General features: G+C 67.7%; 49 protein-coding genes (2 of these 49 only partly in view). 29 read left to right on the plus strand and 20 right to left on the minus strand.

Going from position 1 to position 56,756, the window contains the following annotated elements; translation table 11 throughout:
- Both ACODTJ_RS01625 and hutC read left to right on the plus strand, forming a co-directional pair.
- A protein-coding gene (locus ACODTJ_RS01625; protein WP_454657998.1) for a formimidoylglutamate deiminase crosses the window boundary here: on the plus strand, positions 1-1,261 show its 3' portion. The gene continues 107 nt to the left of window position 1, outside the view; only the last 1,261 of its 1,368 coding nucleotides appear in the window; the start codon falls outside the window, past its left edge; it ends in the stop codon at positions 1,259-1,261.
- Positions 1,262-1,273: 12 nt separating this feature from the next.
- Complete coding sequence (hutC, locus tag ACODTJ_RS01630; protein ID WP_298921062.1) at positions 1,274-2,023, plus strand: histidine utilization transcriptional repressor HutC; 750 nt, start codon at positions 1,274-1,276, stop codon at positions 2,021-2,023.
- Between the two features lie 78 nt (positions 2,024-2,101).
- On the opposite strand, the gene ACODTJ_RS01635 is transcribed toward hutC, so the two are convergent.
- Positions 2,102-2,368: a YMGG-like glycine zipper-containing protein gene (locus tag ACODTJ_RS01635; RefSeq protein ID WP_454657997.1), complete on the minus strand. Its 267-nt coding sequence runs from the start codon at positions 2,366-2,368 to the stop codon at positions 2,102-2,104.
- A 254-nt stretch (positions 2,369-2,622) separates the two neighbouring features.
- On the opposite strand from ACODTJ_RS01635, the gene ACODTJ_RS01640 reads away from it, so the two are divergent.
- The 4 genes from ACODTJ_RS01640 (at position 2,623) to ACODTJ_RS01655 (ending at position 5,963) form a co-directional block, all read left to right on the plus strand.
- Complete coding sequence (locus ACODTJ_RS01640) at positions 2,623-3,006, plus strand: PRC-barrel domain-containing protein (RefSeq protein WP_454657996.1); 384 nt, start codon at positions 2,623-2,625, stop codon at positions 3,004-3,006.
- Between the two features lie 381 nt (positions 3,007-3,387).
- On the plus strand, positions 3,388-4,275 hold the full coding sequence (locus tag ACODTJ_RS01645; protein ID WP_488847489.1) for a transglutaminase-like domain-containing protein: 888 nt from the start codon (positions 3,388-3,390) through the stop codon (positions 4,273-4,275).
- A 44-nt stretch (positions 4,276-4,319) separates the two neighbouring features.
- Complete coding sequence (locus ACODTJ_RS01650) at positions 4,320-5,219, plus strand: diacylglycerol/lipid kinase family protein (protein WP_454657994.1); 900 nt, start codon at positions 4,320-4,322, stop codon at positions 5,217-5,219.
- 93 nt (positions 5,220-5,312) lie between these two features.
- Positions 5,313-5,963 (plus strand): phosphatase PAP2 family protein, encoded by a 651-nt coding sequence (locus tag ACODTJ_RS01655; RefSeq protein ID WP_488847492.1) that lies wholly within the window; start codon positions 5,313-5,315, stop codon positions 5,961-5,963.
- 11 nt (positions 5,964-5,974) lie between these two features.
- Here the strand turns inward: ACODTJ_RS01655 and ACODTJ_RS01660 are convergent, their stop codons facing one another.
- Positions 5,975-6,463: a pyridoxamine 5'-phosphate oxidase family protein gene (locus ACODTJ_RS01660; protein ID WP_454657992.1), complete on the minus strand. Its 489-nt coding sequence runs from the start codon at positions 6,461-6,463 to the stop codon at positions 5,975-5,977.
- Positions 6,464-6,634: 171 nt separating this feature from the next.
- Here ACODTJ_RS01660 and ACODTJ_RS01665 point away from each other — a divergent pair, with 171 nt between their 5' ends.
- Together ACODTJ_RS01665 and ACODTJ_RS01670 are read left to right on the plus strand one after the other, a co-directional pair.
- Positions 6,635-6,787 (plus strand): hypothetical protein, encoded by a 153-nt coding sequence (locus ACODTJ_RS01665; protein WP_454657991.1) that lies wholly within the window; start codon positions 6,635-6,637, stop codon positions 6,785-6,787.
- A gap of 117 nt (positions 6,788-6,904) precedes the next feature.
- The gene (locus tag ACODTJ_RS01670; protein ID WP_454657990.1) at positions 6,905-8,350 is read left to right on the plus strand and encodes an aldehyde dehydrogenase family protein; all 1,446 of its coding nucleotides are present in this window, start codon (positions 6,905-6,907) and stop codon (positions 8,348-8,350) included.
- Positions 8,351-8,469: 119 nt separating this feature from the next.
- Here the strand turns inward: ACODTJ_RS01670 and ACODTJ_RS01675 are convergent, their stop codons facing one another.
- The 3 genes from ACODTJ_RS01675 to ACODTJ_RS01685 are packed head-to-tail and all read right to left on the minus strand — an operon-like array spanning position 8,470 to position 15,280.
- Positions 8,470-9,348, minus strand: a complete 879-nt coding sequence (locus ACODTJ_RS01675; RefSeq protein ID WP_454657989.1) for a transglutaminase family protein — start codon at positions 9,346-9,348, stop codon at positions 8,470-8,472.
- Positions 9,345-11,867, minus strand: a complete 2,523-nt coding sequence (locus ACODTJ_RS01680; RefSeq protein ID WP_454657988.1) for a circularly permuted type 2 ATP-grasp protein — start codon at positions 11,865-11,867, stop codon at positions 9,345-9,347. The genes ACODTJ_RS01675 and ACODTJ_RS01680 overlap by 4 nt, the downstream gene beginning before the upstream one ends.
- A gap of 8 nt (positions 11,868-11,875) precedes the next feature.
- Positions 11,876-15,280 carry a transglutaminase family protein gene (locus tag ACODTJ_RS01685; protein WP_454657987.1) on the minus strand — a complete coding sequence of 1,135 codons (3,405 nt, stop codon included), beginning with the start codon at positions 15,278-15,280 and terminating at the stop codon, positions 11,876-11,878.
- A 235-nt stretch (positions 15,281-15,515) separates the two neighbouring features.
- Here ACODTJ_RS01685 and ACODTJ_RS01690 point away from each other — a divergent pair, with 235 nt between their 5' ends.
- From ACODTJ_RS01690 to eda, 8 genes are all read left to right on the plus strand, one after another.
- The gene (locus ACODTJ_RS01690) at positions 15,516-17,120 is read left to right on the plus strand and encodes an ABC transporter substrate-binding protein (protein WP_454657986.1); all 1,605 of its coding nucleotides are present in this window, start codon (positions 15,516-15,518) and stop codon (positions 17,118-17,120) included.
- A 163-nt stretch (positions 17,121-17,283) separates the two neighbouring features.
- The gene (locus tag ACODTJ_RS01695) at positions 17,284-18,339 is read left to right on the plus strand and encodes an ABC transporter permease (protein WP_454659036.1); all 1,056 of its coding nucleotides are present in this window, start codon (positions 17,284-17,286) and stop codon (positions 18,337-18,339) included.
- Between the two features lie 10 nt (positions 18,340-18,349).
- On the plus strand, positions 18,350-19,255 hold the full coding sequence (gene nikC / locus ACODTJ_RS01700) for a nickel transporter permease (protein WP_454657985.1): 906 nt from the start codon (positions 18,350-18,352) through the stop codon (positions 19,253-19,255).
- 4 nt (positions 19,256-19,259) lie between these two features.
- A complete protein-coding gene (locus ACODTJ_RS01705; RefSeq protein ID WP_454657984.1) occupies positions 19,260-20,117 on the plus strand; it encodes an ABC transporter ATP-binding protein in 858 nt (285 codons plus the stop codon).
- Entirely contained in the window at positions 20,114-20,866 is a 753-nt protein-coding gene (locus ACODTJ_RS01710; RefSeq protein ID WP_454657983.1) for an ABC transporter ATP-binding protein, read from the plus strand. Before ACODTJ_RS01705 ends, ACODTJ_RS01710 begins: the two co-directional genes overlap by 4 nt.
- A gap of 248 nt (positions 20,867-21,114) precedes the next feature.
- Complete coding sequence (gene zwf / locus ACODTJ_RS01715) at positions 21,115-22,617, plus strand: glucose-6-phosphate dehydrogenase (RefSeq protein WP_454657982.1); 1,503 nt, start codon at positions 21,115-21,117, stop codon at positions 22,615-22,617.
- Complete coding sequence (gene pgl / locus ACODTJ_RS01720) at positions 22,617-23,303, plus strand: 6-phosphogluconolactonase (protein WP_454657981.1); 687 nt, start codon at positions 22,617-22,619, stop codon at positions 23,301-23,303. Before zwf ends, pgl begins: the two co-directional genes overlap by 1 nt.
- A 39-nt stretch (positions 23,304-23,342) precedes the next feature.
- Positions 23,343-23,987 carry a bifunctional 4-hydroxy-2-oxoglutarate aldolase/2-dehydro-3-deoxy-phosphogluconate aldolase gene (gene eda / locus ACODTJ_RS01725; protein ID WP_454657980.1) on the plus strand — a complete coding sequence of 215 codons (645 nt, stop codon included), beginning with the start codon at positions 23,343-23,345 and terminating at the stop codon, positions 23,985-23,987.
- A gap of 156 nt (positions 23,988-24,143) precedes the next feature.
- Here the strand turns inward: eda and ACODTJ_RS01730 are convergent, their stop codons facing one another.
- Both ACODTJ_RS01730 and ACODTJ_RS01735 read right to left on the minus strand, forming a co-directional pair.
- Complete coding sequence (locus ACODTJ_RS01730) at positions 24,144-25,250, minus strand: NAD(P)/FAD-dependent oxidoreductase (protein ID WP_454657979.1); 1,107 nt, start codon at positions 25,248-25,250, stop codon at positions 24,144-24,146.
- A gap of 11 nt (positions 25,251-25,261) precedes the next feature.
- On the minus strand, positions 25,262-26,434 hold the full coding sequence (locus tag ACODTJ_RS01735) for a M20 aminoacylase family protein (RefSeq protein ID WP_454657978.1): 1,173 nt from the start codon (positions 26,432-26,434) through the stop codon (positions 25,262-25,264).
- 583 nt (positions 26,435-27,017) lie between these two features.
- Between ACODTJ_RS01735 and ACODTJ_RS01740 the strand changes: the two genes are divergently transcribed.
- On the plus strand, positions 27,018-27,410 hold the full coding sequence (locus ACODTJ_RS01740) for a hypothetical protein (protein WP_488847500.1): 393 nt from the start codon (positions 27,018-27,020) through the stop codon (positions 27,408-27,410).
- A 17-nt stretch (positions 27,411-27,427) separates the two neighbouring features.
- Here the strand turns inward: ACODTJ_RS01740 and ACODTJ_RS01745 are convergent, their stop codons facing one another.
- The 3 genes from ACODTJ_RS01745 to ACODTJ_RS01755 all read right to left on the minus strand — a co-directional run bounded on the left by ACODTJ_RS01745 (position 27,428) and on the right by ACODTJ_RS01755 (position 30,330).
- Positions 27,428-27,949: a GNAT family N-acetyltransferase gene (locus ACODTJ_RS01745; RefSeq protein WP_488847501.1), complete on the minus strand. Its 522-nt coding sequence runs from the start codon at positions 27,947-27,949 to the stop codon at positions 27,428-27,430.
- 31 nt (positions 27,950-27,980) lie between these two features.
- A complete protein-coding gene (locus ACODTJ_RS01750; protein WP_454657975.1) occupies positions 27,981-28,964 on the minus strand; it encodes a threonine ammonia-lyase in 984 nt (327 codons plus the stop codon).
- A 109-nt stretch (positions 28,965-29,073) separates the two neighbouring features.
- The gene (locus ACODTJ_RS01755; RefSeq protein ID WP_454657974.1) at positions 29,074-30,330 is read right to left on the minus strand and encodes a peptide ABC transporter permease; all 1,257 of its coding nucleotides are present in this window, start codon (positions 30,328-30,330) and stop codon (positions 29,074-29,076) included.
- A 192-nt stretch (positions 30,331-30,522) separates the two neighbouring features.
- Between ACODTJ_RS01755 and ACODTJ_RS01760 the strand changes: the two genes are divergently transcribed.
- Both ACODTJ_RS01760 and mobA read left to right on the plus strand, forming a co-directional pair.
- Entirely contained in the window at positions 30,523-31,038 is a 516-nt protein-coding gene (locus ACODTJ_RS01760) for a DUF2478 domain-containing protein (protein ID WP_454657973.1), read from the plus strand.
- 36 nt (positions 31,039-31,074) lie between these two features.
- Entirely contained in the window at positions 31,075-31,701 is a 627-nt protein-coding gene (gene mobA, locus ACODTJ_RS01765; protein WP_454657972.1) for a molybdenum cofactor guanylyltransferase MobA, read from the plus strand.
- A 6-nt stretch (positions 31,702-31,707) separates the two neighbouring features.
- Here mobA and ACODTJ_RS01770 read toward each other — a convergent pair whose 3' ends face one another.
- The 3 genes from ACODTJ_RS01770 to ACODTJ_RS01780 all read right to left on the minus strand — a co-directional run bounded on the left by ACODTJ_RS01770 (position 31,708) and on the right by ACODTJ_RS01780 (position 33,740).
- Positions 31,708-32,109, minus strand: coding sequence for an SRPBCC family protein (locus ACODTJ_RS01770; RefSeq protein ID WP_454657971.1), 402 nt, complete (start codon positions 32,107-32,109; stop codon positions 31,708-31,710).
- 234 nt (positions 32,110-32,343) lie between these two features.
- Positions 32,344-33,459 (minus strand): Mrp/NBP35 family ATP-binding protein, encoded by a 1,116-nt coding sequence (locus ACODTJ_RS01775; protein WP_454657970.1) that lies wholly within the window; start codon positions 33,457-33,459, stop codon positions 32,344-32,346.
- A gap of 32 nt (positions 33,460-33,491) precedes the next feature.
- Positions 33,492-33,740: a sulfurtransferase TusA family protein gene (locus tag ACODTJ_RS01780; RefSeq protein ID WP_454657969.1), complete on the minus strand. Its 249-nt coding sequence runs from the start codon at positions 33,738-33,740 to the stop codon at positions 33,492-33,494.
- A 151-nt stretch (positions 33,741-33,891) separates the two neighbouring features.
- Here ACODTJ_RS01780 and ACODTJ_RS01785 point away from each other — a divergent pair, with 151 nt between their 5' ends.
- On the plus strand, positions 33,892-35,133 hold the full coding sequence (locus ACODTJ_RS01785; RefSeq protein ID WP_454659035.1) for a molybdopterin molybdotransferase MoeA: 1,242 nt from the start codon (positions 33,892-33,894) through the stop codon (positions 35,131-35,133).
- 98 nt (positions 35,134-35,231) lie between these two features.
- On the opposite strand, the gene ACODTJ_RS01790 is transcribed toward ACODTJ_RS01785, so the two are convergent.
- The 3 genes from ACODTJ_RS01790 to ACODTJ_RS01800 form a co-directional block, all read right to left on the minus strand.
- Entirely contained in the window at positions 35,232-36,002 is a 771-nt protein-coding gene (locus tag ACODTJ_RS01790) for a TIGR02186 family protein (protein ID WP_454657968.1), read from the minus strand.
- Complete coding sequence (locus tag ACODTJ_RS01795) at positions 35,999-36,928, minus strand: sulfite exporter TauE/SafE family protein (RefSeq protein WP_454657967.1); 930 nt, start codon at positions 36,926-36,928, stop codon at positions 35,999-36,001. Before ACODTJ_RS01795 ends, ACODTJ_RS01790 begins: the two co-directional genes overlap by 4 nt.
- Positions 36,929-37,110: 182 nt before the next feature.
- Positions 37,111-40,443 carry a hypothetical protein gene (locus tag ACODTJ_RS01800; protein ID WP_454657966.1) on the minus strand — a complete coding sequence of 1,111 codons (3,333 nt, stop codon included), beginning with the start codon at positions 40,441-40,443 and terminating at the stop codon, positions 37,111-37,113.
- A 355-nt stretch (positions 40,444-40,798) separates the two neighbouring features.
- Between ACODTJ_RS01800 and ACODTJ_RS01805 the strand changes: the two genes are divergently transcribed.
- From ACODTJ_RS01805 to ACODTJ_RS01820, 4 genes are all read left to right on the plus strand, one after another.
- Positions 40,799-41,257: a MerR family transcriptional regulator gene (locus tag ACODTJ_RS01805; protein WP_454657965.1), complete on the plus strand. Its 459-nt coding sequence runs from the start codon at positions 40,799-40,801 to the stop codon at positions 41,255-41,257.
- A 212-nt stretch (positions 41,258-41,469) separates the two neighbouring features.
- Entirely contained in the window at positions 41,470-43,257 is a 1,788-nt protein-coding gene (locus ACODTJ_RS01810; RefSeq protein ID WP_454659034.1) for an acyl-CoA dehydrogenase C-terminal domain-containing protein, read from the plus strand.
- Positions 43,258-43,398: 141 nt separating this feature from the next.
- A complete protein-coding gene (locus ACODTJ_RS01815) occupies positions 43,399-44,607 on the plus strand; it encodes an acetyl-CoA C-acetyltransferase (RefSeq protein ID WP_454657964.1) in 1,209 nt (402 codons plus the stop codon).
- Between the two features lie 155 nt (positions 44,608-44,762).
- Positions 44,763-46,964 carry a 3-hydroxyacyl-CoA dehydrogenase NAD-binding domain-containing protein gene (locus ACODTJ_RS01820; RefSeq protein WP_454657963.1) on the plus strand — a complete coding sequence of 734 codons (2,202 nt, stop codon included), beginning with the start codon at positions 44,763-44,765 and terminating at the stop codon, positions 46,962-46,964.
- A 10-nt stretch (positions 46,965-46,974) separates the two neighbouring features.
- On the opposite strand, the gene ACODTJ_RS01825 is transcribed toward ACODTJ_RS01820, so the two are convergent.
- On the minus strand, positions 46,975-47,877 hold the full coding sequence (locus tag ACODTJ_RS01825) for a LysR family transcriptional regulator (RefSeq protein WP_454657962.1): 903 nt from the start codon (positions 47,875-47,877) through the stop codon (positions 46,975-46,977).
- Between the two features lie 115 nt (positions 47,878-47,992).
- Here ACODTJ_RS01825 and ACODTJ_RS01830 point away from each other — a divergent pair, with 115 nt between their 5' ends.
- Both ACODTJ_RS01830 and ACODTJ_RS01835 read left to right on the plus strand, forming a co-directional pair.
- Positions 47,993-48,766, plus strand: a complete 774-nt coding sequence (locus ACODTJ_RS01830) for an SDR family oxidoreductase (protein WP_454657961.1) — start codon at positions 47,993-47,995, stop codon at positions 48,764-48,766.
- 79 nt (positions 48,767-48,845) lie between these two features.
- Positions 48,846-49,340, plus strand: coding sequence for a peptide deformylase (locus tag ACODTJ_RS01835; protein WP_454657960.1), 495 nt, complete (start codon positions 48,846-48,848; stop codon positions 49,338-49,340).
- Between the two features lie 12 nt (positions 49,341-49,352).
- On the opposite strand, the gene ACODTJ_RS01840 is transcribed toward ACODTJ_RS01835, so the two are convergent.
- A complete protein-coding gene (locus tag ACODTJ_RS01840; RefSeq protein WP_454657959.1) occupies positions 49,353-50,459 on the minus strand; it encodes a serine hydrolase domain-containing protein in 1,107 nt (368 codons plus the stop codon).
- A gap of 28 nt (positions 50,460-50,487) precedes the next feature.
- Positions 50,488-51,828 carry an omega-aminotransferase AptA gene (aptA, locus tag ACODTJ_RS01845; protein ID WP_454657958.1) on the minus strand — a complete coding sequence of 447 codons (1,341 nt, stop codon included), beginning with the start codon at positions 51,826-51,828 and terminating at the stop codon, positions 50,488-50,490.
- 179 nt (positions 51,829-52,007) lie between these two features.
- Between aptA and ACODTJ_RS01850 the strand changes: the two genes are divergently transcribed.
- The 3 genes from ACODTJ_RS01850 (at position 52,008) to ACODTJ_RS01860 (ending at position 56,375) form a co-directional block, all read left to right on the plus strand.
- A complete protein-coding gene (locus tag ACODTJ_RS01850; protein WP_488847502.1) occupies positions 52,008-53,768 on the plus strand; it encodes a tetratricopeptide repeat protein in 1,761 nt (586 codons plus the stop codon).
- Positions 53,769-53,904: 136 nt separating this feature from the next.
- Positions 53,905-55,389: an EAL domain-containing protein gene (locus ACODTJ_RS01855; protein WP_454657956.1), complete on the plus strand. Its 1,485-nt coding sequence runs from the start codon at positions 53,905-53,907 to the stop codon at positions 55,387-55,389.
- A gap of 116 nt (positions 55,390-55,505) precedes the next feature.
- Positions 55,506-56,375 carry a TIGR01459 family HAD-type hydrolase gene (locus tag ACODTJ_RS01860; RefSeq protein WP_454657955.1) on the plus strand — a complete coding sequence of 290 codons (870 nt, stop codon included), beginning with the start codon at positions 55,506-55,508 and terminating at the stop codon, positions 56,373-56,375.
- A 187-nt stretch (positions 56,376-56,562) separates the two neighbouring features.
- Here ACODTJ_RS01860 and ACODTJ_RS01865 read toward each other — a convergent pair whose 3' ends face one another.
- Positions 56,563-56,756: the 3' portion of a response regulator gene (locus ACODTJ_RS01865; protein WP_454657954.1), read on the minus strand. The gene runs 193 nt beyond the window's last position; 194 of the gene's 387 nt are visible here — the last part of the coding sequence; its start codon lies beyond the right edge, outside the window; it ends in the stop codon at positions 56,563-56,565.

Genomic DNA, 56,756 nt, shown 5'->3' on the forward strand with positions numbered 1-56,756 from the left:
GAAGCCGACGGGAGATGTCCGTAGCTTCTCAGGCATCGCGCTGCCGGGCATGCCGAACCTGCACAGCCACGCCTTCCAGCGCGGCATGGCCGGCCTCTCCGAGCGTCGCGGCGCGCCGGAGGATTCCTTCTGGACCTGGCGCGAGGTGATGTATCGCTTCCTCGACCGGCTCGATCCCGACGACGTGCAGGCGATCGCCGCGCAGGCCTTCGTCGAGATGCTGGAGGGTGGCTTCACCGCGCTCGCCGAGTTCCACTATCTCCACCACGACAAGGACGGTCACGCCTACGCCAACATCGCCACGATGGGACAGGCCATCGCCTCCGCCGCGCAGGAAACCGGCCTCGGCCTCACGCTGCTGCCGGTGCTCTATCGCTTCGGCAATTTCGGCCAGGCGCCCTCCGTCCATGGCCAGCGCCGCTTCGTCAACGAGCGCGACGCCTATCAGCGCCTGCTGGAGGGCAGCGCGGCCGCGATCCGCGATCTGCCCGACGCCCGGCTCGGCGTCGCCCCGCATTCGCTGCGCGCAGTTGCACTCGACGATCTCGGCTGGGTCTCGTCGCTGCGCCCGAACGACCCCGTGCATATCCATGTCGCCGAGCAGGTGCCCGAGGTCGAGGCCAGCCTGAAGATCACCGGCAAGCGCCCGGTCGAACTGCTGATGAACACGATCCCGCTCGACCGGCGCTGGTGCCTGATCCACGCGACGCATCTGAGCGATGCCGAGCGTGACGGCATCGCCCGCAGCGGCGCGGTCGCCGGTCTCTGCCCGATCACCGAATCCAGCCTCGGCGACGGCATCTTCGACGGCATCCGCTATGCGCAAGCGGGCGGCGCCTATGGCGTCGGCAGCGATTCCAACATCCAGATCGATGCGGGCTCGGAACTGCGGCAGCTCGAGTACTCGCAGCGCCTGCGCGACCGTCGCCGCGCGCTTTTCGCGGAGGAGAAGGCCTCGACCGGTCTCGCGCTCTGGCAGGCGGCCTGCGCCGGCGGCGCGCGCGCCTGCGGCCGTGCCATCGGCGCCATTGCGCCCGGCCATCGCGCCGATTTCATCACGCTTGACACCGATCATCCGGCCCTCGTCGGCAGGTCGGGTGCCGAGGCTGTCGACAGCGCGATCTTCGCCGCCAACGCGATGCCTTTGCGCGATGCCGTCGTCGGTGGCAGGAGGGTGGTGGCCGAGGGGCGTCATGTCGCCCGCGATTCGGTGCGCACGCGCTTCGCCGGCGTGATGCGGCGCCTGCTCGCAGCCGAATGATCAGGGACGACGATGACGGAGACCCGGCTCGACGCGGTGAAACTGGACGGTGCCGGGCCGGTCTATGACCAGATCCGGCGCGCGATCCGCGATCTCGTCGTCAGCGGGGAATGGCCGCCGGGCACGAGCGTGCCGCCCGAGCATGCATTGATGGAGCAGCTCGGCGCCTCGCGCATGACCGTGCATCGCGCGCTCGTCCAGCTTGCCCGCGAGGGTTTGATCGTCCGCCGCCGCCGCTCGGGGACCGTGGTCGCGACGCCACCGGCGAGCCACGCCATGCTCGACATCCTCTCGATCCCCGAAGAGGTGCGCCAGCTCGGCCAGGCTTATGCCTATGAGGTGCTGGCGCGCACCGATGGCAGGCCTTCGCCGGAGGTCGCCGAGCTTTTCGGTCTGAAGCGCTCCGACAAGGTCGTGCATCTCCTCGTCCTGCACCGCGCCGACGGCAAGCCGCATGTGCTGGAGGAGCGTGTCATCCACGCCGCTGGCGTGACCGGCCTTGCGGATGAGGATTTCGCCGCGACCCCGCCGGGCGACTGGCTGTTGCAGCACAGCCTCTGGTCGCAGGCCGAGCATGCGATCAGCGCGATCGGGGCAGGGGACGAGCAGGCCGCCCTGCTGGAGATCGCGGAGGGCGAGCCCTGCCTGCTGGTCGAGCGGCGAACCTGGAACCAGTCGCAGCCGGTGACGGCCGTGCGTCTGCTCTATCCCGGCTTCCGTCACCGCTTCGTCGGGCGCTTCGGGCCATATGGGGCGGCCTGAGGGCTGGGCGCGCCACGCCATCGCGTACAAATGAAAAGGCCCGCCGGTCAGGCGGGCCTTTGTAGGGTTGCTGTTACCTCAGCAATCGTAGACGAAGCGGCGGCCCCATTCGTCCCGCCCGTAACAGCTTTGACGCGTCGCGGCGCCACCGATGATCGCGCCGCTCGCGCCACCGATTGCAGCACCGGCCAGCGCGCCGCCGGCACGTCCTGTCGCAGCGCCGCCGATGATGGCGCCGGCGCCCGCACCGATCAGCGCGCCCGTGCCGGCATTCTGCTCGCGCGCCGTGCAGGCGCCGAGAGCAGCGCCCAGCGCCGCGACGAGCATAAGCTTCTTGATGATCATGACCTCTCCTCCTCCGTGAGATGACGAGTCGCTCGCAGCAGCAAACAGCGCCGGACGGCTAAGGTTCCGCCGGTTTGTGAGCCGCGAGCGGCCTTTTCGCCGGTCCTCCGTTTTGGAGACGGGTTTTGTGTCCGCACGAAGGCCACGAAAATTCGCGATGCGCCGGAACCTATCGCTGCAGCGCCGGTTGGAAAGGCAAGGGCCGCCGGAGGACGGGGTCTCCGGCATCGCATCGCGAGACAAGGGGGAAGACCATGACCGATGTTCCCATGACAGCCAGCACGACCGCCAACCCGCTGATCGCGGGTGCACGCGTCGCCGGCACCGATGTCTACAACGCCGGCGGCGACCATCTCGGTGAGATCTACGACGTGATGCTCGACAAGCTGACCGGCAAGGTCGCCTACGCGATCATGTCCTTCGGCGGCTTTCTCGGACTGGGCGAGAAATACCATCCGATCCCGTGGAGCGTCCTCGACTACGACACGCAGCGCGGCGGCTATGTCGTGCCGCTGACCAAGGAACAGCTCGAGGCGGCGCCCATGTATGACAGCGAGGGCGAGCCCGACTGGGACGACAAGGCTTATGGCAAGCGTGTCCACGACTACTACGGCACGATGCCCTACTGGATGATGTAGCGGCGAAGCGTTTCGGAGCGAATTCGATGTCGGTTCGCGGGCAGAGCCTAAGGTCCGTGCCAGCGAATGCGCAATAAATCGAAGATTTGAATCGGTTCCGTGTTTCAGGGAAACGTGGAACCGATCAGGGCGCAAGTCGCGGCGGTTGCTATCCCCCCAGCCGAACCGTCGTGGCGGCGGGATGCGGGCCGTAAGGCCCGCATCTTCTTTTTGAGGTGTTCGAGGAACATCTGAATTCTACGGTCGATCGACCATTTTTCGTCGATCCGCGGGAACAGCAGAGCCCCTTTGCGCGTCTCATCGCTGGGGGATTTCGACACCCGACGATCCGCAGCGGCGAGTCCGCGTAGCGGTCCGGCCCTCACATCAGGAGAAGGTGAGATGCGCATCCGCTACGGCTATCGGATCGAGCTTGTCTGCGCCCATGACATGCCCTTGATCACGCTGCTCGACGTGCACCCGTCGCGCCGGCACGATCTGACGGCGCCGGACGAGATGAAGCTGACCGCTCTGGCCGATCCCTCTCTGGCGATCGCGATGACGCAGGATCTCGATGCGTTCGGCAATATTCGTCGACGCATGATCGCGCCATCCGGCGGCATCCGCCTGGAATCGCAAGGCGTTGTCCATGATTCCGGTGAGCCCGATATCATCAACCCGGCCGCCCGCGAGGTTTCGCCGTCGCGTCTCCCCGACTCGGCGCTCGTCTATCTGCTGGGCAGCCGCTATTGCGAGACCGACAAGCTCTACGATCAGGCCTGGGGCCTGTTCGGACAGATCCAGCCGGGCTGGTCGCGGGTGCAGGCGATCGTCGACTTCGTCCACAATCACCTGAGCTTCGGCTATCATTACGCGCGCAACACCCGCACGGCCGCCGAAGCCTTCGAGGAGCGCATCGGCGTCTGCCGCGACTTCGCGCATCTCGCGGTCACGCTCTGCCGCTGCATGAACATCCCGGCGCGCTACTGCAATGGCTATCTCGGCGATATCGGCGTGCCCGCCAATCCGGCGCCGATGGATTTCAACGCCTGGTTCGAGGTCTTCCTCGGCGGGCGCTGGTACACCTTCGATGCCCGCCATAACGAGCCGCGCATCGGCCGCATCGTCATCGCACGCGGCCGCGACGCGACCGATGTCGCGATGATCAGCTCCTTCGGTGCCCACACGCTGCAGCGTTTCGAAGTCATCACCGAAGAGGTCGAGGACGTGCCGATGCCGCTGATGCCGCCGATTCCGGAACAGTTCGACGCCCGCCCGGCGGCTGCGTAAGCGCTCTTGCGCGTGGTCGAGCGCCACCCATCTACCCCAGCACCATGCGCTACACCGTCATCGCCAATGCCCGTGCCGGAACGGTTCTCGAAGCCGGTGCCGATGCGTTCGCCACGCGGCTGGAGGCTGCCTTCGCCGCCCACGGCTGCGGCGCGGATGTCCGCCTCGTGCCGCCGCGCGAGATCGACGATGCGCTTTCGCTCGCGATCGAGGATAGCCATGCGATGCCGGTCCTGGCCGGCGGCGACGGCACGATCAACGGCGCCCTGCCGGTCCTGATCCAGGCCGATCGCCCGATCGGCATCCTGCCGATGGGGACGGTGAATGTGCTTGGCCGCGATCTCGGCCTGTTCGGCACGCTCGAGCAGCAGGTTGCGGCACTTTGTGGGGGCGAGCCGGTCGAGATGGATGTCGGCCGGGTCAACGACCGCCTGTTCCATTCGATCTCCGGCATGGGCTTTTTCAGCTTGATGGCGCGCGAGCGTGAATATGCCCGCCGCCGCTTTCCCTTCAGTCGCGCCGCCGCCTTCGGCATCGCCGCGACGCGCTCGATCCTGTTCACCCGGCCGGTCACGCTCGACATCGCCGTCGGCGGCGATCATCGCATCGTCGAGGCTGATGCCGTGCTCGTCACCGTCAACCGCTTCGAGGGGGCGGACTGGCGCCGCCCGCAACTCGACGAAGGCGTCTTCGAGGTTCATGTCCTGAATGCCGGCGGACTCTATTCGCGCGGCAAGGCGGCGCTCTCGGTGGTCTCGGGCCACTGGCGCGACTCGCACAACCTGACCTCCTTCACCGGCGATGCCGTGACGTTGACCCGGCGCGACAAGCGGCGCGGCCACATCACCTTCGACGGCGAGGTCGAGCGCAAGGCCGGCCCGTTGCGCTACGGCCTGTTGCCCAAGGCTTTGCGGGTGATCGCCGCACGCCCCGCCAGTCATTGAGCGAAGCCGGATCATGGCGGCAGAACGCCGCCTGTTCGATCCCGGCCCATCTCGGATAACCTCCTGTCCCATCCCTCCCGGAGACCGCCTTTCTTGCCCCAGCCTCGTATCCTGGTTCCCGCTGTCGCCGCCTTGGTTTTCCTCGGGCTCGCGCTGCTGATCGTTTCCGGGCGCAGCTTCGCTCTCGATACCACGCTGATCATGCTGTTCCGCGATGCGGCCAATCCCACGATTCCGATCGGGCCGGCCTGGTTCCAGGAGGCGGTGCGCGACATGACGGCGCTCGGCAGCTTCGTCGGCCTGTTCTTCATGGCGCTGACGGCGACGCTGGCGCTCTGGCTCTGCGGCTACCGCCGTCTCGCGGTCGGGCTCGTCGTCAGCCTCGTCGCCGCCTTCCTGGCGAGCACCGGCCTGAAGATCGCGATCGCCCGCGAGCGGCCCGATATCGTCGAGCATGCCGCCCTGACCTTCACCGCTAGCTTCCCGAGCGGCCACGCCTTCCTCTCGGCCGTGACATTGCTGACCATCGCCGGCTTCGTCGGTCTCGCTTCGCGGCGGGCCGATATCGCCCGCTTCTGCATGATCATGGCCGTGGTCATGGTCGGCCTGATCGGGCTGAGTCGCGTCTATCTCGGCGTGCACTGGCCCTCCGACGTGCTCGGTGGCTGGGCCCTCGGCATTGTCTGGTCGAGCGTCGCGACGGCCTGGCTCGGCCGCAGGATGGTGGAAGCCGACCCAGCCTGACCCGGGAGGGTTCAGCGCATGTCGATCGTTGCGTTGACGCCGAGATCGGGCGTGCGGCCGAGGATCTTGGCGGTCGCCAGCTTGAACGCGACGAGCATGCTGCTCGACGGCCCGTCCCAGATTTCGGCCGATGTTGGCGTCAGTGCGAGCAGGGTCGCGTCGGGATCATCCGGCCCGTTCGGGAACCAGGCGCTGGCGATCGGCGTCCAGACCTGCCGCAGCGTCTCGCGGCTCGGGACCTCGGAGGCCGAGCAGGAGATCGCCGCGTAGAAATTGCGGTCTTCATGGCTGATCGCGACGCCGACGGAAGGCGAACGCAGGGCCGCTCCGATGATGCCGGTATGCCGGTGGGTGATGAAGAGCAGGCGGTGATGATCACGGTCGAGATGCCCTGACATCGGCCGTGTCCTGATGTCGCCCTCTGCGACGAGCGAGACCATGTAGACGGGGTGCGCGGCCAGCGCGGCCCAGATGCGTTCCTGCAGTTCGGTGTCTGGCATGGCAACCTCCTGCCGGTGCGATCCTGTCACGGCCGGTCCCGCGTGGAAACCAGCCTGTGCGTCATGGCAACGCCGCGCGTGAGGCAACGTTCCGCGCGCTGCGGGGAACATCGCGACCCGGCCTGCGTTGGGATTGGGCTCGCGGCTCCGCCGCCATATCGGGAATGCTCCATGGCTCTATCGCGTAATCTCCTGGCCGCGCTGGTCCTCATCCTCGTCGCTGCCCTCGCCGTGACCGGCTATTCGCTCTACCAGGAGAAGAAGCAGCCTGATGGCATCGAGATCTCGGTCGGCAAGAACGGTTTGTCGATCAAGGAGAAGTAGTCCCCAGCCATGGTCCGCGATGCGGCTGCGGGAGAGCCGGCTGGGCAAAGGGCATTGGCCTTGCCGGCCCAAAGGCGCTAACACCCGAACCACGAACCTGTGTCGTGGGAGAACAAGATGAACGCGCCCTTCAAGAACCTCATCGCCGGCGAATGGGCCGGCGGCGCCAATGCCTCGCGCAACATCAATCCCTCGAACACCAACGACGTCGTCGGCGAGTACACGCAAGGCTCGGTCGAGGACCTGAACAACGCGGTCGCCGCCGCCAAGGCTGCATTCCCGGCCTGGAGCCGCTCCACCCCGCAGGAGCGCTACGACATCCTGAAGAAGGCCTCCGACGAGATCCTCGCCCGCAAGGACGAGCTCGGCCGGCTGCTCTCGCGGGAAGAGGGCAAGACGCTCGCCGAGGGCATCGGCGAAGCCACCCGCGCCGGCCAGGTCTTCGCCTTCTTCGCCGGCGAGTGCCTGCGCCTCGGCGGCGAGATGGTTCCGTCGGTGCGCCCCGGCGTCGGTGTCGAGATCACCCGCGAGGCGGTCGGCATCGTCGGCATGATCACGCCCTGGAACTTCCCGATCGCGATCCCCGCCTGGAAGATTGCGCCTGCGCTCGCCTGGGGCAATTGCGTCGTCCTGAAGCCCGCCGATCTCGTGCCGGGCTCGGCCTGGGCACTGGTCGACATCCTGCAGCGTGCGGGCCTGCCCAAGGGTGCGCTCAACCTCGTCATGGGCCGCGGCTCGGTCGTCGGCCAGGCGCTGCTCGAGCACAAGGACGTCGCCGCGATCTCCTTCACCGGCTCGGTCGGCACCGGTCGCAAGGTTGCGGCTGCCTGCATCGCCGGCAATCCGATGAAGAAGGTCCAGCTCGAGATGGGCGGCAAGAACCCGCTCGTCGTGCTCGACGACGCCGACCTGAAGGTCGCTGTCGAGGTGGCCGTCAACGGCGCCTTCTTCTCGACCGGCCAGCGCTGCACGGCCTCCTCGCGCCTGATCGTCCAGGCCGGCATTCACGACAAGTTCGTCGAGGCCTGCATCGAGCGCCTGAAGACCGTCGTCGTCGACGATGCGTTGAAGGCCGGCACCCATATCGGCCCGGTGGTCGACCAGAGCCAGCTCGACCAGGACCTGAAATACATCCAGATCGCCAAGGACGAGGGCGGCAAGCTGGTCTTCGGCGGCGAACTCCTGAAGCGCGACACTCCCGGCTTCTACCTTGCGCCTGCGCTCTTCACCGAGACGACCAACGCGATGCGCATCTCGCGCGAGGAGGTCTTCGGCCCGGTCGCGAACATTGTTCGCGTCAAGGATTACGACGAGGCGCTCGCTGTGGCCAACGACACCGAGTTCGGACTTTCCTCCGGCATCTGCACGACCTCGCTCAAGCACGCGACGCATTTCAAGCGTAACAGCGAGGCCGGCATGGTGATGGTCAACCTGCCGACGGCGGGTGTCGACTATCATGTGCCGTTCGGTGGCCGGAAGGGCTCCAGCTACGGCCCGCGCGAGCAGGGCGCCTATGCCAAGGAGTTCTACACCACGGTCAAGACGGCCTACACGCTGGCCTGAGGCTTCGCCGTCATTGCGAGCGTAGCGAAGCAATCCAGGGGCAGCAGAGCTCTACGTCCCCTTGGATTGCTTCGTCGCTTCGCTCCTCGCAATGACGGTTCAGGTTGGCAAAGGCGCCTTCAGCCGACCGGGACCACGTCCACGGCGACGCCGACCTTCTGCGTGCCCGGCCCGATCACCACGCCGTCGAGTGGCGCGACATCGGTATAGTCGCGGCCGAAGGCGGTGACGATATGGTCGTCCGCCACGATCAGGTCATTGGTGGGATCGAGCCCGACCCAGCCGATTTCCGGCCCGCACCACAGCATCGCCCAGGCATGGCTGGCATCGGCGCCTTCCAGGCGCTTCTGGCCCGGCGGCGGGATGGTGCGGATATAGCCGGAGACGTAAGCCGCCGGCAGGCCGAGCCCCCTGAGACCGGCGATCATGATGTGCGCGAAATCCTGGCAGACGCCGTGGCGCTGGTCGAAAGCCTCCGCCAGTGGCGTCGTCACCTCCGTCGCCTCGGGATCGTAGACGAAATCGCGCCTGATCCGGGTCATCAGGTCGCAGGCGGCCTCCAGCACCGGGCGCCCCGCGGCGAAGCTCGACCGCGCATAATCGACCACGGCCGGAACATGCGGCACGAGCCGGCTGGGATAGAGGTGATGCGCCGGCGAATCCGGCTGGAGGCTCCGTGAATCGAGCGCCAGCGTCGCGACATCCTCCCAGTTCCGCGTCAGCCCGGCATGGGGCGGAGGTGGCCGGTCGACCTCGATCCGCGCGCGCATCTCGAGTTTCAGCTCGCGATGCGGCTTGGTGATGGTGATCGTGGTCATGTGGTTGCCGAAGAAGCAGATGCCGTCATTGCGCTCGGCCGGGCGCGGCGTGATCAGCAACTCGCTCTTGAGCACGCGTTGGCCCGCCCCGTCGCGCGGCAAGAGCCGCAGGATGCAGCGCGAAAAGGGCACCGGCCGGCTATAGCCGTAGGTCGTGACGTGGCGCAGCTCGTAGATCACGCGATGCTCGTCATCCGCGAGCCTTCGGGGCCGCTGTTCTGCAGGAAGTAGCGATCGGCGATCGCGCCGGAGAGCCCCATCAGCAACTGCTCGAACAGGAGGATGCTGGTCCGGTCGAGCCGGCTCGCCTCCATCGTCCGGCAATCGGCTGCGAGCCGCAGCACCAGCCGGCGCGGCGCTTCCAGCATGCCGTCATCGGTGAGCGTCGGCAGGTTGGCGATCTCGGTGTCCAACCGCTCGACCTGGAAGGCGACGGAGCGCGGGTTGTAGGGATCCAGCATCACCAGGTCGAGCACCGGCTGCAGGCTGGCGCCGAGCAGATAGCGCGAGCGATAGGTGATCTGCGAATCCGTCAGGTCGAGCAGGGCGTCGAGATTGTCGCCGGAGGCGTTGCTGTCGGCGAGTTGCCGGGCGAAGCGGCAGGTCGCGATGCCGCGCTCCAGGCGACGGCCGATATCGAGGAAGCGCCAGCCATTGCCGCGCACCATGTTCTCCTGGCCGAGGCCGGAGAAGGCGGCGAGCGATTTCAGCGCGCGGTCGGCGATCTCATAGGCCTCGCCCTCGCTCGGCTTGCGGCCTTCCTCGGGATCGAGCTGGTGCTGCAGGTCGCCGAACAGCCGCCAGGCATCGACGGAGAGGCGCTCGCGGATGACCGACGCCGTGCGCCGCGCCTCGCGCAACGAGGCGGCGGCCGAGCCGTAATCGTCGAGGCTGTAGATCGCGGCATAGGCCTGCGCCGCCGGTGTCCGCTTCTCCTGCCCACCGGGGGCGGCGCCCGAGGCCACGAGCATGCCGGCGAGCTGGCGCACCGTGTCGCTGCGCCCCGGCGCGGGATCGGGATCGATCAGGCGGCCGAGCAGCGCCCGCACGAGGCGTAAGGTGGCCTCGCCGCGCTCCAGATAGCGCCCGAGCCAGAACAGGTTGTCGGCCGCACGGCTCGGCAATGTGCCGGTGACGCGGCGGATGCTGACCCGGTCCGGCGTCGGCAGCAGGCTGACCTGCGCGACCGGCTCCTCCGAGGTGACCCAGACATCGCTGGAGCGCACGCCGTTGCGCATGCTGACCGCGCGGGCATCCGGCTCGTCGGAGATGCGGCAGAAACCGCCGGGCATGACCTTCCAGCCGTCCGGCGTCGCCGCGGCGAAGACGCGCAGCGTCATCGGATGCGGTTCGAGCCGGCCATTCTGGAAGACCGGCATGGTCGAGAGCCGGACGACCTCCTGCCCGACATAGTCCATGCCGCGCGCCTCGATACGGTCGCGCAGCGCCGCGCGCTCCGCCTCGGGCAATTCTCCGGCGACGACCTGCGTCGTATCGAGCCCGTTGCCGGCGCTGCGGAAGGCCGGTGCGATGCTCATCTCGCCGAGCCTGTCGAGTACGGCCTGGCGTTCCTGCGGCTGGCCACACCACCAGGTTGCGATATTCGGCAGGATCAGGTCCTCGCCGAGCACCTGCCGGGCAAGCGCCGGCAGGAAGCCCATCAGCGCGCGCGCCTCGACGACGCCGGAGCCAAGCCCGTTGGCGACATTGACCTGGCCCTGCCGGACGGCCTCGACCAGACCGGCGACGCCCAGCGCCGAACCGGAATTGAGTTCCAGCGGATCGGCGAAATCGCCGTCGATGCGCCGCCAGATCACGTCGGCGCGCTTCAGGCCGGCGATGGTGCGAACATGCACGCGGCCGTCGCGCATCAGCAGGTCGCCGCCCTCGACCAGCAGGAAGCCGAGATAGCGGGCAAGATAGGCCTGCTCGAAATAGCTTTCGTTGAGCGAGCCTGGCGTCAGGAGCGCGATGCGCGGCTCGACGCGCTTGGAGCGAGACACCAGTCCCGCTCGAAAACTCTGGAAGAAGGCCGCCAGCCGCTCGATGTTCATGTTGCGGAACATGTCGGGGAAGGCGCGCGCCAGCGCCAGCCGGTTCTCCAGCGCATAACCGGTGCCGGACGGCGCCTGCGTGCGATCCTGCAAAACCCACCAGCGCCCGTCCGGGCCGCGGCCGAGATCGGCGGCATAGAGCTGCAGCGTCCCGCCACCCGCGATCCCGTGAAGCGGGCGCAGGTAGTCGGGGCTGCCGGTGACCACGGCAGCCGGCAGGTGGCCTTCGGCGATCAGCTCGCCCGGCCCGTAGATATCGTCGAGCACGGTCGAGAGCAGCTCGGCGCGCTGCGTCACGCCGGCCGCGATCGCCTGCCATTCCGTCTCGGGGATGACGAGGGGCACATGCGAGAGCGGCCAGGCCCGCTCGCCGACGCCTGGATCGCGCTCGTCGATATCGCCATGGACGCGGTAGGACACGCCGGTATCGCGGACATGCCGGTCGGCCAGCCCGAAGCGCTGCGTCAGCTCCGAAGGCGAGAGCGCGCACCAGGCCGAGAGAAACGGCTCCCAATGCGGGCGCACTTGGCCGTTTCCGTCGATGAACTCATCGAAGACGCCGGGCAGCGGGCGATAGCCGGCAAGCAGCGCGGCGCGCCGCTCGGCCCTGCTGCGTCCCGATCGGGTGCGACCCTGCACCGACATGCTTCGCTCTAAATCCCTGCCGGGCGCCTCAAATCCAGCGTGAGCGGGAATTCGGCGCTGCGTTCTTCCGGCGGAATCGCCAGAGGGCCTGGACTATGCCCGATCGCCTCGAAACGTGCGAGCCGTCTTGCCTCCGCCTCGTAGGAATTGACCGGGGGTGTCTCGTAATTGCGCCCCCCGGGATGGGCGACATGATAGACGCAGCCGCCGAGCGAGCGGCCGGACCAGAGATCGACGATGTCGAAAGTCAGGGGCGCATGCACGGGGATCGTCGGATGCAGCCCCGAGGCCGGCTGCCATGCCTTGAAGCGCACCGCCGCGACGGCCTCGCCGGATGTGCCGGTCGCCGTCATCGGCAGGCGACGACCGTTGCAGGTTATGAGGTGGCGGCCCGGCACCAGTCCGGTCGCCTTGACCTGCAGGCGCTCGATCGAGCTGTCGACATAGCGCACCGTGCCGCCGATCGCGCCTTCCTCGCCCATGACATGCCAGGGCTCGAGCGCCTGCCGGATCTCGATCTCGACGCCGCCATGCGCGACCTTGCCGAAGAACGGGAAGCGGAACTCGGCCTGTGCCTCGAACCAGACGGGGTCGAAGGCGTAGCCGGCGCGTTGGAGATCGCCGAGCACATCCTTGAAATCCTGCCAGACCATCTCGGGCAGCATGAAGCGGTCATGCAGGGCAGTGCCCCACCGGACCAGCTTGCCGTCCAGCGGTTCGCGCCAGAACCAGGCGATCAGCGCCCGTAGCAGCAATTGCTGGGCAAGCGACATCCGCGCATCCGGCGGCATCTCGAAGCCGCGAAACTCGACCAGCCCGAGCCGGCCGGTCGGTCCGTCCGGCGAATAGAGCTTGTCGATGCAGATCTCGGTGCGGTGCGTATTGCCGGAGACGTCGACTAGGAGATTGCGGAACAGGCGGTCGACCAGCCAGAGCGGGATCGGCGCCTCGCCGGGCCCGGGCACCTGCTCCAGCGCGATCTCCAGCTCGTAGAGCTGATCCTGCCGGGCCTCGTCGATGCGCGGGGCCTGGCTGGTCGGGCCGATGAACAGGCCTGAGAACAGGTAGGAGAGAGAGGGGTGCCGGTTCCAGTAGAGGATGATGCTCTTGAGCAGATCCGGCCGGCGCAGGAAGGGCGAGTCGGCCGGCGTCACGCCGCCGAGCACGACATGGTTGCCGCCGCCGGTGCCGGTATGGCGGCCGTCGACCATGAATTTCTCGGCACAGAGCCGCGCCAGCCGCGCCTCCTCGTAGACGCCCTGCGTGATCGCCGCAGCCTCGCGCCATTCCGTCGCCGGGTGGATATTGACCTCGATCACGCCGGGATCGGGCGTGACCTTGATCACGTCGAGGCGCGGGTCGAAGGGGGGCGCATAGCCCTCGATATGCACGGGCTGGCCAAGCTCTTCCGCCACCGCTTCGACCGAGGCGACGAGGTCGAGATAATCCTCCAGCCGCTCGACCGGGGGCAGGAAGACGCAGAGCACGTTGTCGCGGATTTCGAGGCTGAGCGCCGTGCGGACGTGATCGCCGCCGATCTCCTGCTCGCGCCGGTCCTGGACCGGCCCTGAGGCGGTGGCCTGCGCTTCCACGCTCATCTGCGCCGGGCCGGGCCGCTCCTCCGTGGAGGTCGGTTCCGCAGGACGCGCCTCGGGATGATCGGTCCAGCTTGCTCCGGCCGGTCCCGCCGCCGCCAAAGGCGGGCGCGGCTCCAGCGGGTCCTGCGGATGGATATGCGGATATTCGGCCTTGGGCACGACGGGCAGCGAGCCGAGCGGCAGCCGGTAGCCGACCGGAGAATCGCCCGGCACGAGGAAGAGCTTGCCGCGGCGCAGCTTCCATTTCTCGGAGCGCCAGCGCCGGTCGCTCGCGCCCGCCTGCCAGCGCTGAACCGGGATGACATAGCCGCGCGGATTGCCCAGGCCGAGCTCGAAGACCCGCGCCATACGCGAGCGTTCCTCCGGGTCGGAGAGTCGTGAGTCGAGCGGATCGACATTGTCGGGAAGCTGCGCCTCCTTGAGTAGCCAGACGCCGGTATCCTCATAGGCCGGCACCACGTAATCGGCGCCGAGCCCGAGCTTCTCGGAAAGCCCCTGCGCTAGGGCCTCGGCATCGCGGATGGTGGCGCTCACCTCCAGCTCGCGGTCCCCGCCGGTCTGCGCGCCGGGTTCCCGCGCGATCAGGTCGGCATTGCGCCAGATCGGCTGGCCGTCCCGGCGCCAGTACAGAGCGAAGGCCCAGCGCGGCAGGCTCTCGCCGGGATACCATTTGCCCTGGCCGTAATGCAGCATCCCGCCCGGGGCGAAGCGCTGGCGCAGCCGCCGGATCAGCGTGTCGGCCCGCTGGCGCTTGGTCGGCCCGACCGCGGCGATGTTCCATTCCTCGCTGGTCTGGTCGTCGATCGAGACGAAGGTCGGCTCGCCGCCCATGGTGAGGCGGACATCCTGCGCCTTGAGATCGGCCTCGACGGTCTCGCCGAGCGCATCGAGTTCGCCCCAGGAGGCATCGGAGAAGGGCAGGGTGATGCGCGGCACCTCGTGCACGCGCGTCACGCTCATCTGGAAGTCGAAACTGGTCTCGGCATAGCTCGCCAAGCCCGAGACCGGCGCAGCCGAGCGGTAATGTGCCGTCGCGGCCAGCGGCAGATGGCCCTCGCCGGTGAGCAGGCCGGAGGTCGGGTCGAGCCCGACCCAGCCGGCGCCGGGGATATAGACCTCGGCCCAGGCATGCAGGTCAGTGAAATCCTTGTCCGTCCCGCGCGGGCCTTCGAGCGGGTCGATATCCGCCTTCATCTGGATCAGGTAGCCGGAGACGAAACGTGCTGCGAGACCGAGATGCCGGAGCGCCTGGACCAGGAGCCAGCTCGTGTCGCGGCAGGAGCCAGATCCGATCGACAGCGTGTGCTCCGGCTCCTGCACGCCCGGCTCCATCCGGATGCCGTAGGCGATGCGCTGTTGCAGGCGGGCGTTGAGGTCGACGATGAAGTTGACCGTGTTCATCGGCTCACGCGGCAATTCGGCGAGGAAGGCTTCAAGCAGCGGGCCGGCCGGCTCCGTCACCAGATAGGGTGAGAGTTCCTCGGTCTGCTCTGGCGTATAGGCGAAGGGGAAGGTCTCGGCCTGCGTCTCGACGAAGAAGTCGAAGGGATTGATGATCGACAGTTCCGTGACGACATCGACCTCGATCCGGAACTCGGTCACGGGCTCCGGGAAGACATAGCGCGCCAGCCAGTTGCCGGCCGGGTCCTGCTGCCAGTTCACGAAATGCTGGGCCGGCGTCACCTTCAGCGAATAGCTCTCGATCGCGGCGCGACAATGCGGCGCCGGCCGCAGGCGCACGATCTGCGGCCCGAGCGTGACTGGCCGGTCGTAGCGGTAATGCGTGACATGGTTCAGCGCGGCGATGATGGCCAAGTTTCGCCCCCTAATCCCAGGCGAGCGCCGCCTGTAACGTCAGGTTAGCCGGGCGGTTGACGCGCGCAAGGCATCGCCAGCGCCCGGATGGCCTCATGACCCGGCTTCGCTGCTCAAGAGATGTGCAAAATGAGCCGTTCCGCCCTTTCCATGGCCGTTGGTCGACTGGACAGCTGCACCGGACTGGTTGCAGATAGCGCCCAACGGGCGGCAAAGCGCCCGCGCAACACGAACGATGGGGAATCCGATGCGTCACGTAGCCAAATTGATGGCGGTTTCGGCCTTTACGGCACTGATGTCGACCACCGCCGCCTTCGCGCAGACGCCGAAGGACACGATCGTGATGGCCAAGCAGATCGACGACATCATCACGCTCGACCCGGCCGAGGCTTTCGAGTTCTCGGGCGTCGAGGTCGGCGCTAACGTCTACGACAAACTCATCAACATCGACATTTCCAAGAACAACGAGCTGATTCCGGATCTCGCCGAGAGCTGGACCGTCAGCCCCGACAACCTGACCTACACCTTCAAGCTGCGCAAAGGCGTCAAGTTCCACTCGGGCAACCCGATGACGGCCGCCGACGTGGTCTACTCCTTCCAGCGCGCGGTCACGCTCAACAAGTCGCCGGGCTTCATCCTGCGCCAGTTCGGTTTCGTTGCCGAGAACGTGCTCGACAAGGTCAAGGCCGTCGACGAGAACACCGTCCAGATCACGGTCTCGAAGCCCTACGCGCCGACCTTCTTCTATAACTGCCTGACCTCCGGCGTCGCCGCCATCGTCGACTCGAAGCTGGTCAAGGCCAATGAGAAGGACGGCGACTGGGGCAATGGTTGGCTCAAGCTGAACTCGGCCGGCTCGGGTGCTTTCAAGGTCCGCAGCTATCGCCCGAACGAGCAGTACACGCTCGACGCCAACGAGAGCTGGTACAAGGGCGCGCCGAAGAGCAAGCGCATCGTCGTGCGCCATGTCGCCGAGCCGGCCTCGCAGCGCCTGCTCGTCGAGAAGGGCGACGTCGACATCGCCCGCAACCTCTCGAAGGACCAGCTCGCGGCAGTCAAGAACAACAAGGACCTCGAGATCGTCCAGGGCGACAAGGGCTATATCCTCTATATGGGCCTGAACCAGAAGAACCCGAACCTCGCCAAGCCCGAGGTCCGCGAGGCGCTGAAGCTCCTGGTCGATTACGCCTCGATCGAGAAGAACATCCTTGAGGGCACCTACAAGCACCATGAGTCGTTCCTGCCGCAGGGCTTCCTCGGCGCGATCTCGGACAAGCCCTACCAGCTCAACGTCGCCAAGGCGAAGGAGCTGCTCGCCAAGGCTGGTCTCAGCAACGGCTTCACCGTCACCATGGACACCCGCTCGATCTCCCCGATCACCGATATCGCGCAGGCGATCCAGGCGACCTGGGCCCAGGCCGGCGTCAAGCTCGAGATCGTCCCCGGTGACGGCAAGCAGACGCTGACCAAGTACCGCGCCCGCACCCACGACATCTATATCGGCCAGTGGGGCCCGGACTATCTCGACCCGCACACCAATGCCGAGACCTTCGCCATCAACGAGGATAACGGTGAGGATGCGAAGTCGAAGACGCTGGCCTGGCGCAATGCCTGGAACATCCCGGAGATGACCAAGGTCACGCAGGGCGCCGTGCTGGAAGCCGATGCTGGCAAGCGCAAGACCACCTATGAGGGTCTGCAGCGCGACCACCAGAAGGTCTCGCCCTTCGTCATCATGTTCCAGCAGATCGAGGTCTCGGCCGAGCGCAAGAACGTGAAGGGCTGGGTCATCGGACCGAGCTCCGACACCAACCGCTACGCCACCATCGTCAAGAACTGAGCCTTCTGGCTCAGGAGCCCGCCGCGATTCCGAAAGGTCGCGGCGGGCTTCCTTTCATGCTCATTCCGGACATGGCCTGGATTCTGGCGCGGCGTGAAACGCCTGCGGCGATCCCCGGCGCTCCGACGAAAAACACTGGAAATGGAGGCGGGTCATGACAGCCGTGACGCAAGCTCCCACAGGCAAGGCCGCCGCGCCGGGCAGGCTGCGGCGCTGGGGCCGCGCGCTCTCGCGCGAGTTGACGACCGTGGTCATCACCATGTTCGGCCTGCTGCTGGTCACCTTCTTCATCGCCCGCGTCATTCCGATCGACCCGGTGCTAGCCGTCGTCGGCGACAACGCTCGGCCTGAAACCTATGAGGCGGCGCGCATCGAGCTCGGCCTCGACAAGCCGCTCTGGCAGCAATTCGCCATCTATATCGGCAAGGTCTTCACCGGGAATCTCGGCACCTCCGTGCTGACCTCGAACCCGGTCGTCGAGGACATCAAGCGCGTCTTCCCGGCGACGCTTGAACTCGCGACGCTCGGCACGCTGATCGGCGTGCTCATCGGCGTCCCGCTCGGCATCGTCGCCGCCGTCAACCAGGGCCGCTGGCAGGATCAGGTCGCCCGCGTCGTCGGCCTCGTCGGCTATTCCGTCCCGGTCTTCTGGATCGGCCTGATGGCGCTGCTGCTGTTCTACGCCAAGCTCGGTTGGGTCTCCGGACCGGGGCGGATCTCGGTGGTCTGGCAGGACATCGTCACCACCCGCACCGGCGTCATCATGATCGACGCCGCGCTGGAGGGTGAATGGGAGGCGTTCTGGGACGCCCTCTCGCATCTGATCCTGCCGGCTCTGGTGCTCGGCCTGCTCTCGGTGGCCTATATCAGCCGCATGACCCGCAGCTTCATGATCACCGAGCTGCAGCAGCAATATGTCATCGCCGCCCGCGTGAAGGGCGTCTCCGAGACCGCCGTGATCTGGCGCCACGCGCTGCGCAATGCCGCCGTGCCGCTCTTCACCGTGATCGCGCTCTCCTACATGCATCTGCTGGAGGGCTCGGTGCTGACCGAGACGATCTTCGCCTGGCCGGGCCTCGGCCGCTATCTCACCAACGCTCTGCTCAACGCCGACATGAATGCGGTGCTCGGTGGCACTCTGGTGGTCGGCGTCGTCTTCATCGGGGTCAATCTCCTGACCGACATCATCGGCCGCCTGGCCGATCCGCGCGTGCGTTGAGGAGACGGACATGAGCGACACTTCCTCTCCCGGCCTGCACGCCTGGCTGATCAGCGACTCGCCTGAGTCACGCCGACAGGCCCGTCTCGGCCAGCTTTACCGGCAATGGCTTGCCTTCAAGCGCAACCCGATGGCGGTGGCGGGCCTCGCCATCATCGTCCTGCTGCTGCTGATCGCCGCCTTCGCGCCCGTCATCGCGCCCTTCGATCCGATCGCGCAGGCGCTAGACAAGCGGCTGCTGCCGCCGTCGACGACCAACTGGTTCGGCACCGACGCGCTCGGCCGCGACATCTTCAGCCGCATCGTCTACGGCACGCGCATCACGCTGGTGATCGTGCTGCTGGTCGTGGTCACCGTCGGCCCCTTCGGCCTGCTGATCGGCGCGATCTCCGGCTATTACGGTGGTTGGGTCGATCGTCTGCTGATGCGCATCACCGACGTCTTCCTGGCCTTCCCGCGCCTCGTGTTGGCGCTGGCCTTCGTCGCGGCGCTCGGCCCCGGCATCGTCAACGCCATCATCGCCATCGCGATCACGACCTGGCCGCCCTATGCCCGCGTCGCCCGCGCCGAGACGATGGTGATCCGCAACCAGGATTATATCGCCGCGATGCGCCTGCAGGGCGCCTCGCAAGCCCGCATCATCTGGAAGCATGTCGTGCCGATGTGCATGTCCTCGCTGATCGTGCGCACCACCTTCGACATGGCCGGCATCATCCTGACCGCCGCCGGCCTCGGCTTCCTCGGCCTCGGCGCGCAGCCGCCGATGCCGGAATGGGGCGCGATGATCTCGGCCGGCCGCGAGCAGATTTTCGACCAGTGGTGGGTTGCGACCTTCCCCGGCGTCGCAATCTGCATCGTCGCGCTCGGCTTCAACCTGCTCGGCGACGGGCTCCGCGACGTCATGGATGCGAGGTAAGCCGATGGCGAGCGAGCAGCCTCTTCTCGAGGTCGACAATCTCAAGGTCGACTTCCACACGCCGACCGGCATCGTCCGGGCCGTGCGCGGCCTCTCCTTCACGCTTGGCCGCGAGCGGCTCGGCATCGTCGGCGAGTCCGGCTCGGGCAAGTCGATGACCGGCCGCGCCATCCTCGACCTGATCCCGCATCCGGGCGTCGTCAGCGCCGACCGCATGCGCTTCCGTGGTCAGGACCTGACGGCCATGGACAAGGGCGCGCGCCGCAAGCTCCGCGGCCGCCATATCTCCATGGTGATGCAGGACCCGAAATTCTCGCTGAACCCGGTCGAGACCGTGGGCAGCCAGATCGCCGAGGCCTATCGCATCCACCGCAAGGCCGGCTTCCGCGAGGCGCGCGAGCGCAGCCTCGCCATGCTGGAACAGGTGCAGATTCGTGAGCCCGCCCGCGTCTACGACCTCTATCCGCACGAGGTCTCGGGCGGCATGGGCCAGCGCGTCATGATCGCGATGATGCTGATCGCCGAACCGGAGGTCCTGATCGCCGACGAGCCGACCTCGGCGCTCGACGTCACCGTCCAGCTTCAGATCCTCAAGATCCTCGACGATCTCGTCACCGAGCGCGGCATGGGGCTGATCTTCATCAGCCACGACCTGCATCTGGTGCAGTCCTTCTGCGACCGCGTCATCGTCATGTATGGCGGCAAGGTCATGGAGACGCTGCCGGCGGCCGAGCTTGCCGACCCGGCGGCGCGCAGCCGCCGCCATCCCTATACGCTCGGCCTGCTCGAATGCCTGCCGGACCTCGATCATCCCCGGGCGAAGCTCGCCACCCTCAACCGTGACCCGGCGTGGCTGGCATGACGAACACAGCGATCTCCGTCGACAAGCTCAACGTCTCCTTCGGCGATTCCCATGTCGTGAAGGATCTCTCCTTCGACGTCCGCAGGGGCGAGAGCTACGGCCTCGTCGGCGAGTCCGGTTCGGGCAAGTCGACCGTGCTGCGCGTGCTCTCCGGCCTCAACCGGGAATGGAGCGGCAATGTCACGATCGAGGGCGTCGTGCAGCCCAAGGTCCGCGACAAGGCCTTCTATCGCAACGTCCAGATGGTCTTCCAGGACCCCTATGGCTCGCTGCACCCCAAGAAGACGGTCGACGACACGCTGGCCGAGCCGCTCGCCATCCACGGCCTCGACAACGCTGAGGCCCGCATCGGCAAGGCGCTCACGGATGTCGGCCTGCCCGCCTCGTTCCGCTTCCGCTATCCGCACCAGCTCTCGGGCGGCCAGCGCCAGCGCGTCGCGATCGCCCGTGCGCTGGTGCTCGAACCCTCGATCCTGCTCCTGGACGAGCCGACCTCGGCGCTCGACGTCTCGATCCAGGCGGAGGTGCTGAACCTGCTCGCGGCGCTCAGGCAGGAGCGCAAGCTGACCTATATCCTCGTCAGCCACGATCTCTCGGTCGTCGGCCATATGTGCGAGCGCCTGCTGGTCATGCAGTTCGGCCGCGCGGTCGAGGAAATGACGGTCGAGACGCTGGCCGCGCGTCAGCCGCAGACGGCCTATGCCCAGCAGTTGCTGACCGCGAGCGCGGGCTTCCGGCGCGCGGGCTGAACGACGAGGGGATCGGCCCTGCGCCGTCCCCTCTTTGCAGCGCGGCAAAACCGTCCCACTCTGGCCGCAGCCTTTCGGTACGGTGTATCCCGGTTGGCCGCTCCGTCATTGCGAGCGTAGCGAAGCAATCCAGGGGACTGGGTTGAACGGCTGCAACCCGGTCCCCTGGATTGCTTCGTCGCTTGCGCTTCTCGCAATGACGGGCACCGCATTGCGAACCGGCACCGCCTGACGGAGTTGTGAGACCTATGGACGCCATCGTGGACAACGCGCTTCGGCCCGAGACCATTCCCGAGCGGACGCCGGTCCCGCCCTTCGATCTCGTGATCTTCGGCGCGAGCGGCGATCTCGCGCTGCGCAAGCTCTTTCCGGCGCTCGCCCAACGCAACCGCGAGGGCGTCCTGCCCGGCGAGAGCCGCATCCTCGCCATCGTCCGCAAGGAGGAGGATGTCGAGGGGCTGCCGAAGCAGATCGCCAAGCGCCTAAGCGAGGAGGGCATCCCGAAGGATCAGGTCGAGCCCTTCCTGCGCCGCCTGACCATGGTCATGCTCGATGCGGTGAAGCCCGAGACCTATGGCGCGCTGAAGCAGGCCTTGGGAGAGAGCGAGCGCGTCCGCTCCTTCTACCTCTCGACCCCGCCGGACCTCTTCATCCCGATCTGCGAGAATCTCGCCAAGGCCGAGATCCTGACGCCGACCTCGCGCGTCATTCTGGAGAAGCCGCTCGGCCGCGACCTCGCCTCGGCGCGGGCGATCAACGATGCCGTCGCGCGCATCCTGCCGGAAAGCCGCACCTACCGGATCGACCATTATCTCGGCAAGGAGACGGTGCAGAACCTGCTCGTCCTGCGCTTCGCCAACACGCTGTTCGAGCGCTCCTGGTCGAGCCGCGATATCGACCATGTCCAGATCACCGTGGCCGAGACGGTCGGGCTGGAGCAGCGCGCCGGCTATTACGACAAGTCCGGGCATATGCGCGACATGGTCCAGAACCATCTCATGCAATTGCTGACCCTCTTCGCCATCGAGCCACCGAACATGCTGGAGGCCGGCGCCGTCCGCGAGGAGAAGATCAAGGTGCTGAAGGCGCTGCGCCCCATCGTCGGGCCGGATGTCCAGCGCTACACGGTGCGCGGCCAGTACGGCGCCGGGCAGATCGACGGCCAGCGCGTGCGCGGCTATTCCGAGGAACTCGGCCACGGCTCGAACACCGAGACCTTCGTCGCCATCCGCTGCGAGGTCGACAACTGGCGCTGGGCCGGCGTGCCGATCTATCTGCGCACCGGCAAGCGCATGGCGCAGCGCTATTCCGAGATCGCCGTCACCTTCAAGCCGGTGCCGCATTCGATCTTCGGCGGCGGCTCCTGCGACCGGCTCGACGCCAACCGCCTCTTCATCCGCCTGCAGCCGAACGACGGTGTCCAGCTCCAGCTGATGATGAAGGTGCCGGGCTCCGGCCGGCTCAAGATCGTGCCGCGCCAGCTCGACCTGCGCTATTCCACCGCCTTCGACGAGCGCACGCCGGATGCCTATGAGCGCCTCCTGACCGACGTGATCCGCGGCGACCAGACGCTGTTCATGCATCGTGATGAGGTCGAGCAGGCCTGGACCTGGGTCGATCCGATCATCGCCGGCTGGCAGGACTACTACCCGCATCCGCATCGCTACGCCGCCGGCTCCTGGGGGCCGTCGCAGGCGATCGGCCTGATCGAGCGCGACGGCCGCTCCTGGGCCGACCCGGATCTGATCTGATGGCCGGCCCGCTCGCCTGGCATCGCTTCGCCACGCTCGCCGATGCATCGGAGGCTCTGGCGGAGGCGGTCGCGGTCCGGCTGAAGGAGCTGCTTGCGGGGCAGGGCAGGGCGCTTCTCGCCGTGCCCGGCGGCACGACTCCGGCCGGCTTCCTCGCCGCGCTCGGCCGGCATGATCTGGCCTGGGAACAGGTCACGCTGCTGCCGACCGACGAGCGCTTCGTCGCGGCCGATGATGCCGCCTCGAACGAGCGCATGATCCGCGCGCAATTCGCGCCGCTGATCGCGGGGCGTGCGAGCTTCCTGTCCTTCCACGAGCATGGCAGCGATATCGAAGCCGCTGCCGCCCTGCTCTGCGCCAAGCTCGCCGAACTTCCCAAGATCGACCTGCTCGTCAGCGGCATGGGAGCGGACGGTCACATCGCCTCGCTCTTCCCGGGCGCGGAGGCGACGTTTAACGCCGTGCCTGACAGCGGCATCGTCGTCGCCCGCCCACCGGGGTTGCCGCCGCGCCTGTCGCTCTCGCCCGCCCGCCTGCTCGGTGCCGGCTGGGCGAGCCTGCTCGTCTCCGGCGCCGCCAAGGAAGCGGTGCTTCAGGCCGCTCCAGAGCGCGCACAGCAGCCGCTGCCGGTCGATCTTCTGCTCGGCGGCGCGCGAGGGCTCGACGTCTACTGGGCGAAGGAGTAGAGCCGGATTTCCTGCTCAAATCGATTGAAAGACGAGACCATGGACGAGACTGCCGCGATTGCCCGGTTGAAGAGCTGCGGCGTGATCCCCGTCGTGGTGATCGAGGACGCCTCGCGCGCCGTCGATCTCGCTCATGCATTGGTTGCCGGTGGTATCGATGTCGTCGAGGTCACGCTGCGCCGCCCGGCCGCGATGGAAGCCCTCGCGGCCATCGCGAAATCGGTGCCGAAGGCTTTGGCGGTTGCCGGTACCGTCGTGACACCGGCCCAGGCCCAGCAGGTCAAGGATGCCGGCGCGCAGGCCGTGGTCAGCCCCGGCTTCAGCGAGAGCGTCGACGAAGCCTTGCGCAAGGTCGGCCTGCCTTGGCTGCCGGGCGTGGCAACCGCTTCGGATTGCATGCGCGCCGTTGCGGCTGGCCGCACCACCGCGAAATTCTTCCCGGCCGAGCAGGCCGGCGGCCCGCCGGCCTTGAAGGCGCTGTCCGGCCCGTTCCCGCAAATGACCTTCTGCCCGACCGGCGGTGTAGGCCTGAAGAATCTCGGTGATTATCTCGCCTTGCCGCAGGTCATCTGCGTCGGCGGCTCGTGGCTGGTTCCGGCCGATACGATCGCCGCGGGTGACTGGAAGCGGATCGAGACGCTGGCGCGCGAGGCGAAGGAAGCGTTCCAGAAGGCGCGGGCGTAAGGGCGGGAAAAGAAGGGTGTCATCCCGTGCGCGCTGCAGCGTGTAACGCTGCTGCGCAGACACGGGACCGCGCGACGAGAAGGCGCCTTTTCCTGAGGACGGTCCCGCATCTGCGCAGCAGCACTTCGTGCCGCAGCGCGTGCGGGAAGACAGCCTTCACGCCGCGAGCTTCTCGCGCACCATCTCGGCAATCGCCAGCGAACTCGTCAGCCCCGGACTCTCGATGCCCAGCAGGTTGACGAGCTCCGTCACGCCATGCACCTCCGGCCCGTCGATGCGGAAATCCGGCATCGGCTCGGTCGGCCCGTGCAGCTTCGGCCGGATGCCGGCATAGTCCGCGACGAGCGCCTCGTCCGGTAGCCCCGGCCAGTACGTCCGGATCGCCGCGTAGAATTTCTTCGCCCGCGCCGGATCGACGACCAGGTCCTGGTCGCTCTCGACCCATTCGACATCAGGCCCGAACTTCACCCGCCCGCCCATGTCGATCGTGGCGTGGATGCCCAGCCCCGCCGCCTCCGGCACGGGATAGACCAGATGGCTGAAGGGCTGCTTGCCCGTCAGCGCGAAATAATTGCCCTTGGCATAGTGCTGCACCGGCACATGCGCGGCCGGGAAGCCGTCGAGCAGGCCGAGCAGCTTCGGCGCGCCATGGCCGGCCGAATTGACCACGGTCCGAACGCTATAGGTCGCCGGATCGTCGCCGCCGAAATCGACGCTGAAGCCTTCCGCTTCGCGGCGCCAGCCGGTGATCGGCGTGTTCAGCGCAAGCGAACCGCCGGCCGCTTCGCATTCGCCGAGCAGCGACAGCATCAGCGCATGGCTGTCGACGACGCCCGTCTCGGGCGAGAGCAGCGCGATCTCGCAGCGCACCTCCGGCTCCATTGCCTTGGCCTCGGCGCCGGAGAGCCAGCGCAGCGTGTCGACGCCGGACGCCTTGGCGCGGGTCATGATCGTCTCCAGCGCCGGCTTCTGGGCTTCCGAGGTGGCGACGATCAGCTTGCCGCAAGCCTTGTGCGGCAGACTGCGCTCTTGCAGGTAGCGATAGAGCAGCTCACGGCCCGCGACACAGACGCGGGCCTTCAGGGAGCCGGGCGGATAATAGATCCCGGCATGGATGACCTCGGAATTGCGCGCCGAGGTCTGGGTGCCGATGCCCTCGGCAGCCTCGGCGATGACGACCTCGCGTCCGGCCAGCGCCAGCTCGCGGGCAACCGCGAGGCCGACGACGCCGGCCCCGATCACCAGACAATCGATGTCGCTCATCGCCTCAGCCGTCAACCGCGCTGCGGCATGGCGATCTCGATGAGGCTCGCCCAGTAGTTCACGCCGACCGGGATCGCCGCATCGTTGAACTCGTAGGCCGGGTTGTGCAGGCCCGCCGAGTCGCCGTTGCCGATATTGATGAAGGCGCCGGGGCGCTCCTCCAGCATGTAGGAGAAGTCTTCCGAGCCCATGGTCGGCGGCACCTCGGTGTTGATCGCGTCCGAGCCGAAGGCCTCCTTCGTCACGCTGGTGGCGAAATCGGTCTGGCCGGCATGGTTGAAGGTCACCGGATAGCCGCGGCGATAGTTGAGCTGATACTTCATGCCGAAGGCCTTCATCACGCCCTCGACGATCTCGGCGATGCGCTTCTCGGCGAGGTCGCGGGTTTCCGGCGTCAGCGTGCGGACCGAGCCCTTGATCTCCGCGGTCTGCGGAATGACGTTGAAGGCCTCGCCGGCATTGAGCGCGGTCACCGAGACGACGATCGAGTCGAGCGGATCGGCATTGCGCGAGGCGACCGTCTGCAGCGCAGTGACGAGCGCGCAGGAGGCGACGATCGGGTCGTTGACGCGATGCGGCGCCGCCGCATGGCCACCAAGGCCCTCGATCTTGATGTGGAGCTGGTCGGCCGCAGCCATCGCAGGACCCTTGCGGATCTCGAACTTGCCGACCGGCACGCCCGGCTTGTTGTGCATGCCGTAGACTTCCTGGATGCCGAAGCGGGTGATCAGACCGTCGTCGATCATCGCCTTGGCGCCGGCGCCGCCCTCTTCGGCCGGCTGGAAGATGAGCACGGCGGTGCCGTCGAAATCGCGGGTCTCGGTCAGGTACTTGGCGGCGCCGAGCAGCATGGCGGTATGGCCGTCATGGCCGCAGGCATGCATCTTGCCGGGCACGGTCGAGCGGTGCGGGAGATTGGTCTCTTCATGGATAGGCAGCGCGTCCATGTCGGCGCGCATGGCGATGACCCGGCCGGAATCCTGGCCCTTGCCCTTGATGACGCCGACGACACCGGTCTGGCCGACGCCGGTGGCGACTTCGTCGACGCCCCATTCCCGCAGCTTGTCGGCGACGAGGCCGGCGGTCCGATGGACGTCGTACATCAGCTCGGGGTGGCGATGGATGTCGCGGCGGATCGCGGTGATTTCCGGGGTGAGCGCCGCGATGATGTCGGTCTTGGGCATCGTATCCTCTGAGATGGAATGGGGCGACCGCGCAGAAAGCGGGTGCCGTCGCACAGGCTAGCCCAGCCGCGCCCTGCCTGTCCAAGCCGGTGGCGCGCAGGGGATGGGCCTCGGCGGAATGGCGGGCGGGCGCGAAGGCCGATCCACCGGGGCATCCCGTGCGCGCTGCGGCATTCCATGCCGCTGCGCAGACACGGGACCGTTCTCAGGAAAGGGTGCCTTTTTGAGAGGCTGCGCGTAGAGGCGCCTCCTCGTCATGCGGTCCCGTGTCTGCGGAGCACCGCTGCGCGCTGCACCGCGCACGGGATGACAGCTCCCTTTCCCGGCGCCGTTCCAGGCCACCAGCCAGGGGGGATCGACGGCATGACCAAGAGCCATGAACGATCTGGGTAGCGTTAATACAATAACTCGAAAAGGCACCAGCCACGATTTGGCCTTGCTTCACGATTAGAGGCAGCGGCATCCGTTCGGGCCATCGAGCTTATCTGGCCTGATCCTTTCCAGTTCCCCATTACATGTTTGGTAGATGATGCGTCGCTTGTCGTTGCTTGCGTTACTATGCGGTTTCTTGCCTGCTGCTGCCATGGCCGATGGTACGCCCGAGAAAATATCCTTTCAGCCGCAGGTCAAAGGCCTCGGTTGCCTGAAGCCCGAAACCAAGGCGATGATCGCCGAACTCGTCGCGAAGATCGGTCCGATCCAGATCACCTCGACCTGCGGCGGCCGCCATGCCCGGAACTCGCAGCACTACAGCGGCCGGGCGATTGATTTCCGGCCGATGGCGACGTCGTCGCGCAAGGCCGCGGCCGCGGCGCGCGCGATCGACAATGTCGGCGGTGTCGGCACTTATTCCAACGGTCTGGTCCATGCCGATGTCGGCCAGCGCGAGGCATCCTGGTACGGCCACAAGCGCAGCCGTTACGCTTCCGCCAGCAAGCGCAGCCGTTATGCGAGGCTCGCCCGCAACAGCAACTGACGAAACCCGCGCGCTCTCTAGCGGGGCGCGGTCGTGAGCCTGTGCCGATAGACCAGATCATTCGGATCGGGTCTGTCGGCCACGAGGTCGCGGACCGCGCCGAGCCGCTCCGCCACGGCGACCGAGGCTGCGTTGTCCGGCGCGATATAACTCACCAGTTCGGAGACCCCGAGTGCCTGCGCGGCCCAGTCGCGTAAGGAGCGGGCGGCCTCGGTGGCGTAACCCTGTCCTTCGTTGCCCTCGTAGAGCAGCCAGCCCAGCTCCTTCTCCGGGAAGAGCGGGCCGTGGCTGATGCCGACCTGGCCGATGCAGAGGCCGTCCGTGCGTCGGTCGATCATCAGCCCGCCATGGCCGTACAAGCTCCAGCAGGCGATGTCATGGCAGAACAGGCCCCAGGCTTGTTTTCGTGACAGTGGCCCGCCGAACCCGCCGGAGCGGGGCGAGGCCAGGAGGGTGGCATAGGCTGGAAAATCCGCCTCTGTCATGGGGCGCAGCGCGAGGCGCTGCGTTTGCAGCGTCGGGATCGATCGGTCGTTCATGGCCGGTTCCGGAATGGCAGTGGGATCGGCATCAGACGCCGAAGCTCGTGCGCCAGCTCGCGATATCCTCGAGCGCGACATTCGAGCCGCAGAGTACGAGGCAGACGCGCTCGCCCTGCTGGAAGCTGTCCTTGCGCGCCGACGCGGCGGCGACCACGCAGGCCGCTGCCGGCTCCAGCAGCACCCGCCCGTTCTGGAGCACCCAGACGAGCTCGCGGACGGCGTCCGCGTCGGGCACCACGATGATGTCCTCGAGGAACTGCCGTGCCGCTGCCATGGTGCGCTTCGTCGCGAAAGGAGCGCCGAGCGTGCGGGCGATCGAGGTCGGACGGATCGCGACAGGTTCGCCGGCCGCCAGCGCCTGCGTCATCGTTGTGGCGCCCTCGGTCTCGACGCCGTGCAGGCGTAGCGCCGGATCGAGTCCCTTGAGGGCTGTGCCGACACCGGCCGAAAAGCCGCCGCCGCCGACCGAGATGAAGACATGGTCGAGCCGCCCGCCGGCATCGGCCGCCAGTTCGAGGCCGAGCGTGCCGTGCCCGGCGATGATGGCCGGGTCGTCATAGGAATGGACATGCGTCATGCCTTGCGCGGCGTAAGTCTCCGCCTTCGCAAAGGCGGCGAGGGAATCCTCGCAGAGCTCGACTTGCCCGCCGGCCTCTTCCGTCAGGCGGATATTCAGCGCCGGCGTCGCCTTCGGCATCAGCACCAGCGCCCGCGTCCCGACGGCGCGCGCGACCAGCGACACGGCGATGGCATGGTTTCCGCCGGAGACGGTGACGACACCGCGCTTCAGTTCGGCCTCGCTGAGCCCCATCAGCTTGTTGTAGCAGCCGCGGACCTTGAAGGAGCCTCCGAGCTGCAGGCTCTCGACCTTCACCCAGGCCTCGACGCCAAGCCGCGCCGAAAGCCCCGCGCTATAGTAGGTCGGCGTGCGGCGGACCTTGCCGGCGATGCGCGCCGCGGCGGCCTGGACGTCGCCAAGGGTGACGTCGAATGCGGTGACGTCGAATGTCATGGGGCTGGTCCTCTGCCGGGGCGATTCCGATCCGGCGGCACGAGAGCGCGGCGGATGCCCGCCCGTCAAGCGTCGGCTAACCCCGTGAGGGCGTGGTTGAAAGCAGCCGTCAGGGAGCCGACGGCGGGCTCGCCTTCGGGCGCGTATGGTTGACCGGGCGCGTCGGCAGCGGCACGGCGGGCCGGTCGGTGCGATACTGGCCCCGCGCGATGGCGCCGAACAGCAGCATCACGGCGGTCAGCGTCATCAGCCACCACGGCAGCAGCGGCGCGAAGCCGAAGACGCTGAGCGCGAAGGCGGTGGTGAAGGCGGCGACGCCGCCGGCGGCGAGCGCCCCGGTCATGCGGCCGGCAGCGCGGATCGCGAAATAGAGGCAGGCGGCCGCGGCAGCAGCGCCGACCAGCCCGAGCTCATACCAGGTTTCGAACAGCAGCGTCGCCGGAGCGGGCTGCGGCAAGGTCCCGTTCATCTGTCCGCGGACCACGGTGTCGAGGCCGTGGCCGGTGATCAGCTCGATCGGCGATTGCCGGATCACGTCGGCCCAGATCGACAGCATCTGCGCGAAATCATCGGCGCTGTCGGGCAGGATCGTGACGAGCGGCGCCATCAGGAAGGGCAGGACCGGCGCGAACAGCATCAGCCCGGCGACGATCGCCGCGATGATCTGCGCCGCGCGCTCGGGGTTGGCCGTGACCGCGCCGAAGGCGACGGCGCCGAAGATCATCGCCAGAGTCTCGCCATCCTCGAACCGCGTCAGCGCCAGCAGCGTCACGACGAGCGCCAGCCCGAGCGCGCTGAGACCGCGTTCGCGCGACAGCAGCCAGGCCAGCGCCGGCCAGGCCATGATCAGAATGATCGAAACGCCGCGCTCGACGGCGCCGGGCGGCGTCTCGGCATGGCGCAGCGCCGCGACCGCGATCAGCCCGAGCGCGAAGATGCCGGCGCTGCCGGTACCCAGCGCGACGAGGTTGAGGTTCGAGGAGCGCATCCGCTCGGGCAGGGCGGAAAGGCCGACGAAGCCGAGCACGGCTGCGAGCAGCAGATTGGCGGCCTTCTCGGCGGCCGCTGCCGGGAACGGACTCCAGACCAGCGACAGGAAGGCCCATCCGATCAGGCCGATCAGGATCAGGCCGGGGCGGCTGACCAGAAGCGCCCGGAGCATGCCCACGAATCTGCGGGGGTCCTCGATCAGGGTCGCGATGATCAGCAGCACGACGCCGATCGGCACCAGCACGACGGCGGCCCGGCGTGAGACCAGCGCGGCCAGCGGCAGGACGAGCGCCAGCGTGCCGAAGCCGATGCGCCGCAGCAGCAGCGCGGCATCGGTGGCCGGGTCGAGCGGAGCTTGGGCGTTGTTGCGGATCATGCGTTCCGGCGGGTCCTGACAGCCTCTCGGCCTGCCCGGCCGCCCGGGATGAGCCGCCGTCACCCTAGCGGGCGCAAGCGCCCGCGACTGTAGGTGCGGGGCAACACTGTCGCGACATCTCTCCGGCGGGATCGCGGGGGGCGTGGCATCGTCGCCTCTGGTGGAGCGGCGGCGTTCGTGAGAGAAACCGGCATGATCATGCTGGCAGCCATCCCCTTCGCGAGCGGCTTTCCGATCGATGCCTTCATGCACGGGCTCGTCGCGCGGCTGAAGCGGCAGGGCCTGCGCCTCGGCGGCGTGGTCCAGCATAACGATGCCACCTGCGACGACAGCTGCATGGCGATGTCGCTGGAGGACGTCGCCAGCGGCCGGCGCTTCCCGATCAGCCAGGATCTCGGCGCCGGCGCCTCGGGCTGCCATCTCGATGCGGCCGGATTGGCCGCCGCCGCCGTTGCCTTCTCCGATGCACTGGCCGGAGGCGTCGATCTCGTGATCGTCAACCGCTTCGGCAAGCAGGAGGCTTTGGGCGAGGGCCTGCGCCAGGAGATCGCCGGCGCGCTGCTCGCCGGCTTGCCGCTCCTGATCGCCGTGCGCAGCGATTTCCTGCCCGCCTGGCGCGCATTCGCCGGCGACGACTGGCTCGAACTGCCGCCCGACGAGGAGGCCGTCGAGCACTGGGCGCAGGCAGTGACGGCCGTCGCGGCCTGAGGCCCGTGGGGTGATCTTCCCGGGCAGGGTGTCGGAATGACAGGGCGTGCGGAAACGCCGACCATCGGCCTGATCCTTGCGGGCGGCCTCGCCCGGCGGATGGGCGGCGGCGACAAGGCGCTGAAGCCGCTCGCCGGCCGGCCGATCCTCGCCCATGTCGTCGATCGCCTGCGGGGCCAATGCGATGGGCTCCTGCTCAATGCCAACGGCGATCCGGCTCGTCTGGCCGCATTCGGCCTGCCGGTCGTCGCCGATACAGTGCCGGACTTCGCCGGTCCGCTCGCAGGTGTTCTGGCCGGGCTCGACTGGATCGCCGCGCATAGGCCGCAAACCGGTTGGCTGCTGAGCGTCGCGGCCGATACGCCCTTCATTCCGGATGATCTCGCCGCGCGATTGCATCATATGCGCCTCGCCGCCGGCACGCCGCTCGCCTGCGCTGCCTCGGCTGGACGGCAACACCACGCCATCGGTCTCTGGCCGGTCACGTTGCGGGAGGATTTGCGCGCGGCATTGGTTGCGGGCGAACGCAGGCTCGGCCGCTGGACGCAAGGCCATGGCGTTGCCGTCGCCGAGTGGCCGGCAGAGCCGATCGACCCCTTCTTCAACGTCAACACGCCGGAGGACCTCGCCGAAGCCGAGCGCCTCGCGGCGGGCGCGAGCTGACGGCGCCTATCCCTCCAGCAGCGCCTTCAGCGCCGCGAGGTCGCGGCTGACCATGGCGGCATCGCGTGCCATCTCGTCGTCGGACATGCCTTCGCGCTGGAACAGCGTGAAGACGAGTTCGGCCCCGTCGCCATTGGCAACGACCCGCATCGGATTGTGCATGGCCGGGCCGTGCTCGGGGATGACGGCATGGTCGAGCACGCCATGGTTGTTCGGCTCGCTGAACAGGATGCGCATCGGCCCCATCGGCGTCTCGGCGCGCCAGGTCATGCCCTCGACCGGCACGAAGCTGTGGCCGAGGCCCTCGGCCCAGCGCGGGAAATTCACGGGGTCGGCGAGGAAGGTGTAGACCTCCTCCACCGGGCGATCGATGCCGATCCCGATATGGCGGGCACGATGGACGGCCATGGCTTTCGTCCTTTTCACATCAAAACGCGGGTCATCCCGGCCGAAGTGAAACGAAGAGCCGGGATCCACGCCTGAACCTTTGCCGGAAGCACTCCGGCATGGATCCCGGATCGGCGCCGCCATAGGCGGCTTGTCCGGGATGACCGCGCGGTTCCACGCAAAGTCGATAAATGGTGAGAACAAAATAGGAACATTTATGGCGGCCTGTCAAGCCGCCCGTGCCGTGGTGCCGCTTTACTCGATCACGATGCGCGGCGCCGCCCGGACCGCGCCCCCGAGGCTGGCCTGCACCTGCCGCGCCAGCGCGACATAGGCCTTGGCATGGGCGCTCGACGGATCGCTCGCGACGATCGGCCGGCCGCCGTCCGAGGTCTCGCGGATCGGCATGGCCAGCGGGATCTCGCCGAGGAAGGGGATGCCGAGCCGCTCGGCCTCGTGACGGGCGCCGCCATGGGCGAAGATGTCGGAGCGATGTCCGCAGGCCGGGCAGGTGAAATAGCTCATGTTCTCGACGAGGCCGAGGATCGGCACCGCGACCTTCCTGAACATGGCGACGCCGCGGCGTGCGTCGAGCAAGGCGAGGTCCTGCGGCGTCGAGACGATGACGGCGCCGGCGAGCGGCACCTGCTGGGCCATGGTGAGCTGGGCGTCGCCGGTGCCCGGCGGCATGTCGACGACCAGCACGTCGAGCTCGCCCCAGGCGACCTCGCGCAGCATCTGGGTGATCGCCGAGATCACCATCGGCCCGCGCCATATCATCGGTGTTTCCTCGTCGACGAGGAAACCGATCGACATCACCTTGAGGCCATAGGCTTCCATCGGCGCGAGCGTCCGGCCCGAGACGATCTGTGGCTTGCCGGTGATGCCGAAGATCTTCGGCATGGACGGCCCGTAGATGTCGGAATCGAGCACGCCGACCTTGAGGCCGAGCGTCGCGAGCGCCACCGCGAGATTGGCTGCGGTCGTCGACTTGCCGACGCCGCCCTTGCCGCTGGCCACCGCGATGATCTGCTTCACACCCGGCACGCCGGCAGGCTTCGGCGCGCCGCCCGGTCCGGGGCGCTGCGCCTGCTGGCGCGCCTGCATGCCGGCGGAGGGGGCGGCCTTGTCGGCGGTCAGCCCCACCAGAACCTGCGTCACGCCCGGCAGGCCGCCGACGGCGCTCTCGGCCGCCTTGCGCACCGGCTCCATCGCTGCGGCTTCCGTCGCGTCGATGCCGATGGCGAAGATCACCTTGCTGCCATCGACGAGGATGTCGCCGATGCGGCCGGAGGCGGCGAGCGACTGCCCGCTCGCCGGCAGCTTCACCAGTTCGAGCGCCCGCAGGACATCGGCTTGGGAGACGGTCACGTCGTTGGACTCCGTTGGCTGGTCTGTCGCGGCTAGGCCGCCTTGCGGATATGGAAGACGAGGGCGCCGTCCGCATCCCCCTGTTGCTCGATGATGTCGCCGGTTTCGCGGACGAGATTCGGCAGGTCGATGGCGGCCATTGGATCCGTGCAGTGCACGATGAGCAAGCTGCCGGCCGGTGCGGCAATCAGCGCCTTGCGCACGCGCAGCACCGGGAGCGGGCATTTCAGGCCGCGCAGGTCGAGCGGAATGGTGTCCAGGGTCGTGCCCGTCGTCGTCATGCTGCTTCATAGGACGGCAGTTCGGGAGCGGGCAACCGCCGCCGTGCCGCAGGGTGCTTGACCCCGTCTGCGGCGGCGACGATGAAGAATGATCGATCGGGAGGAAACGGGCGGCGATGCGCTCAGGCAGCCGAAGCAGGCGGGGACCGTGATGGCGCGGCTGGGCGGTGGCCGGACCGATTCCGGGCTCGTCACGCTTGATGCAGCGGCGGCCGATGCGGTCTCGCGCGTGCATCCCATCGCCGGCACGGTCGAGTTGCCGCTCGCCGAGGCCGACGGTCGTGTGCTGGCGCAAGCGCTGATCGCGCCGCGCGATCTCCCTCCCTTCGCCAATTCCGCGGTGGATGGCTATGCCATCCGCTTCGCCAATCTCGCGGCTGGAGCGGCGACCAGCCTGCCGGTGCTGGGCAGGACGATGGCCGGTGAAGCCCCGGCGCGATTGGAGGGAGGTGCCTGGCGCATCTTCACCGGCGCGCCTGTCCCGGCGGGCGCCGATACCATCGTGATGCAGGAGGATGTCGTCGCAAGCGATGGCGCGGTTATCCTGCCGGCGGGAATCAAGCGCGGCGCCAATCTGCGCCTGGCGGGCGAGGATGTCGCGCGCGGGCGGGAGGTGCTGCCGGCCGGCCGGCGCCTGCGCCCGCAGGATCTCGGGCTGCTGGCGGCGCTCGGGCTGGCTGACGTCACGGTGCATCGGCGCCCGCGCGTCGCGCTGTTCTCGACCGGCGACGAACTCGCCGAGCCCGGCCAGCCGCTTGGCCCCGGCGCGATCTACGACGCCAACCGGGCAATGTTGCGCGCGATGCTGACGCGTGCCGGTGCCGAGGTCGCCGATCTCGGCATCCTGCGCGACGAGGCAACGGGCCTCGAGCGGCGGCTGCGCGAGGCGGCGGCCGATTGCGATCTCGTCATCACCTCCGGCGGCGTCTCGGTCGGCGAGGCCGATCATGTCAGGGATGCTGTGCTCGCTTGCGGCGCGCTCGATCTCTGGCGGGTCGCGATCAAGCCGGGCAAGCCGATCGCGATCGGCAGCGTCGCCGGGACGCCCTTCGTCGGACTACCCGGCAATCCCGTCGCGGTCTTCGTCGGCTTCGCCTTCGTCGCCCGCCAGCTGCTGGCCCGGCTCGCTGGCGAAACCTATGCTCCACCGACAGCCCGGCCGGTCCGGTTGGGCTTCGCCTGTGCCAGGAAGTCGGGCCGTCGCGAGTTCCTGCGGGTGTCGCTGGAGCAGGATGCCGAAGGCGGGATCATCGCGCGCAAGCATCCCGGCGAGGGAGCCGGCTCGCTCGCCTCGCTCGCGCAATCCGATGGGCTCGTCGTGTTGGCCGAGGACGTCGTGCGGGTCGAGGTGGGCGATTCTGCGCCCTTCCTGCCCTATGCGGAATTGCTCTAGAGCATTTTCGAGCGAAGTGGACACCGGTTCGCGTGAAGAAAATGCTATAAAACAAATACCTAGAGTAATTTCATGATTCGAAGAATTACGAAATTACTCTAGTCGCGCCGGAAGATCACGCTCGCGCCCCAGCCGAGGAACAGCGCCAGCAGCACCGTGACGAGACCGTACAGGACGGCCCAGTCATAGGCGCCCTGAGCCAGGCGCTGCTCGATGCCGGTCTTGATCACCTCGAAATTGGTTTGCTGGCGCGCCAGCGGAACGCCGCCGGAGTAAAGCACGATGTCGACGGTGTAGGCGCCGGTCGGGGCTGTCGCGGGGATGTCGACGGGTGCGCTGAACAGCGCGCTCGACAGGAAGGTGACGCCGCGTTCCTCGTAGCCGTAGAGGTCCTTGCCCTGCATGATCCGGACAAGGCTTTCGCGGAAGCGCCGCGCGCCGGGATCGAGATCGACCCAGCTGCCGGAGGGCCGTTCCGCATTGACGAGGCCGATGCGGTCGCGCTGCGCCGTCTCGTTGCTCATCATCTCCGCGATCGGCCGGTTGGTGGCGACATGCAGGAACACCGGATTCTCGGGAAAGCGCCGTTGCGTCCGGTTGATCCAGATCGGGCCGAACTGCTCCTTTTCGCGCACCAGCAGCATGCGCCTGGGGCCGCGCACCGTGACGATGATGTCGTAGGGATCGCCGCGCGCGACCGTCCGTCCATCGCGCTCGACCAGTCCGAACACGGTGAGCTGGCTGCCGGTATAGTTCGAGGTGATCTGGATCTGGTGGCTCGACATCGCCGCGATCAGTGTTTCGGCGCGGGCGGCGCCGGTTGCGAGACCGATCGCGAGAGCGGCGAGGAGTGCGGCGAGCCACCTCATCGTCCGCTCTCCGGCACGACCACCGAGAAGGGCTCGCTCGGCGGGATGAACAGCTCGATGGCGAAGCGCAGACCGACCGACAGGATCAGCAGCGCCAGCAGCAGGCGGAAGGATTCGACATTGAGGTTGCGCGCCGCCCGCCCGCCGAACTGCGCGCCGATCACGCCGCCGACCAGCAGCAGCACGGCCAGCACGATATCGACCGACTGGTTGGTGACGGCGTGGAGCACGGTCGCGCCGGTCATCGTCACCAGGATCTGGAACAGCGAGGTGCCGACCACCACGGCCGGCGGAATCCGGAAGAAGTAGATCAGGCCGGGCACGAGAATGAAGCCGCCGCCGACGCCGAGGACCGCGCCGATGAAGCCGATCACGATGGCGAGCAGGGCGATCGGGATCACGCTGCAATAGAGGCCTGAGCGATAGAAGCGCTGGCGGAAGGGCAGGCCCATCCACCAGGGATGCATGCCGCCGCGCCGCTTCAGCCGGGCCGGCTTGCCGGCCCGGACGCGCAGCATCGCGCGCAGCGCGTCGTAGAGCATCAGCCCGCCGATGATCGAGAACAGCGTGACATAGGACAGCGTGATGACGAGCTCGAGCTGGCCGAGCCGGCGCATGGCGTTGAAGAACAGCACGCCGAGCACGGTGCCGAGGATGCCGCCGCTGACCAGCACGCCGCCGAGCTTGAGGTCCAGCGCCTTGCGCCGGAGATAGGTGAGGACGCCGGTCATCGAGGAGCCCGCGACCTGCGCCGCGACCGTCGCGACGGCGACCGCCGGCGGGATGTCGAGGAAGATCAGCAGCGGCGTCAGCAGGAAGCCGCCGCCGACGCCGAATAGGCCGGAGATGAAGCCCACCGCGCCACTCAGGCCGAGAACCATCAGGACGCTGATCGGCAGCTCGGCGATCGGCAGGTAAATCTGCACGCTTACCCCTCGCAAGGCTGGCGCATGGACATGGACCTGCGCCTGATGGGTCCCAGACTACGCTGTCCGGGTTAAGACGAATTTCCGAAAGGAAAAGGCGGGCCGCTTCCGGCCCGCCTCAGGAAACGATCGTTCTTCCTGCCGCGTCAACACGTCGAAAGCATGACGTTGCGCAACGCGGCTCAGGTCCGGGACGGTTTGCCGGGCTTCGGCGCCGCTGCGGTCGGCTGGGGGTCCCAGCCCTTGGCGGGTGGCGTCACCTCGTTCGAGGCGGCGTCGAGCGTCTTGGGCTTCCAGCTCGCCGCCAGCCCCTTGGCCGCGGCGAGGTCCTCCGGCTTCAGGCGCTGGGCCACCTCGTCGCGCTTGCGGCCGGCATCCTCGTCGCCCTGGCCGGCCGCGACCGAGAACCAGAGGAAGGACTGGGCGAGATCGGTCGGGGCGCCGAGGCCGCGTCCGAGCAGAACGGCGAGATTGTACTGGCTGTCGCGGACGCCGAGCTCGGCGGCGCGGCGGAACCATTCGGTGGCCATGGCATAGTCCGGCTTGCCGGAAGCGCCTTCGGCATGGAGCACCGCGAGGTTATGCATGGCCTTGGCGTTGCCGCGCTCGGCGGCGCGTTGGTACCAGATCCGGGCGAGCGACAGGTCGCGCTGCGTGCCGATGCCCTTCTCGAACATGTTGCCGACGCGGAACTGGGCAGGCGCGAGGCCGGCGACCGCCGCACGCTCGAACAGGCGCAGCGCCAGCTTCGGGTCGCGCTGGTTGGCCGGGCCGTCGGCGGCCTTGGTCGCCAGCTCGTAGACGGCACGGGCATCGCCGTCCTGAGCCGCCTTGCGCAGGCCGGCACTGCCGAACCCGGCCGGCAGGTCGCCGATCCCGGTGACGAGCTGGGTCTGCTCGGCCGGTGCCGGCGGAGCCGCTTCAGTGGCTGCCGGAGTGGCGGGCGCGGCCGAAGCGGTGATGGATCGCTCGGGCGCGGCGTTGCTGGCGGGGGGCTGCGCATCCTGCGGGGCGGTGGGCAGCGCCGAGGACTGGTCCTTGGCGGGAGCCTGTGCCGGCGCGGCCGGTGCCTCGGGCTTGGCGGCGGGCGGCGTGATCAGGCTGCGCGCTTCGCTGTTGGCGGTCTTGGCACCGCCGCGCAGCTGGGTCGTCACGAGATGTGCGGTGCCCATGGCGAGGATCAGCGCGGCGAGGCCGAGCAACAGGGGGCGCTTGCGCTTCTCCAGAATCTCCTTGAGGCGGCCGGGGCTCTTCGCCGACGGCTCCACGGCGGGCGAGGGCGTCGCGGCGGCGGCTTCGCTCGCGGCCTTGGCCGAGCGCCGCGCGGCGGCGATCAGGCTCTGGCGGACCGATTGCGGGTCCTGCGCACCGCCGATCGCAGTCTCGGGGCGCGGACGCCCGGAGCCGGGCTCCAGCGGGATGTCGAAGGCCGTGCTCGCCGGCAAGGTCGGCTCGGTGCGGGCGGGCTCGCTTGCCGGAGCGCCGAAACGGTCCTGCGCGGCGGCGCCGAGCGAGATGTTCGAGCCGTCGCGAGCCGGAACGGGATTGGAGCGGACGACGCCATCCCCGGAGCGCATCGCTGCGGCCAGCCCGTTCGTCTGGGGGCGCCGCTCGCCCTGCAATTCGGCTTCGAGGCTCGCGAGTCGCGACATGATCGCCTCGAGCGAGCCGTGGACGGCGCCGAGCGCGTTCCGCGTCTGGCTGTCGGACGAGACATGGGTGTCGCGCAGGCCCGTGACCAGGCTCGACAATTCGGCGATGCCCTGGCCGGACGCCGTGCTGGCGGCCTGAGTGAGAGCGGCGCGTTCGGCCGCCGTTTCCTCGCGCATGGTGCGCAGGTGCACGACGAGATCCTGCAGCGTGCGCTCCATGCCGTTTTCGGCGGAACGGGTCGCGGACGCCTCGTCGAGACGGCTGGCGATGCCGGAAATCTGCCGTTCGAGGGCATCGAAGGATTCGGCGTTCGCGCCGGGCGCGCCGGCCTCGTCGATCTTATCGGCGAGGTGGCGCAGCATCTGCTCGATCGGGTTGAGGTCGACCGAAGCCGGACCCTCTCCGACCATCCGGGTCAACTGGCTCGAGGCCGCGAGGCTCTCGATCCGGCCGGAAAGAGCCTCGATCTGCCGGGTGACGGCCGACGGCCCCTGTTCGGCCAGGACCTCGATCTGCTGCTGCAGCGAGTCGATGCGGCTGGCGAGGTAGTCGCTCTGCCGCGTCCCATGGGCCTCGTCGAGCTTCTGGGAGGCGATCGCGTCGAACTTGTGCGAGAGGGCGTCGATCTGGGTGCCCAGCGACGTCAGCAGGCTGGCGCCGGGGAAGTCGCCGCGCTGCGACAGTACGGCGCCGCGCACGTCGTCGATCGCGCTCGCCAGGCTGCGCAACTCGCTCATGTCGGGCTGGACGTCGCGCAGCCGGCCGATCTCGAAGCCGAGCGTGGCGACCTGCTGGGAGAGGTCGTCGAGCTTGTGGTCCTGCGCGCCGGCGCCGAGCAGGTCGCGCAGTTCCGCGATGTCGCGCCGGACAGGGTCGAGATTGCTGACCTGGCCGCCGCGGGTCGCGAGCGCATCGACCTTGGCGGCGAGATGCGCGATTTCGAGCTGGAAGCGCTGATAGCTCTCGCCTGCCCGGTCCTGCGACAGCCGCGAGACTTCCGCCTCGATGCGGGTGAGGGGCTTGAGCAGGGGTTCGAACTGGTCGCGCCGATCGAGCCGGTCGAGGCGATCGGCCAGGAGACCGATCTTGGCCTCGATGGCGCTGGTGTCGACACGCACCGGGGCGGCAGGCCGCTGCGGTTGCGGCGGGCGGCGGCCGTCATAGGAGAGGCGCGAGCCGATCTCGCGCAAATCCTCGCGCAAGGCCGAGATGCGCTCGGGCGCGACCGCAGTCGGGCGGGCGGCCACGGCCTCGTCGGTATCGAGGAAGCGCTGGCGCGTGCGGATATCGGTGACGGCGGCGGCCAGCCCCTCGCGGCTGAAGGCGAGGCGGGGCGCCTGCTCGGCGCGGACCTGCTGGGCCTCGAGATCGCGGCGCTCGATCTCGGCGATGCGCTCGCCCATCGTCTTGATCGCGTCGGCGATGACGTTGGTGGCGCGCTCCTGCCGCTCGGCGGAGCCGCGCTCGCTCGACGACAGGCGGTCCTCGGTCTTCTCGATCCAGCGGGTGATCGAATCCAGAGCGCCAGCGGTCCGGGCATTGGCTTCGCGGGTCATGCTTTCGAGCGCGGCCGCCTGGCCGACGAGGCTGTCGATAGCCTCGCGTGACGGGGCTGGGGTGGGAGGGGCCTGACGCGGCGCTGTGTCGGTCCGGCCCTGTGACAGGCGGGCCAGCCGCTCGGACAGCGCGGCTATGTCGAGCTGCTCCGGTGCGGACGGAGCAGGGCCCACGTCGCTCTCGTCGCGAATCTTGTGGTCGAGCCATTCGCCCAGCGTCATGCCCGCCCGGCGGGCTGCCGCCTTTGCCGCATCGCGCGTCCGGGGATCGACGCCCTTCACGCTCCAGGGCAAGCTATTGGCCATGATCTCGCTCGCCTAAGGGGACCTTGTCTGCGGCAAGCGAGGCCCCCTGATGCCGTCGCCTTCCGCGCGAACCTCGGCTGATCGTGAAGATACCGTTGACGAAGCCACGAGGCCGATGCGCGTTCCCGACATTTGGCCGGCATGGTAAACAGCAGGTTAATAACCGGGGTCCCGATCGTTAATTTTCTCCGAATGCCCCATGGGAGGACGCCTTTCCGGGGCATGTAACGGTAACTTACCCCGCCAGGGCGACGTATTACCTGACGCTGCGGGAGGACCTTGCCTATCACTTGGGTATCGGTCGATGCCGTCAGAAGGTCGGCGATTCGATCCCATCGCAAGGATTGCAGCTTTCATGTCACGCCAAAGCTTGGCTATGGCGGGTTCCTCGATTCATGAAACCCGCTCCGCCGCCGCCTCTGCCGACGCCGACCAGACCGGCGATTTCACCATCAGCGACCTCGCCCGCGATTTCGGCGTGACGCTGCGCACGCTGCGCTTCTATGAAGCGCGCGGCCTTATCGCGCCGAGCCGCTCCGGGATGACGCGCATCTATTCGGCGCGCGACCGGGCCCGGCTCGCCCTGATCCTCAAGGGCAAGCAGCTCGGTTTCACGCTCGTCGAGATCCGCGCCATGCTCGCCAACGAGGACAAGAAGGGCGGGGCCGGCGATAAGGCGGCCTCCGTCGGCGGCCTTCAGCTCAGCCGCGAGCAGATCGTCGAGCAGCTTGAGCTGCTGCGCAGCCAGCGCGCCGAGATCGAGAGCGCGATCACCGAGCTCGAAGCTTCGCTCTCGCGGCTCGGCAAGGCCTGAGCGGCGGTTTTCCGGCGCAAGCTCAAGCGCGTCATCCCCAAAGCCCCGGCTCCGCCGGGGCTTTTTTTATGGCCGCGTCACGCTCCCGCCATCCCGAGGACCACAAAGTCACAACGTTGCAGTTGCAACTTCGCTCAGATTGTTTATATATGAACTATCTTGATGCGGCGGCAGGGTTCAAGCGCCGCCTTTGCGACGAGAGGGAGGATCCGATGCCGGTCTACAAGGCGCCCGTCGACGACACGCTTTTCCTGCTCAACGACGTCTTCAACATCGAGCGCTACAACAACCTGCCGGGCTTCGCCGATGCGTCTGCGGACGTGATCGAGGCCGTGCTCGGCGAGGGCGCGAAGCTCTGCGAGGAAGTCCTCCAGCCGATCAATTATTCCGGCGACCAGGAGGGCTGCACCCGTCATCCCGAAGGCGGCGTGACCACCCCGAAGGGTTTCAAGGAGGCCTATCAGGCCTATGCCGGCGGCGGCTGGATTGGCCTCGCCATGGACCCGGAATATGGCGGCCAGGGCCTGCCTTATACGCTCGGCGCCGTGATGAACGAATACGCCTCGGCCGCGAACATGGCCTTTGCGATGTATCCCGGCCTGACCATGGGCGCGATCGCAGCGCTCTATGTCCACGGCTCCGACGAGATCAAGCAGACCTACCTGCCGAAGATGATCGACGGCACCTGGTCGGGCACCATGAACCTGACCGAGCCGCATTGCGGCACCGATCTCGGCCTGCTCAAGACCAAGGCCGTGCCGAACGGTGACGGCTCCTACGCCATCTCCGGCACCAAGATCTTCATCTCTGCCGGCGAGCAGGACATCACCGAGAACATCGTCCACCTCGTGCTCGCCCGCATCGAGGGCGCGCCGGCCGGCGTGAAAGGCATTTCGCTCTTCGTCGTGCCGCGCAACAAGTTAAGCGGGGATGGCTCTGTCGGAGAGAACAACCACGTGTCCTGCGGCTCGATCGAGCACAAGATGGGCATCCACGGCAACGCGACCTGCGTCATGAACTATGACGGCGCCCAGGGCTGGCTGGTCGGAGCCGAGAACAAGGGCCTCAACGCCATGTTCGTGATGATGAATGAGGCTCGCCTCGGCGTCGCGATCCAGGGACTCGCCCAGTCCGAGGTCGCCTATCAGAACGCTGTCGCCTATGCGAAGGAGCGCCTGCAAGGCCGCGCGCTGACCGGCGCCAAGGAGCCGGCCAAGCCGGCCGATCCGATCATCGTCCACCCGGATGTGCGCCGCACGCTGATGTCGATCAAGGCCTTCAACGAGGCCGCGCGTGCCTTCGTGCTCTGGAACGCGCTGAAGTCCGACATCGCCCATCGCTCCGGCGATGCGGCCGAGCGCCAGGCGGCCGACGACCAGCTCGGCCTGATGACCCCGGTGCTCAAGGGCGTGCTCACCGATGTCGGCTTCGACAACGCGGTGAAGGCGCAGCAGATGTTCGGCGGCCACGGCTACATCGCCGAGACCGGCGTCGAGCAGTTCGTTCGGGATGCCCGCATCGCCATGATCTACGAGGGCGCCAATGGCGTGCAGGCGATGGATCTCGTCGGCCGCAAGCTCGGCCGCGACGGCGGCCGCGGCATCATGGCCTTCTTCAACGAGGTCGGCGGCTTCCTGAAGGAGAATGCCGAGGACGAAGCGCTGAAGCCGCTGCTTGGGCCGCTCCAGGTCTCGCTCGGCCATCTCCAGCAGGCGGCGATGTGGTTCATGAACAATGCGCTCGCCAAGCCCGACAATGCCGGCGCCGGCGCCAGCGATTTCATGCACCTGCTCGGCCTCGTCTCGCTCGGCTACATGTGGGTCAAGATGGCCAAGGCGGCGCAGGAGAAGCTCAAGGCCGGTGCCGACGAGCGCATGAGCGGCAAGCTGGTCACCGCCCGCTTCTTCATGGAGCGCACCTTGCCGGAAACCGCCGCCCATCTGGCGCGCATCACCTCCGGCGCCGACACCACCATGGCGCTGAGCGTCGAGCAGTTCTGATCGAGTTACCGTCATGCCCGGGCTCGCCCCCGGGCATCTCTTGATGAGTTCGCTGGATAGGAAGATGGTCGGTTCAAGACCGACCACGACGTCCGGCACGACAACAAGCCGCCGGTCGCGGCAGGCCAGGGAGATCCCTCGATGGCAGACGCATTCATCTACGATCACGTCCGGACGCCGCGCGGCAAGGGCAAGGCCGACGGCTCGCTTCACGAAGTCACGGCGATCGAGCTCGGCACTCAGGCCCTGCGCGCGATCAAGGACCGCAACGGTCTCGATCCGCTCCTCGTCGAGGATGTGGTGATGGGTTGCGTAGACCCGGTCGGCGAGGCCGGAGCCGACATCGCCCGCACCGTGGCGCTCAAGGCCGGCTACGGCAAGGAAGTTCCGGGCGTCCAGATCAACCGCTTCTGCGCCTCGGGCCTCGATGCGGTGAACCTTGCCGCAGCGCAGGTCATGTCCGGCCAGAAGGAGATGGCGATCGGCGGCGGCGTCGAGTCGATGTCGCGCGTCGGCATGGGCGCTTCGGGCTTCGGCATCGCGGTCGACCCCAGCGTCGCCATCGACACCTACTTCATGCCGCAGGGCGTCGCGGCCGATCTGATCGCGACCAAATACGGCTTCTCGCGCGACGATGTCGACGCTTTCGCCGTACGTTCGCACCAGCGCGCCGCCAAGGCCTGGACCGAAGGCCGCTTTAAGAACTCGGTGATCCCCGTCACCGACGTCAACGGCCTCGTCATCCTCGACCGCGACGAGACGATCCGTCCCGGCACCGACATGCAGACGCTGGCCGCGCTCAAGGCCTCCTTCGTCCAGATGGGCGAGATGGGCGGCTTCGATGCCGTCGCGACCTCGGCGCACCCGGATGTCGAGTTCGTCAACCACGTCCACCATGCCGGCAATTCGTCGGGCATCGTCGATGGCGCGGCCGCCGTGCTCGTCGGCTCCAAGAAGGCCGGCAAGGCCGCTGGCCTGAAGCCCCGTGCCCGCATCAAGGCCTTTGCCACTGTCGGCTCCGATCTCGCGCTGATGCTGACCGGCCCGGTCGACGTCACCGAGCGCGTGCTGAAGAAGGCCGGCATGTCGATTGGGGATATCGACCTGTTCGAATTGAACGAGGCGTTTTCCTCGGTCGTGCTGCGCTACCAGCAGGCGCTCGACATCGACGACGCCATCCTGAACGTCAACGGCGGCGCCATCGCCATGGGCCACCCACTCGGCGCGACCGGCGCGATGGTGCTGGGTACCGTGCTCGACGAGCTGGAGCGGCAGGACAAGCAGACCGCTTTGGTGACGCTTTGCGTCGCCGTCGGCATGGGCGTCGCCACCATCGTCGAGCGGGTCTAGCGCTGTCTTCCCGTGCGCGCCGCGGCGCGAAGTGCCGCTGCGCAGACACGGGACCGCGTGACGAGCTAGCTCCCAGCACCGCCTTTTCCTGATGACGATCCCGGATCGCCGCGCGGCGGCGTCCGGGATGACCCGACCCACCGGAGGGAACGTCCATGAACCTCACCAATTTCCGCTTCGAGACCGACGCCGACGGCATTGCCGTCGCGACCTGGGACATGCCGGGCCGTTCGATGAACGTCATCACCCCGCAGGTGATGGAAGAGCTCAACCAGATCGTCGACAAGGTCGCGGGCGATGAAGCCATCAAGGGCTGCGTCATCACCTCCGGCAAGGAGAGCTTCTCCGGCGGCGCCGACCTCACCATGCTTCAGGGCCTGCGCGATCTCTATGTGACGCTCGCCAAGGAGAAGGGCGAGGCGGTCGCGATGCAGAGCTTCTTCGACGAGAGCCGCAAGCTCAGCCAACTCTACCGCAAGCTCGAGACCTGCGGGAAACCCTTCGCCGCGGCGATCCATGGCGTCTGCCTCGGCGGCGCCTTCGAGCTCTCGCTCGCCTGCCAGTACCGCGTCGTCTCTGACGATGCCTCGACCCGCGTCGGCCTGCCCGAGATCAAGGTCGGGCTGTTTCCGGGCGCCGGCGGCACCCAGCGCGTGGCGCGCCTGATGCAGACCGGCGACGCGCTCCAGATGATGTTCAAGGGCGAGCAGGTGAAGGCATTGCCGGCGCGCAATTCCGGCCTCGTCCACGCCGTCGCTCCGCGTGCCGACATCGTCCAGAACGCCAAGGACTGGCTCAAGGCCAACCCGCAGGCGACTCAAGCCTGGGACCAGAAGGGCTTCAAGCTGCCCTCCAACAAGGTGCATTCGCCGGCCGGCATGCAGATTTGGCCGCCGGCCAGCGCGATCTATCGCCGCGAGACCAACGACAACTACCCGGCCGCACGCGCCATCCTCTGCGCGGTCTATGAGGGCTTGCAGCTCCCGATCGATCTCGGCCTCAAGGTCGAGAGCCGCTATTTCGCCAAGATTCTCCGGACGAAGGAGGCGGCCTCGATGATCCGCTCGCTCTTCGTCTCGATGCAGGAGCTCAACAAGGGCGCCCGCCGCCCGGCTGACGTGCCGCCGTCCAAGCTCAAGAAGGTCGGCGTCATCGGTGCCGGCTTCATGGGCGCCGGCATCGCCTATGTCACCGCCAATGCCGGCCTTGAGGTCGTGCTCGTCGACCGCGACATCGAGGCGGCTGAGAAGGGCAAGGCGTACTCGCACAAGCTGGTCTCCGACCAGATCATGAAGGGCCGCGCCAAGACCGCCGATCGCGACGCATTGCTCGGCCGCATCAAGGCCTCGGCCGACTATGCCGATCTCAAAGGCTGCGACCTGATCGTCGAGGCGGTCTTCGAGGACCCGAAGGTCAAGGCTGAGGTCATCGCCAAGGTCGAGGCCGTGGTCGGTCCTCGCACCATCTTCGGCTCCAACACCTCGACGCTGCCGATCACCGGCCTCGCCGAGACCAGCCAGCGGCCGAGGAATTTCATCGGCATCCATTTCTTCTCGCCGGTCGAGAAGATGCTGCTGGTCGAGGTCATCATGGCCAAGAAGACCGGCAAGAAGGCGCTCGCCATGGCGCTGGACTTCGTCCGCGCCATCAAGAAGACGCCGATCGTCGTCAACGACGTCAGGGGCTTCTATGCCAATCGCTGCGTCGGCAACTACATCCGCGAAGGCCACCTCATGCTGATGGAGGGCGTGCCGCCGGCGATGATCGAGGCCGCCGGCAAGCAGGCCGGCATGCCGGTCGGCCCGCTATCGCTCAATGACGAGGTCGCGGTCGATCTCGCCTACAAGGTGCTGAAGGCGACCCAGGCCCAGCTCGGCGAGGGTGCGGTCGATCCGGCGCAGGAGAAGCTGCTCGCCGACATGGTCGAGAAGCACGGGCGGCTGGGCCGCAAGAACCGGAAGGGCTTCTACGATTATCCGGAAGCCGGGCCGAAGCGGCTCTGGCCGGGTCTCGCCGACCTCGTCGGCAAGCGGCTCGACCCCGAGAGCGTCGACATGGAGGAGCTGAAGCACCGCCTCCTGGTGACGCAGGCGCTCGAAGCCGCGAAGACCTATGAGGAAGGCGTCGTCACCGATCCGCGCGAGGCCGATGTCGGCTCGATCATTGGCTTCGGCTTCGCGCCTTACTCGGGCGGCACGCTGTCCTATATCGACAATATGGGCGCGGCCGGTTTCGTGAAGCTTTGCGAGAAGCTGGCCAAGGCCCATGGCGAGCGCTTCAAGCCGAACCGCCTGCTGAAGCGCATGGCCAAGACCGGCGAGAGCTTCTACGGCACAGCCGAGAAGAAGGTGGCCTGAGCCTTCCGGCTCACGCCGCTAATCTCGTGCGCAATAGCGCCACGAGCCAGTCCGCGAAGACCTGCAGCCGGCGCGACAGGTGCCGGCGGTGGGGATAGAGCAATGTCATCGGCATCGGCGCAGCCCGGTGCCGGGGCATCACCTCGACGAGCTCGCCCGCCGCGAGATGCTCGGCGACATCATAGGCCGGGATCTGGATCAGCCCGAGCCCGGCGAGGCAGCAGGCGATGTACGCCTCTGCGCTGTTGACGGTGACGCGGCCGGGCAGCGCGCGGCTGTAAACCGCGCCATCCTCCAGCCATTCCCAGGGTTCGATCCGCCCCGTCGACGGCGAGGCGTAGTTGACGGCCTTGTGTCCGTCGAGTTCGCCGGGATGTCCGGGCGTGCCATGGGCGGCGAGGTAGCTGGGAGTTGCGACATTGATCAGCGGCAATTCCCCGACCGCACGCGCGATCAGTCCTGAATCGCTTAAGGGACCGACGCGCAGCACGCAGTCGATGCCGTCCTCGATCAGGTTGCTTGCCCGGTCGGTGACGCTGAGGTCGATATCGATCTCGGGATAGCGGGCGAGGAAATCCGGCAGGGCCGGCGCGATGATCAGGCGCCCGATCCGGCCGGGCACATCGATCCTCAGGCGCCCGGCAGGGCTCGCCGTGCCATGACGGAACAGCGCCTCGGTTTCCTCGACATCGGCGACAAGCCTTGCGCAATGCTCGTAGAAGGCTGCGCCATCTTGCGTCGCCGAGACCCGCCGCGTCGTCCGGTGGAGAAGCCGCGTGCCGATCCGTTGTTCGAGGGTGGCGACCGCCGCCGAGACCGAGGAACGCGGCAGTCCGAGCGCCTTGGCAGCCTGGGTGAAACTCTCGCATTCGACGACGCGGGCATAGATGCGGAAGAGGTCGATGCGGTCCAAATCGGCGCTCCATATTGTTCGCGATTCTTGACCAGTGATGTCCTGATCAAAATCTTTATAGCCGATTTCGGGACGATATGTTGTGGCCATCGATTGCAGCGAACAGGAGCATGCGATGGCCGATCACGGCATCAAGGGTAAGACGGTCCTGATCGCCGGTGGCGCCAAGAATCTCGGCGGCCTGCTGGCGAAGGACCTGGCGGTGCAGGGCGCGAAGGCCGTCGCCATCCACTACAACAGTGCTCCGGCCAAGGCCGAGGCCGAGCAGACCCTCGCGGCGATCAAGGCTGCCGGTGCGGCGGCCCATGCCTTCCAGGCTGACCTGACCTCGGCGGCTGCGATGGAGAAGCTCTTTACCGACGCCAAGGCGGCGATGGGCTCGATCGACATTGCGGTCAACACGGTCGGCAAGGTGCTGAAGAAGCCGATGGTCGAAATCAGCGAGGCCGAGTTCGACGAGATGAGCGCGGTCAATTCGAAGACGGCGTTCTTCTTCCTCAAGGAGGCCGGGAAGCATGTCAGCGACAATGGCAAGGTCTGCACGCTGGTGACCTCGCTGCTCGGTGCCTACACGCCCTTCTATGCGAGTTATGCCGGCACCAAGGCGCCGGTCGAGCATTACACCCGCGCTGCCTCCAAGGAGTTCGGCGCCCGCGGTATCTCGGTGACCGCGATCGGCCCCGGCCCGATGGACACGCCGTTCTTCTACCCCGCCGAAGGCGCCGACGCGGTCGCCTATCACAAGACGGCCGCCGCGCTCTCGCCCTTCTCGAAGACCGGGCTGACCGACATCCAGGATATCGTCCCCTGGGTCCGCTTCCTCGTCTCGGATGGCTGGTGGATGACCGGCCAGACGATCCTGGTGAATGGCGGCTACACGACGAAGTGAGAATGCTCCGCTGGGGTCGGGACCCGCGATCCGTTAGGAAGCGGGAACCGAACAGGGATAGCGAAGACCGAGCCTACGCATGCCTCCACGACCGATCCTGAGCTTTCCCGATCCGCGCCTGCGCGTGGCGGCCGCGCCCGTCACGCGCTTCGACGCCGATCTGCGCGAGCTCGCGGCCGATCTTCTCGACACGATGCGGGCGGCGCCCGGCATCGGCATCACCGCGCCGCATGTCGGCGTGTCCCTGCGGCTGGTCGTGCTGGAGCTGACGCCCGGCGACGTCCGGACCTATGCCAATCCGGTGCTGGACGGCGTCTCGCGGGAGACCATCCGCCATGTCGAGGGCAGCGTCTCGATGCCGGGCGTCACCGACGAACTGGAGCGCCACGCCCATGTCCGGGTGCGCTATCACGATCTCGACGGGGTGGAGCATGTCGAGGAGGCGAACGGCCTGCTGGCTGTGTGCCATCAGCACGAGATCGACCAGCTCGACGGCGTCTTCTGGATCGACCGCCTGTCGCGGCTCAAGCGCGACAGGCTGATCGCCCGCTACAACAAGCTCCGGCGCGTCTGAACGGCACGCCGCCTATTGGGCGAGGGCGCCGAAGACGAACTCGCTCGCCACGCGCAGCGGCAGCCGCGAATTGCCGGGGAGATTGTAGTTCCCCGCCGTCACGGCGATGACGATCTGCTGCTTGGGCGCGATGATGAGGCGTTGCCCGCCATTGCCTTCGGCGCCGTACCAGGCATTTCCGGCACGGTCGCGGCCGAGATACCATTGATAGCCGTAGCCGGTCCCGTCCTGTCGCTGCGCGCGCTGGGTGAGGGCCTGCTCCACCCAGTCGGCCGGTATGATCTGCCGGCCGCCATGGCTGCCCTTGTCGAGCAGAAGCTGCCCGATCGCGGCAAGGTCGCGCGGACGCAGGCGCAGGCCCGAGGCCGCGGCTTCCTCCTTCCCATCCATGCCGTTCGTCCAGACGAAATTGCCGATTCCGAGCGGCGCGAACAGGCGGCTCGAAGCATAGGCGCCGAGGCGCTGGCCGGAGCCCTTGGCGACGAGATGGCCCAGCAGGGCCGTGGCGCCGCCGCTATAGGTCCAGGTCTCGCCGGGCGGGCGGGTAATCGGCTGCTCGAGGATGAAGCGGTAACGATCGGCCGCCCGCTCCATCGCGATCTCGCTGTTGCGCGGATCGGTGTAGGGCAGGCTCTCGTCCCAGGCGAGGCCCATGCTCATGGTCAGCACATGCTCGATCTTGATGCGCTGCCGGTCCGCATCGGCAGCGAGATCGCGATAATCCGGGAAGCTCGCCAGCACCGGCGCGTCCGGCTTCGGAACGTGTCCCTCGCCGAGCGCGATGCCGTAGATCAGCCCGACGATGCTCTTCGAGACCGAGCGGAGATCGTGGAGCTCGTCGGCGTTGAAGGCTACGGTGCCACGGCTGTCGCCCCAGATCTCGTCTGGGCCGGTGAAGTAGTGCTCCATCGCGATCTTGCCGTGCCTGAGCACGACCAGCCCGTGAAGCCCCTTCAGTTCGCCGTCGGCGAAGGCTTTCTCAAGGCGCTCGCTCGCATCGGGTTTGAATCCCGCCTCGGTGAGAGACTGGGATTGCCATTGGCGAGTCGGCGCTTGCGCCGTGGCCGAGCGCGCCACGAGGGCCGCGCTCGCACCGGTGAGGAACGTGCGTCGATCCATGTTCAGCAAATCCCAGCCTATCGCTGCCTCAGTTCGCCACCGCCCGGATCGCCCGGCGCAGCTTGTCGATCAACTCTTCGATCTGGCTCTCCGAGATGATCAGCGGGGGCGAGAAGGCGATGGTGTCGGCGGCTGTCCGCACCATCAGGCCTTCTTCGCGGAAGAGGCGGTCCATCGCTTCGAACGCACGCTTGCCGACGCCATCGGCCCGCGGCGCGAGATCGACGGCGCCGACAATGCCGAGCGTGCGGATGTCGACGACGTTCGGTTCGCCCTTCAGGCTCATCACCGCATCGGCCCAGGCGCCTTCCATCGCGCGCGCCCGCTCGAACAGGCCTTCGTCGCGGTAGATGTCGAGCGTCGCCAGGCAGGCGGCGGCCGCCAGCGGATGGCCCGAATAGGTGTAGCCGTGGAACAGCTCGATCACGTTGTCCGGCCCGCCCATGAAGGCGTCGTAGATGTGCTTGCGCACGATGACGCCGCCCATCGGCACCGTGCCGGAGGTCACGCCCTTGGCAAAGGTGATCATGTCCGGGATCACGCCGTAGCGCTCGGCGGCGAAGGCGAAGCCGAGGCGCCCGAAGCCGGTGATGACCTCGTCGAAGATCAGGAGGATGTTGTGCTTGTCGCAGATCTCGCGCAGGCGCTTGAGATAGCCCTTCGGCGGCGGCAGCGCGCCGGTGGAGCCCGCCATCGGCTCGACGATCACCGCGGCGATGGTCGAGGCGTCGTGCAGCGCGACGATGCGCTCGAGATCATCGGCGAAATGCGCGCCGTATTCCGGCTCGCCCTTGCTGAAGGCCTGCTTTTCGCGGTCATAGGTATGGGCGAGATGGTCGACGCCGGTGAGCAGCGAGCCGAAGAACTTGCGGTTGTTCGACATGCCGCCGACCGAGATGCCGCCGAAGCCGACGCCATGGTAGCCGCGCTCGCGGCCGATCAGGCGGGTCTTGGCGGCCTTGCCGGTGACGTTCCAGTAGGCCAGCGCGATCTTGAGCGCGGAATCGCCGGCTTCCGAGCCGGAGCCCGCGAAGAAGACATGGTCGAGATCGCCCGGCGCCAGCGCCGCGATGCGGGCGGCTGCGGCGAAGACCTTGGGGTGGCCGTACTGGAAGGAGGGGGCGTAGTCGAGGTCTCGCGCCTGGGCCTGAATCGCCTGGATGATCGGTTCGCGGGCATGGCCGGCATTGCAGCACCACAGGCCCGCCGTGCCGTCCATGACCGGCTTGTTGTCGGGCGTGTAGTAGAACATGCCCTCGGCGCGCGCGACCATGCGCGGGTTCTTCTTGAACGACCGGTTGGCCGTGAACGGCATCCAGTAGGCTTCGAGATCGTTCGGCGTGGCGATGGCGGAGGATGCGGACGTCATTCGAAACCCCTGTGGATTAACCTTGGTTGAAGCTAGCAGGAGCAAGCCGCCTGTAAATCGCCATCATGGCCGAGGATGGCTGCGCCCAGCGGATGACGGCACGAACCTGCTTGTGGATGACGTTAGGTCGCCGATGGCGTACAATCCCCGCTTGAGGGGCACAATGAGAATGGACCCCGATGACGGAAGGCGTAGATGATCCTGGACGGCTGGATGTACGGGCCGCGGCGATCATTCGCGCGGGTCTCGACCGTGTCCTGGTTTCGGATGCCTTTCGGGCCGCTCCCCAGCTTTCGGCCTTTCTGAGCTTCGTCGTCGAGCGCACGGTCGAGGGGCGCGCGGCCGAGCTGAAGGGCTATACGATCGCGGTTGAGGGGCTCGGTCGCCCCGCCGATTTCAACCCGCAGCTCGATCCCATCGTTCGCGTCGAGGCCGGGCGGCTGCGGCGGGCCCTGGCACAGTACTATGCGGGCGACGGCCGCGGCGATCCCGTGCAGATATCGATGCCGGTCGGCGGCTATGTCCCGGTTTTCACCTGGTTCGGCGGGGAGGGGAACCGGGTTGCGACCGAATTCACCGATGAGGCGCCTGAACCGGACCGGCGCACGGCCCGCCGCTGGACACACCTGACCCTCGCCGCGCTCGCGCTGGGGCTGCTTGCGCTGGGTTGGTGGTATCTGGGGCCGGCGCGCGAGCCGATCCGGCCCGCGGCGGTGAAGCCTGCCGCGAGCGAGCAAGCTGCCGGCGCACGGTCCGACGCCTTGGCGGGGCCTTCCCTGCTGCGCGTCGCGATTGCGATTCCCAATCGGCCTTCGGATCCGAGGCTGGCCGATGTCCTGCGCCGCTTCTCGGCATTGCTCGTCGATGCCATGGCCCGGTTCGACGATCTCGTGACGATCAAGACATTGCCGCCCGAAGCTGTTCTTTCGGACGAGGTCGACTACCTCCTGGAGATCGACGCCCAGGGCATCGATGGCGAGGCGGAAGGGCTGGGTCGCCTGCGCTCCGTGCGGGACGGGCGCATCGTCTGGACCGCGTCGTCGAGCCGGACGTCGCTGGCCGCGCTCCAGGAAGGTGATCTCGCCGAGATGGCGCGCCGGCTGGCGACGCGGCTGACGGAGCCTTTTGGCATCATTCCCGCCGACGCGCGTCAGTCCGCTCCGTCTCCCGCCATCCGCTGCATCCTGAAGGCTTTCGACGCGCGCCGTGTGATGCTGCCGGAGCTGCATCAGGCCGCGCGGCTTTGCCTTGCCCAGTTGGTGGAGCAGGATCCGGGTTTCTACCCGGGCTGGGCCCATCTTGCGATCATAACGCTCGGCGAGCACGGCACGGCCGCCGCCCCGCAGGGCGATGGTCCGCACAGCGACACTGACGCCTCGCGGCCTCCGCTCGACCGTTCTCTTGCGGCGGCGCTGACGGCTATCCGCCTCGCGCCCTCCGGAGCGCGGGCCTATCAGGCCATGATGAAGGTGCTGCTGCTGCGCGGCGCAACCGACGAGGCAATCCAGATGGGCCGCGAGGCGCAGGCCCGCAATCCCTATGATCCGGATATTCTGGCGGATGTCGGCGCGCTTTATGTCCGGCTCGATCGCCCGCTCGAAGGGCTCCCCCTGCTGGAGCGTGCGACGTCGCTGAGTGTCGCCCACTCGCCGCGCTACGACTTCTATGCATTCCTCGGCGCCTATCTGATCGGTGCGGGAAAGGCGTCTGAGAGCCATGCCGCAATGCTGGCCACGGATACGAGCCAGCTCAGCCTGCTCGGTCAGGCGCTCAAGGCGGCGGCTGACAACGATCCGGAGAAGCAGGCGAAGGCGATCGCTCAGCTCATCGAGAAAGCCCCGCTTTTCGGGCAGGACCCGCGCGCTTTCCTGCAGCGGAGAGCATTCGCCCCGTCGGTGATCGACAAGATTCTCTCCGCGCTCGGCCTGAGCAAGCCATAAGTCCCGCTGGGGTCGAGGGGCGGGTGTGGCGGGAATGAGGCGCGTCGCTCGCATAACCGCGCCGGCAAGGTTAATCTGCCGGCTGTTACCGTGATTCGTTCCCATTCCGATTCCCTGACATAGCGCGAGCGCTGCCGTGGCACCTGCCCGCCTGAAAGCCCTGCCTCCTCTTGCCGGCGCCGTGACCGGTCTGTCGGCCGGCGCTGCGGTCGCGATCCTGCTTCCCGGTGGACTTGGCGCGGCGCTCGGCCTGCTCGCGTCCGGAGCCGGGCTCATGCTGGCGATGCGGGCCTTCGAACACCGCGGCCTTGCCCGGCACGAGCAGGCCATGGCGGGTCTCGGCGAGGTCAAGGTCCGGCTCGCCACCAACGCCATTCGCCTGGATGCCCTGTCGCAGCGTGTCCAGCAGATGCCGATGCGCGACGCCGATGCCGCGCCTGCGCGCGCTGCGATTCATGAGCTGACGGCCGAGGTAGGCCTGCTCGGCGACCTGATTCATCAGGTCGCGACGACACTGGCCGACCACGAGACAGTCCTGGCCCGCCTGCCGGAACCTGCCGTCGCAGTGCCTGCGCCCGTGCCCGAGGTGGCGCTCGATCCGGAAGCGGCGCGCCGGGAGCGAGCCGAAAAGCTTGCCGCCGAACGGGCCGCTGCCGCCGCTGCGGCGCGGGAGGAAGCGGAAGCCGAACGTGCTGCCTTGATCGGCAAGGCCCTCGGCGAGGGTGCGCTCGAAGTCCATCTGCAGCCGATCGTCTCGCTGCCGCAGCGCCGGACCTGCGGCTATGAGGCGCTGGCGCGCCTGCGGCTGGACGAGAACACGCTGCTGCTGCCGCACGAATTCATCGAGACCGTCGAGACGCGGGGCTTCGGGCCGACGCTTGATGCGCTCGTCCTGACGCGGGCGCTGGCGATCGCGCGCCATCTCGGCGCGAAGGACGGCGGCATCTTCGTCTCCTGCAATTTCAGCAATGCGACCTGGAACTCGTCGCGCGCGCTGGCGGCCCTGACCCGCATCCTCGACAAGTACCGCGAGCATACGGGGCATCTGGTCATCGAGATGCCGCAGGCGGTGTTCCGCGCGCTTGACCCGACCAGTCTCGGCCTGCTCGGCGCCATGTCGGCGAACGGGGTGCGTTTCGCGCTCGATCAACTCGTCGACCTGCGCCTCGATCCGAGCGCCCTGTTCGATCGCGGCGTCCGCTATGTGAAGGCGCCGGCCGCGCTGCTGCAGGCCCATCTCGACGGCCGGATCCAGAGCGATATCGACGCGGGCGATCTCGCCACCCTGCTTGCACGCGTCTCGATCACCCTCGTCGCGGACCAGGTCGAGGACAATCCCGCAGCAGCCGACATGATCGAGCTCGGCGCCGCGATGGGGCAGGGGCAGGCCTTCTCGCCGCCGCGTCCGGTCAAGCCCGAAGTCTTCGCCGAGCCGGAACCCGCGCCTGCGCCCCCGCCGGCGCCGGCCGCGCCCTCCCGGCCGCCGGAGAGCATCGTCGATCGGTTGCTCGGCCAGGATCGGGTTGCACAATCTCCAGCCGCCGTTTCCGAGCCGGCCCCGCAGGATGCGCGCCCGGAACGGCTGCCGTTCAGGGCCGTGCTGCGCCGCGCCAGCGCCTGACGCACGGCCGTTTCCTGCGCTCTCCGGTTCCGCTTCCGGCGAAACCCGTCTAGATCAGACCTTGTCGAGGGGCGAAGCTCGCCCGTCGCTGACAATCATCGCCGGAGATCAAGACAGTGTCGCCATCGGGGATCGCTTCCACCATTCCGCTTTCGGGTTTCTCCGAGGTCGCGGACCGCTTCGATCTCTGCCTGTGCGACGTCTGGGGCGTGGTCCATAACGGCGTTGCCGCCTATCGCGACGCGGTCGCGGCGCTGATGCGGATGCGTGAGCGCGGCATCAGCGTCGTCCTCGTCACCAATGCCCCGCGCCCGGCCGATGTCATCGTCGGCCAGCTCGATGGCTTCGCCGTGCCGCGCGAGGCCTGGGATGCGATCGTCACCTCCGGCGATGTCTGCCGCTCGCTGATTCGCGAGCGGGCGGGCGAGCCGATGTTCCGCCTCGGCCCCGATCGCGACCTGCCGCTGATCGCCGGGCTCGACGTGCGCGAAGTCTCCCCCGACGAAGCGGCCTATGTGCTCTGCACCGGCCTGTTCGACGACGAGAAGGACACGGCCGCGACCTATGCCGATCTGCTTGCCGGCTTTGCCGCGCGCGGGCTGCCGCTGATCTGCGCCAATCCCGACCTCGTGGTCGAGCGCGGCGGGCGCATCATTCCCTGCGCCGGTTCGGTCGCCCTCGCCTATGAGGAGATCGGGGGGCGGGCGATCTATGCCGGCAAGCCGCATCGGCCGATCTACGAGGCGGCGGTGGCGGCCGCTGAAAGGGCCCGGGGAGCCGCGATCTCCCGCGACAGGGTCTGCGCGGTCGGCGATGCGATCCGGACCGATATCGCCGGTGCCGACGCCTTCGGCGCGGCCGGCATCATGGTGCTGGCCGGCATCCATGCCCAGGATCTGATGGAAGCGTCATGGGAAGAGCGTCACGGCTGGTTCGGCCGGCAGACGCATCGCCCGGCCTATGCGATGCCGCATCTGGTCTGGTGAGACGGCGGTAGAAAGCCGTTTGAATGATCCTGGGCCCTCATCCTGAGGAGCCGTTTCGGCAGGAATGGCGTCTCGAAGGATGCTTCGGGAAGCACCCGAGCCACCTGGAACATCCTTCGAGACGCAGCCTACGGCTGCTCCTCAGGATGAGGGCTGTGGGTTCTCGACAGAAGCTATCTGTTGGGCTTCAGGCTGCCGCGCAGACCGACTCGATCTTGGTCTTCAGCGTCTGCGCGTTGAACGGCTTGACGATGTAGTTGCTGACGCCGGCCTTCTTCGCCGCGACGACGTTCTCGGTCTTCGATTCCGCTGTGACGATGATGAAGGGCGTTTCCGCCAGCGCCGTCTCCTCGCGAACCTTCTGGAGCAGCTCGAAGCCGC

The organism is Allobosea sp. FG18, from assembly GCF_057809495.1.

What these genes read in the sequence shown, in the direction of transcription:
- ACODTJ_RS01770 (WP_454657971.1), bottom strand. Translation starts at nt 32,109, where the DNA reads ATGGCCGTCCATCGTGCCCGCCATATCGGGATCGGCATCGATCGCCCG.
- ACODTJ_RS01820 (WP_454657963.1), top strand. Translation starts at nt 44,763, where the DNA reads ATGAACCTCACCAATTTCCGCTTCGAGACCGACGCCGACGGCATTGCC.
- ACODTJ_RS01850 (WP_488847502.1), top strand. Translation starts at nt 52,008, where the DNA reads ATGACGGAAGGCGTAGATGATCCTGGACGGCTGGATGTACGGGCCGCG.
- ACODTJ_RS01810 (WP_454659034.1), top strand. Translation starts at nt 41,470, where the DNA reads ATGCCGGTCTACAAGGCGCCCGTCGACGACACGCTTTTCCTGCTCAAC.
- ACODTJ_RS01805 (WP_454657965.1), top strand. Translation starts at nt 40,799, where the DNA reads ATGTCACGCCAAAGCTTGGCTATGGCGGGTTCCTCGATTCATGAAACC.
- hutC (WP_298921062.1), top strand. Translation starts at nt 1,274, where the DNA reads ATGACGGAGACCCGGCTCGACGCGGTGAAACTGGACGGTGCCGGGCCG.
- pgl (WP_454657981.1), top strand. Translation starts at nt 22,617, where the DNA reads ATGGCCGGCCCGCTCGCCTGGCATCGCTTCGCCACGCTCGCCGATGCA.
- ACODTJ_RS01640 (WP_454657996.1), top strand. Translation starts at nt 2,623, where the DNA reads ATGACCGATGTTCCCATGACAGCCAGCACGACCGCCAACCCGCTGATC.
- aptA (WP_454657958.1), bottom strand. Translation starts at nt 51,828, where the DNA reads ATGACGTCCGCATCCTCCGCCATCGCCACGCCGAACGATCTCGAAGCC.
- ACODTJ_RS01815 (WP_454657964.1), top strand. Translation starts at nt 43,399, where the DNA reads ATGGCAGACGCATTCATCTACGATCACGTCCGGACGCCGCGCGGCAAG.
- mobA (WP_454657972.1), top strand. Translation starts at nt 31,075, where the DNA reads ATGACAGGGCGTGCGGAAACGCCGACCATCGGCCTGATCCTTGCGGGC.
- ACODTJ_RS01665 (WP_454657991.1), top strand. Translation starts at nt 6,635, where the DNA reads ATGGCTCTATCGCGTAATCTCCTGGCCGCGCTGGTCCTCATCCTCGTC.
- ACODTJ_RS01835 (WP_454657960.1), top strand. Translation starts at nt 48,846, where the DNA reads ATGCCTCCACGACCGATCCTGAGCTTTCCCGATCCGCGCCTGCGCGTG.
- ACODTJ_RS01650 (WP_454657994.1), top strand. Translation starts at nt 4,320, where the DNA reads ATGCGCTACACCGTCATCGCCAATGCCCGTGCCGGAACGGTTCTCGAA.
- ACODTJ_RS01800 (WP_454657966.1), bottom strand. Translation starts at nt 40,443, where the DNA reads ATGGCCAATAGCTTGCCCTGGAGCGTGAAGGGCGTCGATCCCCGGACG.
- ACODTJ_RS01735 (WP_454657978.1), bottom strand. Translation starts at nt 26,434, where the DNA reads ATGCCCAAGACCGACATCATCGCGGCGCTCACCCCGGAAATCACCGCG.
- ACODTJ_RS01790 (WP_454657968.1), bottom strand. Translation starts at nt 36,002, where the DNA reads ATGAGGTGGCTCGCCGCACTCCTCGCCGCTCTCGCGATCGGTCTCGCA.
- ACODTJ_RS01745 (WP_488847501.1), bottom strand. Translation starts at nt 27,949, where the DNA reads ATGAACGACCGATCGATCCCGACGCTGCAAACGCAGCGCCTCGCGCTG.
- ACODTJ_RS01840 (WP_454657959.1), bottom strand. Translation starts at nt 50,459, where the DNA reads ATGGATCGACGCACGTTCCTCACCGGTGCGAGCGCGGCCCTCGTGGCG.
- ACODTJ_RS01670 (WP_454657990.1), top strand. Translation starts at nt 6,905, where the DNA reads ATGAACGCGCCCTTCAAGAACCTCATCGCCGGCGAATGGGCCGGCGGC.
- ACODTJ_RS01680 (WP_454657988.1), bottom strand. Translation starts at nt 11,867, where the DNA reads ATGTCGGTGCAGGGTCGCACCCGATCGGGACGCAGCAGGGCCGAGCGG.
- ACODTJ_RS01635 (WP_454657997.1), bottom strand. Translation starts at nt 2,368, where the DNA reads ATGATCATCAAGAAGCTTATGCTCGTCGCGGCGCTGGGCGCTGCTCTC.
- ACODTJ_RS01780 (WP_454657969.1), bottom strand. Translation starts at nt 33,740, where the DNA reads ATGACGACGACGGGCACGACCCTGGACACCATTCCGCTCGACCTGCGC.
- eda (WP_454657980.1), top strand. Translation starts at nt 23,343, where the DNA reads ATGGACGAGACTGCCGCGATTGCCCGGTTGAAGAGCTGCGGCGTGATC.
- ACODTJ_RS01705 (WP_454657984.1), top strand. Translation starts at nt 19,260, where the DNA reads ATGGCGAGCGAGCAGCCTCTTCTCGAGGTCGACAATCTCAAGGTCGAC.
- ACODTJ_RS01740 (WP_488847500.1), top strand. Translation starts at nt 27,018, where the DNA reads ATGGCCGATGGTACGCCCGAGAAAATATCCTTTCAGCCGCAGGTCAAA.
- ACODTJ_RS01710 (WP_454657983.1), top strand. Translation starts at nt 20,114, where the DNA reads ATGACGAACACAGCGATCTCCGTCGACAAGCTCAACGTCTCCTTCGGC.
- ACODTJ_RS01660 (WP_454657992.1), bottom strand. Translation starts at nt 6,463, where the DNA reads ATGCCAGACACCGAACTGCAGGAACGCATCTGGGCCGCGCTGGCCGCG.
- ACODTJ_RS01690 (WP_454657986.1), top strand. Translation starts at nt 15,516, where the DNA reads ATGGGGAATCCGATGCGTCACGTAGCCAAATTGATGGCGGTTTCGGCC.
- ACODTJ_RS01750 (WP_454657975.1), bottom strand. Translation starts at nt 28,964, where the DNA reads ATGACATTCGACGTCACCGCATTCGACGTCACCCTTGGCGACGTCCAG.
- zwf (WP_454657982.1), top strand. Translation starts at nt 21,115, where the DNA reads ATGGACGCCATCGTGGACAACGCGCTTCGGCCCGAGACCATTCCCGAG.
- ACODTJ_RS01755 (WP_454657974.1), bottom strand. Translation starts at nt 30,330, where the DNA reads ATGATCCGCAACAACGCCCAAGCTCCGCTCGACCCGGCCACCGATGCC.
- ACODTJ_RS01645 (WP_488847489.1), top strand. Translation starts at nt 3,388, where the DNA reads ATGCGCATCCGCTACGGCTATCGGATCGAGCTTGTCTGCGCCCATGAC.
- nikC (WP_454657985.1), top strand. Translation starts at nt 18,350, where the DNA reads ATGAGCGACACTTCCTCTCCCGGCCTGCACGCCTGGCTGATCAGCGAC.
- ACODTJ_RS01785 (WP_454659035.1), top strand. Translation starts at nt 33,892, where the DNA reads ATGGCGCGGCTGGGCGGTGGCCGGACCGATTCCGGGCTCGTCACGCTT.
- ACODTJ_RS01760 (WP_454657973.1), top strand. Translation starts at nt 30,523, where the DNA reads ATGATCATGCTGGCAGCCATCCCCTTCGCGAGCGGCTTTCCGATCGAT.
- ACODTJ_RS01830 (WP_454657961.1), top strand. Translation starts at nt 47,993, where the DNA reads ATGGCCGATCACGGCATCAAGGGTAAGACGGTCCTGATCGCCGGTGGC.
- ACODTJ_RS01730 (WP_454657979.1), bottom strand. Translation starts at nt 25,250, where the DNA reads ATGAGCGACATCGATTGTCTGGTGATCGGGGCCGGCGTCGTCGGCCTC.